Origin of the sequence: Haliscomenobacter sp., assembly GCF_041740695.1 — a bacterium.
Lineage (GTDB): Bacteria > Bacteroidota > Bacteroidia > Chitinophagales > Saprospiraceae > Haliscomenobacter.
Window position 1 is genome coordinate 115344 of sequence record NZ_JBGSLK010000108.1, and the last position, 57671, is coordinate 173014.

Here is a 57671-nt window from a genome sequence, read left to right on the forward strand (position 1 = left end):
GTGAACGAGAATCTCATAAGCGGAGCGCAGTTCCTGCGAAAGGCTAGTCTCACGCAGATAAATGATACCCGAGCTCAGTAGAAGCACCACAAACAAGAGTGATACATAACGAATCCCCACGTTGAAAGCACTTTGGTAATAAGCATTTTGTGGATGCAAATAGCTGTCTTGTAAATCATTTAACAAAATGAGGCCCATGGTAAGAAAAACCAGAAGTACAGCGATATTTAAGCCCAGACACAAACTGGTTAAACCTTTACTTTTGATTTTAAACCAATTGACAAAAGACAAAACGGCAATAAAAAATAACGAATAATTGATCAACCAAACTCCCTGAAACAGCCTCAAATCCTCAAGATTATAAATGCTCGATGGAATCAAACTTGAGTTTCTTGACTGTATGTAGGCATAACCCTGAGCCTGAGACCAATACGTGGATATCTCGCAGAAAAACGTAAAATACAAAGCAATAACCAATGTGGCACCGAGCATAGAAGCCAGAAATGCATTTTGTTCCTGATCCTTTATCCAGGGGCTTTGTGCCCCAAAACGATGGTGGAGGTAGTTGATTCCGGCAAAGACAACACAAAAGAGTAGCCCCGTAAAAAAATTGAAGTTGAGTAGCAATGGAATCCGGGTTTCTGGTAATTCTGGCACATAGCCAGCGTAGAAAAACAACCAGCCATTGGCCAAACAAAGGCTGCTGAGGCCCATCACGATAAATGCACTGATTTCCAAAAATGTGATTTTGTACATCCGCCCAAGTGCAAATAGGCTGATCGCTTCCAGACTCCACAAAATTGTTACCCAATTGCCACCAAACTGCAATGGAATGGCAATGGTGAAAAATGCCAGACTCAGGCACGACAAAAATTGGCTGATCTTGTGCAGATTGGGTCTTTGTTGGTACATGGCCAGGGCAACCATGGCATGAATGAGCGCATTGATAAAGGCGATCAACCCCGAAAAAGTATCCCCTTCAAATCGCCAAATCGTAGCATAAATGCCCAAACCAAAAAATAACAAGGAATTGGCGACCAACAAAATTTCGTCTCCGCCGCTCATTTCTGCCGCTTTGCTCAATTTGTAAGCCAAAAAAGTGGCGTAAAAAATGGAAAAGAATAAAGTCAAAAATCCCATAGCCAGGCTAAAGTGCTGATTAGGGTCAAAGTACTCCAAAAACCAGGCGACGAAAATGAGCCAGGTCCAAAAAAATGCAGCCACATTGAGCAGCTTCCAATTGCGGCTGATGGCAAGAACCAGGATGCCGATGTTGACCAGCGCGATATAGGCAAACAACATCCCAATCCGCTCAGGGTCATCGCCCAACAAGTAGGGTAGGGCATAAGCGCTCACCAAACCCAGCAGTGCAATGAATACATTGTTGTAGTACAAGGAAGCCAAAACGGTAAAGACCGTAAAAGCAAACATCAACACGAAGGTCAAAGCCACCGGATACAAATGGTAAAAACTATAAGCGGCATAAGTGATGAAGTAAAAAATGGTGGTGGCACCACTCAGCAACACCGCACTGTATTCAACGTATTGTGCTCGAAAACGAAAGGCAAAACCCAATAAACCGATCCCCACCAGATACCCAAGTGCAATGCGCAAGGCAGGGCTGATTAGATTGTGGTCAATCACGTATTTTACACCAATAGCCACACCCAGAACCAGGACGATGATCCCAATTTTACTGATCAAATTTTCACCAATAAATGATTCAAGTTTGTTGTCGTAAGGAGTTTTAACAGAGGCGGATGTAGCTAGAGGTTGTTCGGGAGTTGTCTGGACTGGGCTAACTATTTTAGGAGGAGGAACTGGTGCGGCGGAAGTTAGAACCTCGGAAATGTTGGCAGTGGTCGGCTTTTTAAGCGCTTCAATTTCCTGGCGCAATGCCTCGATTTCCCTTGCAAAACTGTTCTGTTTTTGCAAAAGTTGCTCCAATTTGGCGAGCAATTGATGGAGTTGTGGCTGGTTTTCGGTCACCGGGTATAAGTTTACTAGTTGAGTGTTTTAGACCAACTAATAAACTTAAAATCCGCGTAAAAAATTGTAACTCAACAATGCCTAGTGATAACTATTCGCGTTGATGAGCGGATTGGCATACATCGTCAACAAATAGGTGTACCCTGCATCGTCACTATCTTGCTGGAGTTGTTTGACCTGGTCTTCAAAAAAACGACAGTGCCATTCCAGTTCCTGCTCGGTATAGTGTGTCTTGTAAGTGTTGGAATTGTGGAGCAAGTCGTAGGCGATGTAATTTACCGGCCACAAGTGATAATTTTGGTGAATCGACTGGTCGATCATTTCCGCCAACAGTTCCAACTGCTTTTTGCTGTTGTCGGCCTCAGCCAGAGCTTCCAATTGATCGGTGAGCAGCTCCCCGAAATGGAAGTGTACCCGGCCTTTTTGTCCTTTTATGCCCAAGAGCATGTATTCCACGTCCTGCTTGAAGGATTTTTTGACTTCTGGATCGGCCCGTTTGTTGAGGTATTCCTGGGTTTTGAGCAAAGCACAAGGATCATATTCGTAAGAGATGGCAAGGGGGATGATGTTGAGGTTTTGGAAATGCTGTTTGATGTCTTTTTTTCCACTCAAACTCAACATGGTCAACAAGCCAACCTGGGTGCGGTCGTTGCCATCCTTGGCGCGGCCTTCCCGCTGGGCAATCCACACGGAATCTAGCTTGTTGGTAATGAGCTGATGGATGTAAGTAGACATTTGTAGGGAAGAGCTGTACAACTCCCGGGCGGTTCCGGTTCTGCGGACCACAAAACTTTTGTTGATGCGAAACAACAACTCCGAAATCCGGTGCATCATCAAATTGTCACCAATGGCAATCTGGCTGGTGTCAAAACCATTCTCGAACAAGACGATGTTCAAAAAAGCGGAATCCAGCACAATATCGCGGTGGTTGGAAACAAACAGGTAGCGCTCACTGGGGCCCAAGTGTTCAAAACCACTGGCACTCAGTTCTTTGATGCTGATTTTCTGAATCACCTTGAGAAAAGGTGCCACAATTTTGGTTTGAAAATCGGTGGCGGTATGCACCTGGTCTTTCATCAGCATGACCTGTTGCAGCAATGGCTCCGGCAAAAACATTTTCATGCCTTCGGTAAAGGCCGGATAACTAAACAGCTCAGCAATAGCGGCTTCTATTTCATCGTCGCGAAAGGGTTCAAGGCGGTACGGTATTGGTTCCATTGGCTATTTTTTAATGACGAATCTCTGGTCACTAAGCGGAGTCGAAGTGACCGGAGATTCGTCATTCGATTCATTCATCATTCCTCAATGATCGTTACACTGACCATCACATCGCCTTGCCGAATGGCATCTACTACTTCCTGGCCCGTTTTTACCTGGCCAAACACGGTGTGTTTCCCATTCAAGTGGGGTTGGGGTGAGTGGGTAATGAAAAACTGGCTGCCGTTGCTGGCTGGGCCGGCATTGGCCATCGACAATGTGCCGGTACCGTGAGTCAAAGGGTTGCCAGCAAACTCATCGCCAAATTTGTAACCGGGGCCGCCGCGGCCGGTGCTGGAAGGGTCGCCACCTTGGACCATAAAATTGCTGATCACCCGGTGGAAGATGATGCCATTGTAGTATCCTTCTTTCGCCAAAAAGACAAAGTTGTTGACTGTATTGGGCGCGAATTCAGGAAACAATTGGATCACAATGTCGCCTTTATCGGTGCTGATGGTTGCCGTATAGGTTTTTGCAGGATCAATCTGCATAGAGGGAGGAGTAGACCACTGTTGCATAAATCAGAGTTTTTTGTAACTATACAGCCCGCTCATTTTGAGCAAAAAAGGTCAATTTTTCGCCATGCTGCGCTTCTTTTCTCAGCCGATGCGCTGCATCGCCTTCAAAAAGAAAGCTTGCCTGACAAAAAATTGCCTCTTTTTTGCTTCAAAACCGCTGGGCTGTATAGTTACTTTTTTTTGCAAACATAGAAAGCATTTTTGAAAAGGCGAGAGCTTTTATTATTTTTAAACCATGTCAGATCCATATGTACTCCGCGCCGACGCCGTGCAAGCGCCTCCAGTGACCTTTTGGCACCGGTTGCAGCACCTGGGCCCCGGCTTCGTGCTTTCCGCCGCCATCGTTGGCTCCGGCGAATTGATTGCTACCACTGCCCTCGGGGCCAAAGCTGGTTTTGTGGCCTTTTGGGTCATCCTGGTCAGTTGTTTGGTCAAAGTTGCGGTGCAGGTGCAATTTGCCAAACACACCATCCTCACCGGCAAAACCGCCATGCAAACCCTCGACGATTTGCCCGGCCCCCGCATTGGCAAGGCGCGCTGGACAATCGCTTTGTATTTTCTGATCATGCTCATCAAGTTTATCCAAATGGGCGGAATCATCGGTGGAGTGGCCTTGGTCTTGAACATGCTGCTGCCTCAGTTGCCAGTAGCCATTTGGGCCTTAATCATGGCACCTTTAACCTCCGTTTTGGTGTATCGAGGCTATTACAGCGTGGTGGAAAAAACCTGTTTGCTACTCATCACCGGGTTTACCCTTTTTGCCATTACCGCCCTGATTTTTTTACAATACACGCCTTATGCCATCGATTGGGCGCAGTTGGGCACTGGGCTGAGTTTTTCATTGCCCAGTTCGGCAGTGATTTATGCTTTTGGGGCTTTTGGCATCACCGGGATTGGAGGTGAAGAAATTATTTATTACAACTACTGGTGTTTGGAAAAGGGTTATGCGCGGCATACGGGCCCCAATGATGGCAGCGCTGCCTGGGCTGAGCGGGCACGCGGCTGGATCAAGGTCATGCAAGCAGATGCCGTATGTAGCATGGTGGTGTATACGGCGGTAACGGCGGTTTTTTATTTGCTGGGGGCGGCGGTATTGCATGCTAGGCAGGAAGTTCCGGAGGGATACCAGCTGTTGGAAGTGCTTTCGGGTATTTTTACCGAAAGTTTGGGCCCCTGGGCGCGGATTTTCTTCATGGTAGGTGCTTTTTTTGTGTTGTACTCTACTTTGTTTGCGGGACTGGCAGTCTGGGGACGTTTGTTCAGCGATATTTTTAGTCATTTTGGCTGGATGGACTTTTTTGACCTTAGACAACGCCGACGCAGCATTGGTATCCTGTCCTGGGTAGTACCCATTATTTGGGCGCTTTTGTTTTTGGGCATCAAACTGCCCTTGTTTATGGTTTTGAGTGGGGGGATTGCGGGTTCCGTTTTACTGCTGTTGGTCATCTATGCGGCCTTGTATTTTCGCTATGGTACGGCCACGGGTAAGTTTGATACATCTTGGCGCTTCGATCTGGTGTTTTGGGTGAGTATCCTATCGATTTTGGCCGTAAGCGTCTATGGCATTTACAGTTTGAATGTAAAGCAGCCAAAAAAAGAGCAGAAGCTGGGCTTTTTGCACAATTTCGAGCATGGTAAAGTAGCAGAAATCGATTTTTTCCAAAAATGATGCCTTGGTCAAATTGGCCACCAAGGAATCAAAACACTCGTCCGTTTCTGGTACGCCGCATACTCCGCATTCCCTACATACCGCTTTTCCAACAGCGGCACCCCTGATACAAAGACCAGCAGCAGCGTGATCGTCAATGGCCCAATCATGCCCATCCAGGCATAGGGTAGGGGAAGGACGATCACAAAAATACCCCACCACATCGCAATTTCCCCAAAGTAGTTCGGATGGCGACTGTAACGCCACAAACCCGTTTGCAACACGTCCTCCTTGTGCTTCCGGGTTTTGACAAACTGGGTCAATTGGTAATCACTTACGGCTTGAAAGAAAAAACCAATGGCCCAAAGCAAAATGCCCAGATACGTTGCAATTGTCCATTCCTGTGCAGCCGAAATACCAGCCACCACGATTGGCAAAGCAATGATCCACAACAAAAAACCTTGCAACAAATACACTTGCAGGTAAGAGCGCCAATAAAAGGTTTTGCCCCATTCTTCCCGCCATTGCCGATAGCGAAAATCTTCGGTTTTGCCCCAATTGCGCAGAAAAATATGGGTAGACAAACGTAATGCCCAGACACCAACCAGTGTATAAACCAAAATCGGAATACTGGCTTTTACTTGCGTTTGAAACAAGTAAATACAAATGACGACGTAACCTAAACCCCAGGCAATATCGGCTACATCATTGCGCCGGGTGAGCAAGGAAACAATAAACCACAAGGTGGCGTAAACCCAGATCAAAAACCCAATTTGAAGCAATACCGCAGCCATAGTTATTTGAAATAATTGGCGATAAAATACCCAGAAACACTCACCGAGGCAGTAAGTACCATGCCCCAAATGATGTCGATGAACACTATATTCAGGGGCCAACCTTTGAGGGTGGCCAGATTGGTCAGGTCATAAGTAGCATAAGTAAAAAAACCAAACAAGGCACCGTACAACAGCGCATGCTGCCAGGATTGTTTTTCCAGCGCCGGAAAAATGACAAACAGAAAAATGCCCACTATGAAGAGCAGGTAAAACACAATCGCCGCCGTCCAGTTGATTTGATCGCTCAAAAAACCACCCAGGTATCGTGCGTAAAGGCCCTTGGCAATGAAACCCAGCCAGACCATATCGATGATGAAAAAAACGATCGTGGTGAGTAAATAACTCAAAATGAATTTGCTAAAGGCCATGGCTTTGGATTTTAATCAAATGTGAATAAATGTAACAATAAAAATTGTAAAAAAGATCAAAAGGAAAAACAAGCAAAAGACTACATTTGTAAACCCTCTCCACCACATTGTTTACAATTCGATTAACCCATCAAACCAATATTTTATGCACAAAGTAATGTCAAAAGCCCTCTGGGGCCTAGTCCTGATGATTTCAATTTTTGCCTGCAAACCCAAAGGTGCTGACGCTTGGGACGCCTTCACCGCTTGTGCCAGTACCACTTGTGTGAAAGAAGTGCTGGCCGTAAAAGATGCTTTTTTGGAAAATCCGGAGGCCATCTTTACCCGCTTCAACGAAAGTGACGAGCAAGGCACTGACCACGTAGTGGGCTGGCTGTATATTCTGCGCGACAGTGTGCTCCTCAATTCCAATTTTGCGAGCACCGAAGAACGTTTTGACCTACAGCAACAAATCGTAGAAGTGGCCAAACCCTATCAGGAGAATGCCAAATTTGCGGATATGGCCAAATTTGTAGTGGATGAACTCGGGCAATTGGCCATCGCCTCGGAACTGGAAGATGATGTGGTAGAGCCTGCTTCAGAACCATTTAGCGGAACTTATGGTTTTGAGTTGCCGAATGAGGCGGGAAGTGGTGAATTGCTGGTAAGCCAAATTTCTGCTGATCAGTTCAAATTCAAATTGAGCGTAGTGGGAAAAAAACCTGCCTACAATCAAGGGATCATGGAAGGCGTTGCCAACATCTTAGGCAGCACGGCTGACTTTTCCACCAATGAATTCGGCGGTACGTGCAAGCTGAGTTTCAATTTTGGTGACGGCGTAGAAATCACCACCCTGGAAGGTGATCCTGCTACCTGTGGCTTTGGCAATGGCGTAAAGGCCGATGGCGTTTATCGTCGGACCAGTTTTGCGGATCCGTTCCTATCCGCTGCGGATGCCAAAAAAGTGAAACAATTGCAAGGCACCTGGCAGTCGCTGGATGATCCCAAGTCGGTAGTCAAAATTATGGATGGAAAATACATCGATGTGTACGACGGGGAGGAAGTGAGTTCGGCGATCTATGTTTATTACGCAAAATGCCCCAAGGATTGTGATCCGATCGACGCAGGAGCTTGCCTAAAAACCATTGGGCAGGATGATATGTGTTATTCTTTAGTCTCTTTGACGGCTACCAATCTGGAGCTTTCGTTGATTAGCGGTAGGGGCAATACGAATCGGTACAAGAAAAAATAAGTTTCAGGGTTGGTTCGACCAATTTCAAGTACAATTAACTTGAAATAACAAATTGAGGCCATGTAATTATTCAAACTGAATCGACCAGCGGCACTAGCCGCGTAACGTCATTAGGCTAACAGCACGAATTCTGGATAAAGGTGCGTAGCACCGAAACCTTTTAATTTCGCGCTGATCATCCAGAAGTTGCGGTCGGTGGTTTCGGTGCTACGCACCTTAAACATCACACTCCGCTCCTTTGTCTAATGACGTTACGCGGCTACGCCGCTGGTCGTAAGTCTAAAGTATCACAATCCATCGAATAGTTTCAACTTTTCAGTTTCTCCTCTTTCAACAAAATCGCATCCACCCCTTTCTCCCGCACCTGGCGGTTGAATTCAGGCAATTGGGTATCGCGCAAGGTGCGGAATTTGCCCAATTGATCGTCGATTTTTTTGGTCATTTCCTCCTTCACTTCTTTGGCCTGTTTGGTTGGCGCGTAGTCGCCCTGGCTGGAGAGGGAACCCACGTGGGCCAGTTTATTTGTCAATTTGATTGGGTAGTTGAGGGGATCCTGACCACTGCGGTTTTTGGTCTGGTACAACTCGTTTTCAATTACACCAATCGCCTTGTCGATGTCGTTCGCCTTTTCCATCAAAGGTTTCATCGCAGGATTCTCCTTCCACAATTCTTTGAAGTGCGTCAATTGTTTGCGGATGTTGCGGATGTCCAGAATGGTTTGGTGCGCTTCGGTCACCTTGTCCCGGATGCCGATCAGGAAGCTGAATTGTTCGCGGATGTCGTCCATGGAAGCATCGGAGCGTGGGTCTTTCAGGATTTCAAACTCGGTTTCCATGGTTTTGCCACCTACACTCAATTTGGCTTTGTAGCGACCCGGAACCGCCTTTGGCCCCGTGGTGCCCCCTGCCCAGAAAATCATGCCCTCAAAACGTTTGGCATCGGCGTAACGCATGTTCCAGTTGAACGTATTGCCACCTTGCTTGAGTTCGGGAAGTTTTTCCGGGTTTTCCTTGGCTTTGGTCGAGTACTCTTTGATTACCGTGCCATTGAGTTCCATAATCGTCAACTTCACCTCGACCGAATCCGCCGGTTTTTGCTTCAAGTAGTAGTGCAGGGTAACGCCACCGGGGTGGTTGGTGCCTTCCGTGGTGAGGTTGCGCGCCTGTCCACCATCCATGCGGTAGCTGGGGATGGGTTGGTAGAGGTAAAAATCGCTGTTGGCCACTTGCTCGCTCAACTGGTATAGTGGAGTCAGGTCGTCGATCATCCAGAAGCTGCGACCCTGGGTAGCGGCAATCAGGTTGTTGTTTTTGATGGTCAAATCCGTAATCGGTACAATCGGCAAATTTAACTGAAAAGCCTGCCAGTTGGCCCCATTGTCGAACGAAATGTACATGCCCGTTTCCGTTCCAGCGTACAACAGCCCAGCCCGTTTGGGATCAGCCCGCACCACTCGGGTGAAGTGATTGTCGGGAATGCCATTGGTGATTTTGGCCCAGGTTTTGCCGTAGTCTTTGGAGTAAAATAGGTAAGGTTTGTAATCACCTGACTTGTACGAAGTCCCTGCCACATACACGCCCCCCTTGTTGAAAGGATCGGCATCAATGCTGTTGAACATGATATTGGCGGGCGCACTTGGGGGAGTTACATTGCTCCAGTTTTTGCCCGCGTCGCGGGATACGTGCAGGAGGCCGTCGTCGGAACCCGTCCAGAGCAGGTCTTTTTCGTAAGGTGACTCACAAGCTGCAAAAACGGTGCAATAGTATTCCACACTGGTATTGTCCTGGGTGATTGGGCCACCCGAGGTCTGTTGTTTGCTTTTGTCGTTGCGGGTCAGGTCGGGGCTGATGGTTTCCCAACTTTGTCCACCATTGGTCGTAACGTGCAAACGATCCGAAGCCACGTAGAGCTTTTTGGGATCGTGTGGGGAAAAGAAAATCGGATAGTTCCACTGAAAGCGGTATTTCATGGCTTCGGCACCAGCACCCATGGGGTTGTCGGGCCATACGTTGATGGCTTGCTCCTGTTTGGTGCGGTGGTTTTGACGGGTCAATAAACCTCCGTAGCTGCCGCCATAAACGATGTCATTGTCCAGCGGATCAACGGCCAAATGGGCACTTTCGCCACCTGCGGAAGGCTCCCAATCCCGCTCACCAATGGACGAACCATCGGTGCGATGGGCGATGCGAACTGTCGAGTTGTCCTGTTGGGCACCATAAATGCGGTAAGGGAAGGAATTATCCGTCACTACGCGGTAAAATTGCGAGGTAGGTTGGTTGAGGTAAGTGCTCCAGTTTTCACCTCCGTCAAAAGAGACCTGAGCGCCGCCATCGTCAGCGATGATCATGCGTTGAGGGTCTTCGGGGGCAACCCAGAGGTCGTGGTGGTCACCATGGGGTGCATTGGAAGTGCTAAATGTACGGCCACCATCGGTTGACTTGTGATAGCTTACATTCATCACGTACACCACGTTTTCGTCTTTGGTATCTGCCGTAATGCGGGTATAATACCAGGCACGTTGGCGCAGGTTGCGGTCTTCGTTGGTTTTGGCCCAAGTGTTGCCTCCATCGTCGGAACGGAATACGCCACCCTCAGCTGCTTCGATGATGGCCCAAACGCGCTCCGAATTCACTGGAGATACCGCTATGCCAATGATCCCATGCGGTCCTTTTGGCAAGCCTTTTTTGGACATCAGATTGGTCCAGGTGTCGCCACCATCGGTACTTTTCCAAAGTGTAGATCCTTCGCCACCGCTGTCAAGGCTGTAAGGCGTGCGGCGAATGCGCCAGGTCGAGGCGTAAATGACCCGAGGGTTATTGGGATCGAGGATCAAATCTACTGCCCCAGCGTCGGCGTTGGCAAAAAGGATACGTTCCCAGGTTTTACCGCCGTCTTTGCTGCGGTAAACCCCACGTTCTTCGCTGGATTTGTACAAATCGCCCAAGACCGCCGCGTAAACCAGATCGGGGTTTTTGGGGTGGATGCGAATCCTGGGGATGTGCATGGCTTTTTCCAGACCAATTTTTTGCCAGGTTTTGCCCGCATCCTGGGTTCTCCACATGCCATAACCGTAAGAGACGTTGCCCCGTACGGTTTTTTCTCCGCCACCGACATAAATGACGTTGTTGTCGGATTCGGCTACCGATACGGCGCCAATCGAACCACCGAAGTAGCCATCGGAGATGTTTTGCCAGGTTTGGCCGCCGTCTTTGGTGCGCCAAACGCCACCACCCACGCTACCGAAATAGAAGAGGTTGGGTTTGCCGGGTACGCCGGTCACTGCAGCTGAACGCCCGCCACGGAATGGGCCAATCGAGCGCCATTGGATGGAGTTGTAGAGTTTTTCGTCCATTCCCATTTTAGCGGGAGTGCTGGTGACTGCGGCCGTGGGGGCAGGGGTGGTTTTTTTCTTTTGGGCTTGCAATGGTTGAACCAGAAGTGTGCTACAGAGTAGAACGACTGCATAGAGGCCAATGGATAATCTTTTCATACCTGAATCCTTTGATTAAATTTTGGTTATGGCTGAACGATGTTCAAGAGTTTTGATAGATGATTGGTGGAAAATTTTGCGACTCACCCACCACATTTTTTACCGCAGAGTTTCGCAGAGCTGTGTTTACTCTGCGAAACTCTGCGGTAAAAAAATGAATTAATTCAGATTTCACATTATCTACCAATCGAAACTCAAAGAACAACGCACCGAAAAATACAAAAAAAGCCACACCGTAGATGATGTGGCTTGAAGGATAAAGAGAAAAACCTCGCCTTGTTTACTTAAAATGAGTCGAATGTTTCTTACAAGCGTTCTTTTGGAACGATGAAAATGGGTTTTTATCAGATAGATGCCATTGGGCGATTTTTAGCCCTTCGGCCATAAAAGTCTATTGTAAAATGATCTTCTTCGAAGCATACTTTTCACCCTGGCGGATTTGCAGAAAATAAGTCCCAGTGCCGTTTTGAGAAATGTCTACTTCGTCGGAAAATTCTCCGCTGAAATTGCCCAATTCGTATTCGTAGATGGTGCGGCCTGCGGCGTTGAATACCTTGACCTCAGTTTGCCCTTTTTCAGGCAGATCGAACTGCAATTTGAACATGCCCTTGCTGGGATTGGGGTACAAGTTGATTTTTTCCAAACGCAGGTTGTTGATCACCGGCATGTTGACCCCTTGGGTTTTGAGCTTATCGGAGTCCGCTTTGTCGATGTCTTCCATATGGGCTTTCACGTTGGCAGGGTTGACCCGAATGGTTTGGGGATTGGCGCTGTTTTCAGTCCGGTTAAAACCTTTGAACACCCAATTGTCCTTGTCTTTGTCGTCAGAATTGTAGTAGTAAGAAGTGCTCTTGCGCGCATCACACAGCGATTTGACGGCTTTACTGGCGCTTACTTTTTTGCCATCGCGCAGGTAATCTACACTGACCGTCGAGCCAGCTTTGATGAGGCCCAGGGCGATGCTGATGTCGCTCCAATCAATGATGGGGTTGCTGTTGATCGCCACCAATACATCTCCGGCTTTCATGCCCATTTCTTTGGCAGTGGAGCCTTCTACGATGTCCACCAAAACCCCTTTTTCATTGTAACTTTCGTGCGATTGGCGTACGCCCAGGAAGGGTTTTTCACACTCGTCGCGCCAATCGGTATCCTCGTCTTCATCGTCGTGGCTACCGAGGGTTACGCTGACATTGCGTTCCTGACTTTTGCGAATGAAGTAGACGTTGGCTTTTTGACCCGATGAAAATTTGCGCAGGATAAAACTCAGGGATTGCCCTTCACCCACGCGGTATTCATCGACGCCGTAGATGTAGTCAAAGGCTTGCATCCCGGCTTTGGCGGCAGCAGAATTGGGAATCACACTGGATACATAAGCGCCATAAACATTGCTGAAGCCCAGCTTTTTGGCTTTTTCCTTCGTCATTGAGCCGAGGTTGACGCCAAGGAACGCACCGTCCATTTGTTCGGCTTTGGACCAATTGCCATTGTTGTTGCCACTGCCCGACCAGGAAATGCCAAAATTGTTGCCATTGTTGCTGCCGTTGATTACGGTGTAGCTGTTGTTTTCTTTTTTCCCCATTTTCCCCGTTTTGTTCAGGGTTTCGCCGTTGCGGCGCAGGGTGAGTTTGACTTCGGCCCCGGGTTCCAGGCTGCGGATCATGGCACTGATGTCGGTCCAGTCGATCATGGTGTAGCCATTCATGGCGGTGACGACGTCGCCATCTTGCAGCCCCATTTCGGCAGCGGCAGATTCTTTGGTCACGTCTACGGCTACACCCACGGTAGCTTCGTCCTCGTCTTCCTCCTCATCGTCCGCGGGGCTGAGGCCGAGGAAGGGGCGGGTTTCGCTGTCTTCTTTCTCGTTGACTTTTTGGCCAAAAACGATCTTGAGATCCATGGCTTTACCCTGGCGGTAAATGCGCAGTGTGGCTTCAGTGCCCGCTTCGTAAATGTCCAGGATGTCGCTCAATTCAGTGTCGTCATCTACCTTGTGTTGATCAACACCTACCACGTAGTCGAGGGGCTTCAAGCCCGCCTTTGCAGCAGCCGAACCGGGCAATACCCGTGTGATGTAACTGCCATAAGGATTATCCGCGCCAAGCAGCGCAGCTTTTTGTTTGGAAATCTCTTCTAAATGTACGCCTAAATAGGCGCGATTGGGGGCAAGAGTGTTTTCAAAACCAAAAGCAGTAGCGCTCAAAGAAAGGCTTAGCAGAAAAAAACAAAAAAATCTCGTTGCAATCCGTTTCATATTTTAGACTGTTTTGTGGAAAAGACAAAAACAGTCGGGGATGGTTGCATGGGACAGGATAGAAAATGCGGTCAAAGACAGTAACTTATCCAATACTGATTAACGCGTCGTAAATGGTTTTGGCAATGATGGGGTCGTTGAGGTAGCCATCGATTCCGTGGCGGTTATCAGTTTGGTTGTTGATGTCTCGTTTGTTCATGATAGGGGGCTGAACATTAAAATATTCCTTATCCAGCGGGAACAGCGCTACGAAATCCCTTTCATCATAGGCATTGAACCATTCTTTACTTTGAATGCAGGAAGGCATGACCAATGGGTGCCCTAGAAATTTTTGAACCGATTTAACCCCTAATGGAGAACCAACGGTGATCAACTTTTTGACTGGATATTGGGGATTTTCCTTCAGAATCAAATAACTGACTATCGAGCCCAAAGAATGACCTACCACCACACAAGGTGTTTGGTCAAATTTTTCTTTCACGATCTGGTTGATCTCTGTTTTAATGGCGGGGATGGTGAGGTAGGCAAATACATCTCGTGTTACGTTTTTGATTACCCAGTTGCCGCCGATGCCTTTTTTATCGAGGGCTTCGAGGATTTTTTGAACTACTTGCCAGTTAAAAAATCCTCTCGTTTTTTTCAAATCTAACATTAATTCATGTTGCTCTGCTCTACTTAGATCGGCCTGTGCAACAATTTCGGTCAAATAATCCTGCACAAATGCCAACTCCTCTTGGTCTTCAATTGCCACTTCATTGCTACGGGTGGCCTGGGCTGATTTAGGTTTGGCTTTTTTGGCTGCTGCTACCAATTCATCTAATCGATCTCCATAAAAAGGGAATTCAACTTGAAGATCAGCAGGTAGCTCAAGTCTATGGTAGGCTAAACCCTGTTTTAGGGTTTCAATCCAAAGTTTTTTTAAGTCTTTGGGATTGTATCCGCCCTGAGCTCTCCCATGAATGAAAATTAGTTTCATGTGGTTTGAAATAAAGATTGAATAATTTATGCTTCTACTTTTGCCCCATTTTTATATAGGATAAAATGTTCTTCCTGGGCTCCAGCCATGCTGGCCTGAGTTACCCCGGAATCATAGGCTTTTTCAAAATCGAGCCCTTTTTGGGCTAAACGGAAATAAAAACCGGTGCTGAAGGCAATGGCAAATTCATCTCCAATGTTTTCCGTGGTGCCAATAACGTAGGGAACGTATTGGGAAATGATTTCGGCTTGTTCCTTGGAATAACAAGCATTGAGTACCACTACTTTGATGCCAATCTCTTCCGCAGTAAAGTACTTAAACAAGGTTTTGATGCCATTGGGTGGGATTAAGGCCGAGCCATTGCGGTCTTCGTTTTGCACCACGATGCCTCCGTATTCCCCGGTTTCGCCATGACCAGAGAAATGGAGAATCTGGGGTTTTTCAATTTCGGTGTATTGTTTAAAATCTTCCTTGTCGATGGCTTTTTTTACGATCAGCTCAAATTGGTCTTTTTTATCGCCCAATTTTTCCATGATTTTTAGCTGCTCTTTGCCAAGGTTGAGTTGTGTGGTTTTTGCCGGATTGGCGGTCATCATTAAAATCTTCAGTTTATGATTTGATGTTGATGAAACAACTGCCGGTTGGATAATTGGGGGCTCAGAGACTTCAGAAGGAGTCAAGTCCATATTTAAAAGATTCAGCAAGCTATGGTTGATCTTGGCTGACTCCCGAGACGCCTCCGAAAACGACAACATCCCCAACATTTCTTCCCTTTTGAGTTTTTCCAACCCTGACTTGATGATCGTAGCATCACTTTTTAACTGGCTTTGATTGTTGGCATGGGCCCAGCGGATGATGGCGTCAAGCGCCTTGGTGGAATGTCCACTGCTGATGAAATTGTTGACTTCGTCAATAAGGGTTTGAGGAATCATGGTTGGTTCAGGTTTTAGAGGCGTATTTGAAGAGGTGGGCGTATGCTGAATGCTGCGTTTGATTTGTTCGACCACAATCGTCCAAGCTTCGTCCTTGTTGTTGTAATTGCTAATGGGTTTATCGCGTTGGGGCACTGTGGCGTAGGCAGAAAAATGAGTATCGGCAAAACTGCTGGGTCCCAATAGAATGGGTATGAGTTGAACTTCCTTCCGCTTTACCTTTTCTAAAATTTTACTCATCTCGGTACCCCAAATGAAGTCTTCTGCGAGTAAATCCACACTGAACAATAAGAGAATGATTTCGGCGGCATGCAGCTCTTGCTCAATCCTGCTGTTGCGAATTTCGCCAGCCATCAGCATACCTTCTTCCCAAATTTGGATCAAGTTTTGACGCTCGTATAATTTGAGGTGCTTTTTGAGGGTGTCTACATGAAGGGCGTCTGCTTGGGCGGATCCGATGAATACTCGTTTGGGTGGCGGCATGTGAGCAGGGTTTTGATTTTTTTGTTGGTGTTCAAAGGTAGCTTTTTTTCGTATTTGGGAAATAGGGTGGGAGGGGAAATGTAAAATAATTGGAAGATGCAAAATCAGGAAGTGAATTGAACCGCTACCGCCGTTTTTAGCGGTTGTGGAATTTGTCGCGTTCATGTATCATTTTAAAATCTGATATTTCCCCCCAAGGAATTGTCATTTCTTGAATTTCTGATTCATCATACACCCCTTCCAGCAAAGTCTGAATGATTACATCTTTTTGTGCAAATCTTCCATTGATCCAGTTCAGTCCATTTTGCACATTCAGACTCAAATTCCTCGCCCCAATTTCCAGTACGTTACCAACCGAAAATTCCAATTATCAAGCAGCCCCCCTCACCATCTCCCCATACGTATAAAACGCTACCCCGGCAGTGTCTTTGTTCGCCACAGCCACCATCGCCTTGGCTACCGTTTTTACATCGATCGCTTTGTACTGCGCCGGAATCAAAAATGCCAAAGCGCTCATCACTACCTGGCCAATTCTTTCGCCAAGCCGGAATTCTGCTCGTTGCCCCACCAACATCGATGGCCGAAAAATGGATACGGATGGAAGTCCCAAACTACCCACTTTTTCTTCCACCTCGCCCTTGAGTTTTAGGTAAAAATTGCGGCTGTGGCTATCGGCTCCAATGGAAGAGACCAGCAAGAATTTTGGGCAAGCCGTGGCCGCGCAGAAGCGGGCAGCATTTACGGGAATGTCGTAATCGATTTTGCGGTAAGCCACCATGTCGCCATTCACTTGTTTGAGGGTGGTGCCTACCGAGCAAAATACCACATCACTACCCGTAATGGCAGCCTGGTAAGCGGCTTCATCCGCGAAATCGAGTAAAATGACTTTGACCTTCGAGTGAGCGAGGTCAATGGGACGGCGCACCAAAACCTTGATGCTTGAAAAATAAGGGTCTTCCAGCAGTTGTTGGAGGATCTGAGCGCCGATAAGACCCGTTGCGCCAATGAGGGTAGCAGTTTTTTGTGCCATTTTTGGTTGAGTGTGGGTTAGGAACGGTTTCAAAATAAAGTAACAATTTGACTGGACTCTTTTTCGATTTTGCTACGTTGCTCCTCAGTTGTATAGTTCACTATGCGCCTTCCTCGCGCCTTGCCAAATCAAGAAATAGTCGACTCAATTTTGTTACTGTATTCTGAACCCGTTCCTTTGCAACAAATCTATCATTATTGCTGGCATTTTTTTTACAAATGTAGATGCCCACATCCTTTTCAGAACTTCTTCAGCTTACTTTTTTTGTCTCTTAAGTAGCCACTAAGTTCTTCGTCTAAATTGTTTTAGAAGAAGAATTTAGCGGCTACCTTTACAGTTATCAATTGCTACTACTTCGGCAAAGCCTTATTGAACTCCCCGGTAATCCGCAACTGAATCTCATCGCTCACAAAAGCCGTCGTCAAGTTTTGCCCCACCGTGAACTCACTTCTTTTGATGGTTCCCACTGCCTTGATGCCTACCTGGATGTTTTTGGCATTTTTATTCGGATTTTCTACCGGGCCATTCATGGTTACCGTCAAAGTCAGAGGCTTGGTGATGCCCTTGATGGTGATGTTTCCGGTCATGGTGTACAAGTTCTTTTTCTTCTTTTTGAAGGAAGTACTTTTGAAGGTAATGGACGGGAATTTTTGCACATCAAAAATATCCGGACTACGTAGATGGTTGTCGCGCATTTCCAATTCAGTGTTGAGACTAGCTGCCTCAATGGTCACTTCAAAAGCGGCATCGGATAGATCCTCTTTGGTAGCAGTCAAAGTGGCTTCGTATTTTTTGAAAAAGCCGTCCACCTCTGAAATGCCGTGGTGCTGCACAATAAAGGCTACCCGGGAGTGGCCTTTGTCGTTGGTCCACTGGCCAAAAGCCAAAGTGCTAAACAGACAAAATACGGGGATTAAAGCAAAAATCTTTTTCATGTGTGTGGTGTTTGTACCTGGCGTTTTTCCATAACTGCGCAGGAGTGATGAAATAATCAATAAAAGGTTACCTGACATTATAGCAATCACCTGCAAGATAATTAGTAGCTTAATTTTATTTGGCTAAGCGCCAAATAATTCAGCACATTATCGCTTAAAGGCCTAAATTCACCGCCCTGATCTTATTCATATGGACCTAAATGTAGCAGGGGAATTGCTGATTCAGCAGATTCGCCAAACCAGCCTTCTGGAGTGGACTGCGGTGGTGTTTGGGGTAAGCCAGGTACTGCTGGCCCGCAAAAACAATATCTGGTTGTATCCGACCGGGATCATCAGTGTGCTTTGTTCTTCCATCCTGTTCTTCCAGTCCAAGCTCTACGCAGAGACCTTGCTGCAAGGCTATTACCTACTGATGAGCATTTACGGTTGGGCCAATTGGCGCAATCACTCCACTTCCGGTGCTTCCAAAATCACCCGCAGCAGCCGCCAGGAAAAATGGATCACCTGGGGTATTGCCGTTTTGGGCTGGGGTTTGCTTTATATCGTACTCCGCAGCTTCACAGATTCGGATGTGCCCTTCCTGGATGCTTTTGTTTCCTCCACGGCTTGGGCGGGCATGTGGCTGCTGGCCAAGCGCAAGCTGGAAAACTGGATCTGGCTCAATATCTCCAATCTGGTGGCGATTCCGCTGTTGTTGTACAAGCAGTTGTACCTATTTTCGGTTTTGACCTTGATTCTGTTTGTAGTGGCGATTTTTGGGTATTTGGATTGGAAAAAAACACTCGATGCCTCAGAAGAATAATTTCAGTGGGTTGAATGCTATAATGGCCACAAAAGCGGAACAACTCGGCTGCCTTCCACCCGAATGGCTGGAGCTGATCTATCAGGAAAAATGGTTCAAACTCTTTGTGCCAAAGGACTTGGGGGGATTGGGCTGTAGCTTACCCGAAGCCTTGCGGATCGAAGAAAAACTCGCATTTGCCGATGGTAGCCTGGGCTGGACGGTGACGCTCTGTTCTGGTGCAGGTTGGTTCGTAGGGTTTATAGAGGAATCCCTGCGCAACAGCATTTTTTCTAACCCTAAACTTTGCCTGGCCGGAAGTGGATTTGTCGGCGGGAAAGCCGATCGGGTAGGGGAGCGGTACCACATTGAGGGCCACTGGACTTATGCTTCTGGTGCGTTGCACGCTTCTCATTTTACTGCCAATTGTACGCTCTTCGAAAACGGAAACCCCGTCCACGATGTGAAGGGAAATCCAGTGGTTAAAGCTTTTATTTTGGAAAAAGCGGAAGTCACTATTTTAGATGGCTGGAACTACATGGGCATGATCGCTACGGGGAGTCATGCTTTTCAGGTGGAAAATTTGTGGGTTCCCTTGAACCGCTGTTTTGACATTAATCCTGCTAAAGCTCAATTACCCGATCTCGTGTATCAATATCCCTTTTTACAATTTGCCGAAGCCACCTTGGCGGTGAATATTTTAGGGATTTCCCTGCACTTGCAGGAATTGATTGCTGTGGCTTTTTGGAAGCGGGATGCCTATCGGGAATATTCCGAAAAGCAGCGAAGTTATTTTCAGCGGGTTTTTGAAAAACAAAATGATAAGGTAAAAGATCTCAAAAGGTCGTTTTATGATTCAATTGAAGCTTCCTGGTCTGAGCTGGAAATCAATCGTAAAATCACCCCATCAACTTTGAAAAAAATCAGCCAGCTCAGTCGCAAACTCACCCAGGTTTGCCGTGAAACCAATGCAAAACTTTATCCTTTTGCTGGTCTGGAAGCTGCCAAATCCCACAGCGAGATCAACCGGGTTTGGCGTGATTTTAATACGGTGAGCCAACATGCTTTGTTGATTTTTCCTTTTTGAACTACTTAGGTGTGTCTTAAGTGTCTTAGGTTTCTTAGGTGGTGAAAAAAACCAAGCCTCGCGAAGCGGGGCAAAATTTCACCACCTAAGAAACCTAAGACACTTAAGGTGCACCTAAGCAATTATTGGGGCTTTACTGTAGCTTCAAAAACTCCTCAAAAGGTTTGATGGCAATAGCCGCCAGCTGATTTTGAACCAACAATTCGTTCAATTTGGCAGCATGTTTACCTTTCAGCTTTTGTAGTTCAATTTTGGCCGCGTTGAACTCCGCCTCAAGGCGTTTGAGGTTGGCCAATTCATTGGCTGACGGTTTGTACAGACTGGATGCCAACATGCTGAAAAGGCTAGCCAGGTGTTCCCGCAATTGAGGCTCACCTGCGGATACATAGTTGTCACCCGTCGTGACGACCAAGGTTTCCTTCAATTTGTTGTACTCTGCCAACATCGGGGTAAGGGTGCTGGACAAGCCCGTATTTTTGCTCATCAGTTGTTTCGCTCCGCTGATGGTTTCATCCAGTTCGTAGACCAGGTAGGCCAAAGATTGGGTCATGTCGAACACCTTCTGTACCGTCGCTTCTTTCAGCTTGCGATCCTCTAACGTGATGGCCGATTTTGGATCGTAGGAGATAATCCAATCGTGGGTGTAGGTTTCCGTTCCTTTTTGAACCACAATTTTGTATTTCCCGGCGGGGATAGGCGCTGGAGTGGCCCCTTCCCGACTGATGGTTTGACCTTTGGCGATCTTGGGTACTTTGCCTGCGTAACCCCACTCAACGATGTTGATGCCCTTGGACTTGCCTGGCGTGATTTCGTGTACTTTTTGCCCGGCGGCATTCTGGATTTCCATGGTGAATTTGCCCAGGCTATGGCGTTTTTTGAGGTAATAAACAATTTGGCCCGCCCTGGAAGGGTTGGGTCCCACAAATTCAGTTTCCCCAGCGGTGCCGCCAAAGCTGCTTTCTTCGTACATGATCGCCGGGCGGTTCTTGAAGAAGTGCAAATCTTTTACCAGTACTTCATCGGTGATTTGCCGCAAGGGGCTGATGTCGTCCAAAATAATGACTCCTCGACCGTGGGTACCCATGACCAAATCATTGGTTTTGCGCTGAATTTCAAGGTAATAAACAGCTACTGCTGGCATGTTGTTGGTGAATTTGTACCAGGTTTTTCCTGCATTCATACTGATGTACAACCCAAATTCCGTGCCCAAAAAGAGCAAGTTGGGATTGACAAAATCCTCCTGGATGTTGCGGGCGATTCCCTCTACATCTGGGGTCAGCACAGAAGTCCAGGTGGCACCAAAATTGGTGGTTTTGTAGGCATAGGGCTGCATGTCTCCGTGGGAATGCCCCTCGAAAACGGCATAAGCGGTGCCCTTGTTAAAACTGCTGGCTTCGATGTGGTAGCACCAGGTGCCAGCGGGCAATCCGGGCAAGTTTGTATTGACGTTTTTCCAGGTTTTGCCGGCATCCTGGGTGACTTGTACGTTGCCATCGTCGGTACCTACCCAAATGACTTTTTCATCCAGTGGCGATTCCGCAATGGTGAAAATGGTACAATGGTTTTCAGCACCGGAGTTATCGGTCGACAGGCCTCCCGAGTTTCCTTGACTGGTTTTACTAGGGTTGTTGGTCGTGAGATCGGGGGATATTTTGACCCAGGTGTCGCCCATGTCGTCGGATTTGTGCAAAAACTGGCTGCCCATGTAAAGCCGATCCGGGCGAAGTGCGCTGGTCGCCATGGGAGGATTCCAGTTCCAACGCAATTTGGGGTCGCCGATCACGGGCAGAGGCTGAATGACGCGGATTTTGTTTTTTTCAAGGTCAGTCCGCCAAACATTTTCAGCTCCCTGCATTTCTGAATAGACGATGCGTTTGGTGGGGTGGGGGAGTGCCCGAAACCCGTCGCCGACCCCAATCAACTGCCAATCACGCGCTTCAATACCTCCGGGGGATGAGGAAGGCCCATACCAGGTGTTGTTGTCCTGCAAGCCACCATAGATGTTGTAAGGCTCTTGATTGTCGACACTGACGTGGTAATACTGAGAAACTGGCAGGTTTGCCACGATTTCCATGGTGGTTCCACCATTCCAGGAACGGTATACGCCACCGTCCGTGCCACAAAACATCCGCTCGGAGTCATTGATGGAAAAAACGATGTCGTGGATGTCGGAGTGCATGGCACCCAGGTTGCGGAAGGTTTTACCTCCATCGCGCGAAATCGAGCCGGAAAGCCCACCTTTCGCAATAACCTCCGGGTTGCGGGGATCAACGGTGATCCTGGAAAAATAAAATGGCCGCACTACGATGCCAAAGTCGTTGTTCAGCTGCTTCCAGGAAGCCCCGGCGTCGTCGCTGCGGTACAAGCCTTTTTCTTTGTCTTGTTCTGACTCGATGACGGTGTACAGGATTTTGGGGTTGGAAGCGGCGATGGCGATGCCCATCCGGCCCAATTTGCCACTGGGGAAACCATTGTGGATTTTATTCCAGGTTTTACCCCCGTCACTGGATTTGTACAAGGCGCTGTTGTTGCCACCCGAATTGAATGACCAGGCCGTACGGCGGAACTCCCAAAAAGAGGCATACAATATGGAGGGGTTACTCGGGTCCATCACCATATCGGCGCAGCCGGTTGTAGCGTCGACGTACAGAATTTTGCTCCAGGTTTTGCCCCCATCGCTCGTTTTGTATACGCCACGCTCCTCACTATCGCTCCACAAGGCACCCAATACGCCTACGTAGACTTCATTGGCGTTTTTAGGATTGACGATGATGCTGGCGATCCGTTCAGATTTTTCCAGTCCCATCTTGGTCCAGTTGAGGCCTCCATCCCCAGTGCGGTAGATGCCATCGCCAAAAGAAACACTATTGCGAGTCCAGGTTTCGCCGGTGCCCACCCACACCACATTATCGGGAGCGCTTGGGTCAACGGCAACTGCGCCGATGGATTGGCAATGGTTGTCAAAAACGGAGTTGAAGCGGGCACCTCCATCGTTGCTTTTCCAAACACCTCCGCCAGCAGTACCCACATAAATGACTTTGGGGTTGCTGGGGTGTAGCTCGATGTCGCTGATGCGCCCACTCATGATGGCTGGGCCGATTTGGCGTGCACGGAGGTCACCGAATAGTTCTTTGCCGCGGGTGATGGCGTCCTGTGCGGGTAGGAATGCTGGCAACAAAAGCGCCAGGCACAAAAAACGGTATAGCTGATGCATGATTTTTAATTTAGGAATTTGGTAAAATAAAAAAACTGCTTTTACCTGATCAGTAGGAGTTTAAGCCTGGTTGATGTCAAGTGTAAAAGCAGTTTCTTTGCCTGTTGTTCAGGCCGTATATTCTAGATCCGTAATAGTGGGGCAAAAACAAGTGTTCATTTTTTTTGAGCCAAAATATTAGATAAAGCACTTAAAATGAACCGTTTAATTATCTAATCTTTTGGCAAAATGAACTCTTGTTTTTTTGTCGCCCTTTATTTCTCTTCCGTAAAAACAAACTCCTTCGGGTCAACCTGAGGATTCAACTCGATTTTGGTCAAGGTGATGGGTTGGCTGCCACCTCCTTTTACACCCTGGCCCAAAGAAAAAGGAAAAAAGAGGCCATTCACTTCCTGGTAGTCACTCATGGTAATTTGAGAGATCTGTCCTTTGGCTGGTCCAATTTTGATTTCTGATTCCACTAGGATGGGAATAAACTCTTCGGCATCAAAAAAGTAAAATGACACATTTTCTTCGGTTTTGCCTTCAATGACTAAGGGCTTTTTGGTCAACTTGATTTTGAAGGTTTCGGTGCCCTCCACGGTTTCTTTGCCGATCAGCTCTACCTTGTAGCCTTTCGCACTGTAATTCAAGAAAGGGTCAGGGAAATCAGCCAGCCCAGTTTTGAATATCTCGGTGGATTCTGCGTCACTTTTTTCTGCCTTCATGGTCATGAAGTTGGTGTTCCAAAGGGTAGTCCCATCATACACACCTTGTTTGATGGTTTTACCCTGAAATGTAACCACCGTCATTTGGCGACCATCTTTGAGGTTAAAAATATCGAGGGGAATGTCCATTCCGCCCTGATTGACTTTGGCTGACATCTTGACTCCTTCCAGTTTTTGCCATTTTTCTACCCCTCCGGTGGCAGTGAGGTACTTGTTGATGATTTCTTCGGCAGTTTGCGCATGGCTGAAACTGACCGTAAAAGCTAGCGCTAATAACAATGATAAGGTTCTCATTGGACAGTCGGTTGTTATTTTTGGTAAAATAGAGGTTCAAACAGCAACAAAGTAAGGGAGAAGATTGCTGTGAAAGGGCAGAATTATAATAATGCATTTAAAGCATAGACGAGCAGCGGAAATCGGGGGATGAAAGATGCAGCAATGTATTGTTTTTGGCTTTTTTACGCGTTTTTAAAAAGTGTGTCAAAGTTGTGTTTTGCCTATTTCAATCTCTTTTTTAAATCCTTAATTACAATCATCCAATGATCCAACTCGTCCACCTCTTCCCAAAGCTGGCGCAATTCAGAATCCTCGGACTCGCTGATTTTTTCCACCGCGTGAATCGCCAAGTTGACCAAATCGGCATCAATCCACTCCTGGATGGCTTCCAGGTCGATTTCAAAGTCATCGAGCAGGGTTTCGTGGAATTCTTCGGGTTCATTGCCTTGTGAGATGGCCAACAATTCGGCTGCGGCCAACACGCAGGAACCCATGCGTTCATTGGGCTCTTCTTCCTCGATGGCATCGCTGAACAAACGTTCAATTTTATCGATCAACTGTTTTTCCGAAAACGCCTCAACCCACGCTACCGCGTCGTCATTTTCAAAGTTATTGATACCCCATGCTGCCATAACATAACACGATTTGCTTATTCCTGATAAAAAATTGGATAAAAACGAAGCCGAAGTGGCTCTTGCTGCAAAAATAAATGTTTCTCTAAAGCTTCCTAAATAGTGGGGCAAAATGAACACTTATTTTTTTATCGCCCCTAGGATTTTTTTAGAAACTGGAACGCTACCCCAATATGATCCACAATGTCACTGGCCAAAAGTGCCTCGTGTCCCAGCTTGGTGGCGGCAATATCTCCCGCCAAGCCATGCAGATAAACGCCCAGTTTACACGTTTGTGCTGCATCGTAACCCTGCGCCAACAAGCCAGTCAGGATACCCGTGAGCACGTCTCCACTCCCCCCTGTGGCCATCCCGGGGTTCCCGCTGGAGTTGAACCAGATTTGTCCATCCGGCAGCGCAATTGCGGTATGAGCCCCCTTACGGATGATGTACAGGCCATATTTTACCGCAGTCTCACGTAGCAAATCCAGTCGGGCGAAATCATCGGGTGCGTCTCCAAACAAGCGGGAGAACTCTTTGGGATGTGGCGACAAGATGGCCCCACGCGGAATCCGCTGCTGCCATTTTTGTTGGGCAATGATGTTGAGTGCATCCGCATCGATTACCAACGGTTTTTGACCAATGGCACCGAGGAATTCATCTAAACCACGGATAGAAAAATCTTTGTTTCCCAAGCCACAACCAATCCCTACTGCGGAATATTTTCCCAATTCGGGCATTTCTGAAAAATTGAACTGATGCCGATCCGAACTCACCATTGCCTCGGGCAAGCCCATTTGTAAGATCGGGTAACCACAGGCTGGCGCGTGAATGGTCAGCAGCCCGGTGCCGCTCCGCAAGATTGCCCGGCCGCTGAGCAAAGCAGCGCCCATCATACCCTGGCTACCCGCAATGAGCAAAGCGTGGCCATATAAACCCTTGTGGGCGTAACGGCTGCGTTTTTTTACCCAGGTTTGTACATCGGCTTGTTGAAGATAAAAATTATGGGTATCAAGCTCTTGAATTTTCTCTGGGTGTAAGCCAATCGAAGCATAAGCCCATTCACCGACTCGGCTATCGTTTTCAGGCAGCAAAAAAGCCAATTTTGGGAACTCGAAACTAAAGGTGTAATCCGCACAAAATGTTTTGTTGTTGGTGCTGCTGTCCGCATTTAAACCCGAAGGTAAGTCTACAGCTATTTTGGTGCCCGCAAATTGGCTCAAATGTTGCACAAAATCAGCCCAATAGCCCTCCAAAGGGCGAGAAATTCCAGTTCCCAATAGCGCATCAATCAGGATGCCAGAGGGTGGGAGAGGGGGCAGTGGATCGCCTTCGGAAAGCTCCGTAATGGGAATGCTTTCAAATTGAGGTAAGTTTTTTAAATTGGTTTGAAAATCAGCACTTTGTTTTGGGCTGATGGCACATAAATACAACTCAACTTCGTAAAAGGCATAGCTCAACATCCGGGCAATGGCCAGTCCATCGCCGCCATTGTTGCCTGGCCCACAAAAGATACAAATAGGGGAGTCCTCCTGGGGGAATTTTGCCATGAACCAGTCTACAAAACTGGTGGCTGCCCGCTCCATGAGGTCGATCGAGGAAATGGGTTCGTGGGCGATGGTGTAGGCGTCTAATTCACGAATCTGGGCTGAGCTAAGGATTTTCATGCCTTTTTGATTGTAATGTATGTTGTTTGTTTGAATAACTATTGTTACTTTTGAATATAAGTGCCCGGCCATAATTAATCAACACTTTTTGAAGGGTTAATTTTGAGTCATATTTCGTTGAAAAGTCTCGCCGTAGCCCTGCTATGGCTGCGTTTTTCGCCTCATCTGGCTCAAAATTTCCTCCTTCAAAAAAGTGCCATTAATTATGGCCGGGCACTTACACAAAATTAAAACCTATTTCTATGAAAAACATCCTATTATTTGTACTTGCCTGCATTTTCATCTCCGCTGGATGCAGTTCCATAGAATCAACGTCTTTGATCGTAGACAGAACTTTAATCCGGGAGCCAAGACCCAAAGAAGTAGTGCCTTACGGGCATAAGTTGAATGAATATGCGATGCAAATTGGAAGATATTCCCTGGCCGATCTTGACGATTACTACAGAAACGACCTGTCCCGAGAAAAAGCAGAAGCTTATTACAACAATGCTAGAAAAATGTTGATTTCCAGTATGGTTCAATCTTATGGCCTGGCCGAAAAAGGAGATGATACGTCCATTGCATTCTACCTGAATGAAGTGCAAGAACTAAAACTCATGCAACCTGATGTTACTTTAAAACTTCTTAGTCGGGCTGAAAAAAGCATGGCCCCGGAGGAAGTAAAAAATATTGCTGGCAAGATTTATGATTTTAACCAAAAAGCGATTGCTGGAATAAATAACCCGGAATATCTGGCAAGAATGGGGCAAAAATGGGAAGAGATTAGACTTTTTGCCGAAAGATAGAAACCTAATCGCGGAGCGATTGAATTTTGAATAGCCCCGGTCGTCCGGGGTCATTTTGGTAGCAAAAGTTTCGCAACCGCGGATGCGGTTGAACTTTTTACTCAATTGAGTTCAACCACTGCCGTGGTTGCCGCCAATTTGACCCAACTATTTACCCCGGACGACCGGGGCTATTCAAAGTTCAACCGCATCCGCGGTTGGTTATCCTAAAAATTCGGGATGACTCATGTTCTTCGTAAATACATAAAACTATAACTCCCTGACAACGCGGAAGCCCACATAGCTGGAGGGAGCAGGTTAAAAGGATTCTGGATGATGTTAAAAAATTTCATAGGATATTGTTTTGAGATTTCGACAATCATTTGTAAGTTTATTACTGAAACTAATACATTCTACTAAAAAAAACAAAATAAACATGAGCGAAACTCCAAAAGCTAAAAGTTGGTCCGTTCTCTTTTTTTTATTGCTGATTTCGTTGATTTTACTTCCAAAAGCGGGGGTCGATTTTATTCAATCCAATATTCGTATTCAGGTAGAAAAAACGAGGCAAGAAAATTTGCAAGCTTTGACTCCATTGATGAAAGGAAGTCCCAATAAAATAGCGAAATTGACAAAAGAGATAAACCAGAGCCAATCCTTACTCTCAACGCTAAAGGAGATTAAAAAACTTTCGACATTCCAATTAATTTTTTATTCGCTTGTTTTAATTGGGTTAATCTGGTCTAGGCAGGCTAAACGAGTGGAAAACAGTGTCGAGCTTCAGAATGTATAATTTTATTTGCAAAAATTCAAAATGTTTTAAAATGAATTTTATTAAAATTCCTGGAATTGCAATGGCAGCATTGTTGATCATTTTGGCGCTTTCATACCGTGTGGATGTATCTCAGTTGCGGGTGGACGAGCTGAGTGTTCACAATGCTGCAGAAAAAATGGAGCGGATTGTTCAGCAGCCTTATGATAGTCAGGTGTTCCAAGCAGGAATGCTCGCTGATGCCAAACTGGTTTTAGAAACAGCTAAACGTATACAACGCATTGATCAAATGGAAGCATGGTTTTATTTGATTGTTTTGGTTATTGGAACAGTGCTGTTGATCTATAAATGGGTAAAGCAGTAAAAAAAGCTCTTTTATTTAACATAATATAAATTATGGGACAAAAATTAAAACCTTTCCACATGGGCGTATCTAAAATTTTGGACATCGAATGACGAATAATCAGCCGCGCATGCTATTTTCGTCGCTCATCATTTGAATCAATCAGCGCAAATCAATCCAAACAAGCACATGGAAAACCCTTTTACTTCAAAAAGTGCCCTTCAACACCTTTTTAGCGTCCCCGTGATCGTGGCCGCACTCGGTTATTTTGTCGACATCTACGACTTGTTGCTATTTAGCATCGTACGAATTCCCAGTTTACAATCCCTGGGGCTTTCGGAAGCCGAAGTTTCAACCGTAGGTGCCAGTATTCTGAACTGGCAAATGATTGGTTTGCTACTTGGTGGCATTTTATGGGGCGTTTTGGGCGATAAAAAAGGCCGGCTTTCGGTACTTTTTGGTTCGATTTTGACCTACTCCCTGGCGAATATCGCTTGTGGATTTGTGCAAGATCCTTCGGTATACAAACTCCTGCGTTTCATCGCTGGGATTGGTTTGGCAGGCGAACTGGGCGCGGGCATCACCCTCGTGTCCGAAATTTTACCCAAACATTTGCGTGCCATCGGAACTTCGCTCGTTGCGGGAATTGGGTTGCTGGGGGCAGTTGTTGCCTATTTCAGCGTGGAGTGGTTTGACTGGCGCACGGCTTATTTCATTGGTGGCGGCATGGGTATTGCCCTGTTGTTGTTGCGCATCGGGGTATTTGAATCCGGCATTTTTCAACAAATCAAAGCCCAGGAGCACCTCAGGCGGGGAAATTTTTTCTCCCTTTTCACCAAACGAGAACGACTGATTCGCTACTTAAAATGCATCGGCATGGGTTTGCCAACCTGGTTTGTGATCGGGATTTTGGCCACTTTCAGCAACGAATTTGGGATAGCCATGAACATTGCTGAGCCCATCAAGCCTGGACTGTCAATCATGTGGTGCTACATCGGTTTGTCGGCAGGTGACCTCAGCAGTGGTTTTTTGAGCCACTGGCTTCATTCCCGCAAAAAAGCAGTGCTAGCCCTGATGCTCCTCACGCTGATTGGTACGATTGTCTATTTGTACGGAGGAATCAACAATACGAAGACTTTTTACGGTTTGGTCCTAGTCTTGGGCTTTGGCATTGGTTATTGGGCGATGTTTGTGACCATTGGTGCCGAGCAGTTTGGAACCAACTTGCGCGCAACCGCGGCCACTACGATTCCCAATATGGTACGGGGCACAGTGGTGTTGATGACCACCTTGTTCATCAATTTTAAACAATCCTTTAGTGTAATTGACTCCGGGGCTCTGGTAGGTCTATTGTGCTTTACCATTGGATTGTACTCAATTTTGACCATTTCGGAAACGCACAACCGCGATCTGGATTTTTTGGAGGAGTAAAGTTGAACGCGATTAGTCCTTAAACAACAATGAATGTAGGCATCGAAATTGGGGGCACCAAATTACAAGTGGCCACGGGTGATCCCAGCACGGGCAAAATTGAGCAAATTTTCCGCTATCGGGTCGATAAAGCCCGAGGTGCCAATGGTATTTTGGCCCAAATTGAACAAACTTTGCAAGCGCTCCCCTACCCTCCCGGGCGCATTGGGATTGGTTTTGGCGGGCCAGTCAATTGTACTACTGGAGTCATTGCTACCTCCCATCAAATTGGCGGCTGGTCGGGTTTTGAACTGGTACAATGGTTCAAAGACCGTTTTGAGGCCAGCGTTTTGATGGACAATGACGCCAATGTAGCCGCCCTTGCCGAAGCCCATTTTGGCGCAGGAAAAGGTTATAAACAAGTCTTTTACATTACTTTAGGCAGTGGTGTGGGTGGTGGTTTGGTTTGCAATGGAGCGTTGTATCATGGCAATGCGCCGGGTGAGGCGGAAGTTGGGCTTTTACAGTTGGATCGCGAGGGGAATTCCTTGGAATCTTTTTGTTCGGGTTGGGCTCTTGATGCCAAAATTCGGGCGCTGTTACCCAGTTTACCTACCGAATCGCCGCTCAAACAATTGGTCGGTACGCAACAATCAGGAGAAGCGCAATTTTTATTGCCTGCTTTAACCCAAGGCGACCCGAATGCAGCCGAATTGCTTCAGGAGTATGCAGATACGCTGGCTTGGGGGCTTTCACATGTAGTACATTTGTTCAACCCACAAATCATCGTGTTGGGCGGTGGTGTTTCGCTGATTGGTGAAGCGCTGCGGGTGCGCGTGCAGGAGGCACTGCCAAAATATTTGGTGAAGGCTTTTCAGCCGGGGCCTCTGGTTGCGTTGGCTGAACTCAAAGAAGAAACCGTTCTAGTAGGTGCCTTGTGCCTTCTAAGGTGTATCTAAAGTGTCTTAGGTTTCTTAGGTGGTAAAGAATAGCTTGCTATACATTTTTTTTCACCACCTAAGAAACCTAAGACACTTTAGATACACCTTAGAAATAAACTTTTACCATCAATCAATAATATATGGATACGCACTCATTTATATCCGAATATCTTACCAAGCATCAACAGCTGATCGCCAATCTCCCGCAGGCAAAGATCGCGGAGCTCATCGACATTTACGAAAAAGCCTGGGCAGAAAACCGCCAGATGTTTGTATGTGGCAATGGAGGAAGTGCCACCAATGCCTCCCATTTTATCACCGACCTGAGCAAAGCAGCCTCCGATAAAATGGATAAACCATTCAAAGGGATGTCGCTCAATGAGCACCTTTCCTGGATCACCGCACTGGGTAACGACTACGCTTACGAAGACATCTATGTGCGGCAATTGATGAACTTCGCCCAGGCTGGTGACCTGTTGATGCTGCTGAGCGTGAGTGGCAACTCTCCCAATCTGGTCAAAGCCGCCCAATGGGCCAAAGCACATGGGGTGTTTGTGATCGCACTGGTGAGTTCCCGGCCTTGCCAATTGACCGATTTGGCCGATTTTGTCATCGCCGTAGATGAAACCCACTATGGGCGGGTAGAAGATGCCCACATGGGGATTTGCCACCTAGTTTGTTATGCTTTTATTGAAAAAAACTAGGCATAAGCAATCTCAAAAAGGATACCCAATGGCCAGGTTAAACACCATGTTGTTGTTGGGAATTTTGTCGAGGTAAGGTACTTTTAGGGGGAAAGCGAAATCCAGGCGCAGCAACAAGATGGTAAAATCAAGGCGGAGGCCAAAGCCCGCATCGATGGCTAGTTCTTTCAAAAAATTGCTGCTGAATTTTGCACCCGGTTTGAGGGGATCTTCATTCAAGAGCCATACATTTCCGGCATCGACAAACAAAGCCCCTTCGGCAATGCTAAACAACTTGGGTCGGTATTCGGAATTGAATTCTAACTTGATGTCACCCGACTGATCGGGTAAAAACAATACTGCCGGATTGTCGCGATTGGGCGGAGTATAACGCCCGGGGCCAACCGTACGGCTACGGAAACCCCGCAGACTGTTGTTTCCTCCTGAGAAAAACTGTTTGACAAAGGGAAGTTGTTGGCTATTGCCATAAGGGTAGCCAAAGCCCACGATCAGGCGGTTGACCCATTGGCTGCGCTGGTCGATTCGTTTGTAGTAGCGCAAGTCCACTTCTGCTTTGGCAAATTGGGCGAATTTCACCCCGAATAAGGTACCCACCTCGTCGTTTTTCCAGTTGGAGCCATTCACCAAACCAGCAATGTTGCCCGCGATATCCAACAGCCCATTGAAATAAATACCCGTCCGGCGATTGGAACCAGCGAGTTCGTTGTAGTTGTAATTGTAAGTGGCACCGACTATAAATTGCTCTTCTACAATTTTGGCCAGCGAAGGGTATTTCGTGATGCTATCGAGGTACTGTTTAGCAATCGACAGTGGCCTTACATAATTGAAGGTAAAGGGATTGAGCTGGTGTTCTTTTTGCAGGTTTTCTTTCCAGGTATAGCCCAGGTTGCCGCGAAAACTGTTGAGGGTGTATAAATTTTGGCGATTTAACAATTCATAGCCCAGTTGAAGGTTGGTGCGCGGCACGAAATCACTACGCCCCCGAATGTCCAAAAAAGGAACCACAAAGCGAGGGATACTGAGGGTGATCTCCCCTCCTACCCTATACGGATTTGATTTTCCAAAATTGCCACTGACCTGTACCTCGGTACTGCCAAATAAATTCACTGCCAAATGTTCAGCACCTCGAAAAATATTGCGGTGCCGCCATCCTAGTGATACTTGTGAACCAACGAGGTTATTGGTTTTTGAGGTGCCCGTAAGTTCTGCATGCAAGGATTTTTTGGGTAAGGGAGTGAGGTAGTAAAATGCGTTTAATTTGGTACTGTCGAGTACCGGTTCAAAGCGGTTTTTTACGAACTTAAAACTCCCCAGATTGGTTAGCCAACTGAGGGTAGTATTGTGGTCCTTGCGGCTGTACAAATCACCCGGCAGAAATTGCATACTTTGTTCAAAAACACGCTGCCGGAAGAGTTTGGAAGAGTCGATGACATAATATCCTCCCCGATACAATTCGGCATTGGCCAGGTTGGTATCCGGGCTGACGGTGGAGAGGTTGTAATTGGGATAAATGTAAACGTTGTTGATATGGTAAGTATGTCTTGCTTCAGCAGGCGTTTCCGGTTTTACCTGAAGGTATAAGTTAACTTCGTAATTGCCTATGGTGCTATCGGTTTCGATCAGGAGGTATTCGCCGCTAAAGAAGTAAAAACCCAACTCCTTTAGCTCAATGTCAATGCGAGTTCTTTCACCTTTGATGAGGTCTAGGTTAAAAGGAGCTCCTGGTACCAAAAGCGTTTTGGACTGCGTGGCGCGGATGCTTTTTTCAAGGATACCGCTATCGGCGGGGAACGTGATGTTTTTGATTTTATATTCCGGTCCAGTAGCTACCGTGTATTCGGCGCTGGCTTTTTTGCCCTTCACCGTAGTGTCTCCCTGCACTTTTACTTGAAAAAAGCCCCGGTTTTCGAGGTAATTGTCCAATATCCCAGCGTTGCGACCCAGTTTTACCTCGCTGAGCAAAACCGGCGCTTCACCGTATTTGCGACGCAACCAGGCACCTAGGCCTTTTTTACTGCCCAGGTTGTACATCAATAATTTAAAGGGTACTCCCAAAACCCGGCTGTTGGGCACCGGTCTGGTTAGGTCTTGCAGGGTGTTCTGTAGTGCTTTTTTTTGCTTCGATGGGATCTCGGTGTGGGCCATTTTTACCTTTGCGCCAGTATACAATGCGTCATTTTCGGGAACAAATTTGGTCACGTTACAGCCAGTCAGCAACAAGACTAGTGATGTCATGGAAAAATAGAGCCAGAGGGTAATGAGCTTATTCTTCATCTTCAAGCTTTCTGGAGGTGTCAATAAAAGCGGGATCCAGGTCTTCTTTCTGGTTCGTAGGCGGATTGGCAGGTTTTTCTGGAGGGGTGTTGTACTGTTCTATTGCTTTTCTTTCTTTGGTAGCTTTGCGCTTTTGCTTTCTGCGCTCAAAAATCTCTTTAAATTGGTCGTAATCTACCGAAAGGACAAAACCAACCCCGGTTTCGATCACATAACCATAGATTACCCCTTCATATTGGTTGTGGCGATAGGCCCTCAACAGGTAAGTTCCATCCTGAGAAAGGAGGTATTCGATATTCAGATTGGGCGAAGCACTACTGCTGCCCGCATTGGTTTCATTGCTTTGACGGCCACCTTCGAGTGCAAGGTTGGTTCCGATGGAAACGCTTAAGCGGTCGTTCAACAAACGTTTGGAGAGGCCAACATTGAGGTCAGTTTTATTTTGCAAACTGCCCGAAGTATAATCCTCGGAAGAAACGATGTCAAAATTGAGGTCTACCCCTTCAATCAAACCATTGGCGAGGTTGTTCAGTTGTTCGGTCAACATCTTGCTGACACTCTGGCGTGCCAGGGTACCGGCATTGAGGATTCCGTTTGCACTTTCAAACGGGTTTTCCGAGATGAATCGGTTCAGCAAGAGCAAGGCAAATACCTGTTTGTTTAGTTCAGAAGGTTCGGCTTTTAGTTGATTCAGGCGCATTTCTACCTGTCCAGCAATTTGATTGTCAATGCGTACCGTACTTTCTTCTGGCAACACAATGTTGAAGGTAAAGATCGGTTGCATCAATGACCCATCCATGTTCAGGTGTACCGCAAAGGGCAATTTCTGGTGGTAACGCAGGTCGGTTTTGGCCGCAGTAATCTGATCCTGCACCAGTTCAAAGGCAGAGGTATTGACCACGTATACCGCTGTGATGTCTACCACGGCATTGGTGGGTTCTCCAATCCAGGTGATTTTGCTTCCTTTTTGAATGTTGAAACGCCGATGGAGTAAATTGAAGGACATCTCATAGGCACCTTCTTCCAATTCATAAGACCCGGTAAGGGTTATTTTTCCACTTTTGTCTACGCCACCATTCAGCACTGCCTCACCCTGAAGGCGAAGAAAATCTCCGTTGCCTTCATCGATGATTAAAGTCAGTTGCGCTTTTTTGTCTATTTCAATATTGACCGAGGCCTCCATTCCACGAAGGTTGGTTTGGTTAAGTTTATCTTTTTGGATCAAAAACAAAGCGTCATTCAGGGGGGCATCTTTGTCCACAAAAACCACAATCCCATCTCGTTCAACTACTCCAGGCTGTTCTTGTGGTACCACCGCGGTCAGGCGGGTAAGCTCATTGATGCGTAGGGTGCCGTCTACCGCTGGTGCAGTCTCGGTGCCCGTGATTTTTACATTGGTATCAAAATAGACCTGGCCGTAATACAGGTCATTGTTCTTCTTAGAGGTGTTCAGTGCCCTGAAATTTTTGGCCTGCAAGCTCAGGTCAAAGTTATAGTTCAAATAATTGGTCGTGTTGGCTACACCATTGATGGTGAGCCTGTTTTCGGAGGAGTCGCGGATGGTGAAGGAATTAAAGCGTAGCCCCTTGTTTTCTACCGCGATGATCTGTTCATTGTCAATCTTAAACTCACTGTTGAGCATAGTGATGACCATGCTCGTCTCGTTGAAACCAAGTTGACCAGCGATGTCGGGGGAACTTGGTTTATTGCCAATTTTTACATTGCCTTTCAGGTATCCTTTTCCATTCCTGATGGCGCCCATACTGATGCCTTCGAGGGTGTTCCATTGCAGGCTTTTGATGGCTAGATTAAAATCCATCGTACTCTTGTCGTCCGCTTTGAGGAAGTAGTTACCGGTGAGCGCCAGATCGTTGCCCTGTCCTTTGATGCTAATGTCGGTAGCAAAAATATTGGCCTTAGGATTGCTGATTTTAGCATTGATGTCGCCAATGGTATCTCCTTCTACCGCTAGGTCGCTGATGGTAAGGTCGGTGGTAAAATTTAGTTGCGTAATGATGTCGTTCAAAACAATGTTTCCGTTGAGCGTGCCTTCGGCAAACAAAGAATCCACCTGCACGAACCCGGTGAGTGTGGACAGGCGGAATTTTTCAAACAAGATTTCCAGCGGGCTGTTGGCGCTGTTGTCTCGGCTATTGATCGTCAGGTGTTGATTGTTTTTGCTTAAATTAAAATGTTGAGCATTGACCTGAGTGGTGCTGAAGCGAATCTGGTTGTCGGCCTCGATGGACCAAGGCTCGTAATTCAGCAATAAACTATCTTGATGAAGCGACACGGTATAAAATCCTCCAGATTCCTGAGCAAAAAGCCCGGATAAGCGGTATTTGTCGCGTTTGTCTTGATCGCCGATCTGCAGCGCAAAATCTACCTGATTGTTGGCAATATTGGCCCTCAACTGGGTGCTTTGTACAACGAAGGTTTCACCTGTGCCGATTTCCGCTACAATGGTGTTGAAACGGATGTGATCACCCTGAGTTTCTGCGTTTAGGTCTAGTCCGACCATTCGATTGGCCCCATACGCAATATAGGGTGAGCTCAAATGAGCATTCCAACCTGTACTACTGGAAAAATGGCCATCCAAAGAAAGGTCATCCATGCGCTCCAAATCGGGCCAAAAAGCCTGGAGGGCTACATGATCGATCAGGGCGGCCTGGAGGGTAAAATCATACACCAGGGCACTGTCAGCGCTGGTACTGTCCATGATGGCGTAATAAGGTTGGATGGCCTGGATAAAAATGTCTCCCAATTGGGTGAGTTTGTATTGGCCGCTGAGGCTGGCCCGGGCAAAATCGGTGCTCAGATTCAGCGACTGTTGGCCGTTCTCGTATGTGGCCACCAACTCGACGGAATCAATAGCCGTCCGTTGATCGTTGCTGACCAACAAGGAATTGAGCAAATACACGTGCCCATTCAGGCTATCCAGATTGAGGGCCGGAACATCCGCCTGGATAAGGCCCCGGTAAACGATTGGATCGGTGGTCAGGTGCAGTGGGCCGGTTTTTATGCTGTCAATGTTTAGCGTCGCCGCAAAACAAGGGTAAGCTCCGCCTAATTCCCCTTCGGCATTCACTGTAAAATGCAGGTTTGGGTCTTTCATGCCCCCGCGTAGGTCAAACTGTTGCCTGTCCAAAGTGGCATCCAACTGAATATTGCGGTAGGTATATTTGTTGTAAAGGAGACTGGTGATGGCCCCTTTAAGCTGCACATTGGCCGTTTTTTGATCATACCCTTTTCCTTCCACCGTAAAATTGGCGCTGAGCGGCCCCATCGTTTCCGGCTGTTGGATGATGGTGCCTACCTGCAAGGTTTGTACGGCAATGGTGCCAGCGTAGACCGCTTTTTGGGAACGGGCGGCATTGCTGACGGTTCCATTCACTTGGGCATTACCCAAAGGCGTGTTCAAGTCAAGGTCGGCGTCCAGGTTTGCAGCACTGCCTTTTACTGTTCCGGTTAGTGACATCATTTCCGGCAGCGTAATGCTGTCGGGAATACTATTCGGTGGCACAAAGAGCAGGGCGTCATTGCGGCTGGTGCTGAATTGGCGAATGTTGAGGTCCACTGAAAAATGATCGGGGTCGGTCGCATTGTGGATGCTTCCGGAAAGGTCGGCCTGGGTATTTTCAAAACCGCTGAACTGCAATTCCGGGATATTTAGTCGCACCAGGCTGCCCCACATGCGGGTATTGAGTTCAAAGATGGCAGCGGGGTTTTTGAAGGCGGGTTGATCGGCAAGAAAAGGCACAAAAGTCAGGAGGTCTTTTACCTGGATACGGCTATCCTGAATGTCCAAATTGAGACCCATTAGCTCTGGTTTTTCTTGCATCGCGGCGATGGACGGATAGCTGATGATGGCTCTCCGCCGGATGCTGGAACCGGGAGTTTTGATCCATAATTTTTCCAAACGCACTTCACGGCTTGTATACTGAAAGTCTGCTTGTAATTGCTGTAGTGCAAATCCACTGCCTTCCAACATTTGCCCTTTGGTGATTCTGAGGGCGATGGTATCTTGGTTGTACAAAAAATTGTTGCCGTGCAGAGTCAGGTTTTGGAACTTCAAATGGGCGTAATCCATGCCACGCGGCTGGCGCACTTGGGTGTTGTCGTTGTAAATCAGGTTGTTGTTCTGGAGGCGGACCAGGTCAGTGGTGAATTTCCAAGGCGAGTATGCTGTTTGTACTTCCTGCTTATTTTGAGTGGTCAGTTTGATTGCCTGTGTCTCGGTTTTGGCATTCAGATCGATGCGGCCTGTAAAATCGCTTAGTTTCAGTTTGTGGAGGGCGATCAGGTTTTTTTCCAGGTCGATGGTTTTGGGAAAAACTTGCAGGTCTTTGAAGTTAAACTTTGTCTGTAGAGCGGCTGCTTCATTGCTGTAAGCGAAATCTACGTCTTGTAAGCGCGTTTCCTGATTTATAAATTTGATGTATTCCGGTTTTTCATTGGCCATCTCCGCATCTGGATTCGTATTGATCGCAACAATTTCCAGAGGAGTAGTTTGGACCACTCTACCCCTTAACCCACGAATGGCAATGCGGGGCACCTCGTATTCCAGTTTGTTTGGATCGATATGGGCCATACTCAATTGCGCATGATCTAACTGCACATCTACGTCATTCCCCGTGAGTACATCCAAATAGATCAGGTGGGTATTGTCCACCGTCATTTTTTTCACCGCCATAATCAGGGCGGTGCTGTCTTCCACGGGCGTTTCTTCCTCACTCGCAAAAGCATCTACGATGAATTGGTAATTGAACGGTTGATCGGGCTTTGGTCGCTTAAGCTTCACCGTAATGCCCTTTAAAACGATTTCATTGATTTGGACCCGATTGTTGAGCAACTGATACAGGTCGATGTCTACTTTCAATTGGTGACCGGCCAGCAGGGTGTCTTTGCTTTGATCGGCTACATACACTCCCTCCAAGACCAACATCTTGGGAAAAGTAACATCCAGGCGTTTGATGGCTACGGTAGTACCCAGTTTTTGTTCTAGGTAAGTGACAATTTTTTTTCTGGCGAAATCCTGAACTGCTTTGGTTTGGAGGAGCAAAAGCGACACGACAAGCAACAACAACACGGAGCACAAAAGCACAATGATCCCTCTACCAATTTTGACTAAAAGTGGTCTGCTTTTTTTTGTTGCTTCATTTGGTAGCATGGAATAGGAATAAACAGACTGCAAATGGATGCAAAATCTGTTGTATAAAACAAAATCGCTACCCATTTAACCCCCCTGGGGGGCGTATAGTTGTGTTATCGCTGATTTGTTTTTATGTTGGTAGTTGGCCTAAACATAAGTTGTTCTGAATTTTGATTGGTTTTTTTGCAAAAAAATGATCAAAATTCAGAACAACTTATGTTTAGGCTCTAAAGACAGTATTTTTTGATTACTTACTCCCTTGCTCCACTACCTTAATCAACATCCCTGCTGTAACCTGATCTTTCTGTTTCATGCCATTCAAAATTGCATGCTCTTCCAGGCGTTTGTCGGTAACCCCGAAACTCTTCAGTGCATCTGCCAACGTAGCCGTACGGCTCACAGATTTGATGCTTACCCGCTCAGGATAGACATTGATCCTAGCTGGATCGGTCAGTTCTCGGAAGTTTTTGAAGGTGTTTTGGAAGGTCAGGGCATAGGTATTGTAATCCGCCGCTGTGGCCATGCCGTAGAAGCGGTAGATGTTGTTGTCGTACTGAATGCAATAAATGTTGATGCGCAAGGTTTGGGTGCCTTGTTGGGTTTGGGTTGTCTGTTCGGCAACCATCGCAATGGCTGGGAAACCGTTGACTGTCAAATTCTGCGAATCAATCAGTTTCAACGAATCCTGGCTGATGGTTTTGCTAGCCGCTTCACGCAAGGATTTTTCAGGTGCCAAATTGAAAATAATGGCTGCTTTGCCATCCTTGGGGGCCATCACGACCTGCTGGGGTGTGTTTTGCAATTGCCAATCTGCAGGGATTGGGAACTGAAACTTGAGCACCGGATGGTAAAAGACGTTATTGAGGACATACCCTTGTTTGGGGTCTGGGCCATACACAAGCCCGTCGATCATGCGCAAATACTTATCGCGATTCACGGCCAAATTGAAGTTGTTGGTTTTTTTCTGTTCGGCCTCGGCCAACTCCCCTACCCTTTTGAAACGATCCAAGGGATTGGGATGCGTAGACAAAAAGTTGGGCACCCGGCCCTCGGGACCACCGCTCAAACGGTCGATGGTGCTGAAAAAGCCAGCCATTTCTTTGGCATCGTAGCCGATTTTAGTGGAGTATTGTACCCCCAGTTCGTCGGATTGGCTTTCGTGATCCCGGCTATTTTTGAGCAACAACATTTGCATGCCTTGGGACAATGGCTCGGCAAACTGGGCAGCACCGGGTACCGCAATCAGTACCCCGATCAAACCAAGGCTGCTCAAAATCTGGCTTCTTTGCTGCAAAGCGCCATGCCGGCCAGTTACGTGGCCAATTTCGTGGCCCAAAACTCCGGCAAATTCAGCTTCATTGTTAAAATGGGCCATGATGCCCCGGGTAAAATAGACATACCCACCTGGTAATGCAAAGGCATTGACGACATCCGAATCAACCACCTTGAAATAGAATGGCAAAACGGGGCGGTGGGAAATTTTCGCCATTTCTTGGCCTTTTTGATTGATGAAAGCCTGTAGTTTGGGGTCATCATAAGAACCAAACTCGGCGAGCACTTGTGGGTTGGAGGCTTTGCCCAGGGCAATTTCTTCCTGTTCGGACATGACGAGCAGTTGTTTTTTGCCAGAAACTGGATTGATAACCGCGCAGGAATTTAGGGAGAGCATTGAAGCCACCGCAAACAGTGGCAACACGCGTAGGAACAATATCTTCCGCATTTTTTTTGATTTTTTGGGTAAAACAATACAAAACTTAGACGAAAAATCTTCAGCAAGTTTACAGAAAACGCACTAAATTTTTTCAATAGTACAAACAAATTGTTAATATTTGTATAACAAGGCAGCGCATCAAATGGTTGTTCCATTTAATGCGCTGCCTTGTCTGGAGCCAGAATGCTACCTATTACTTCTCTTCTTCCTCCTCTTCTTCACCCTGGATCGGAATGACAAAAGCACTTCTGCGTGGCGCAGGTACTTTGGAATTTCTACCCCGCACTGCTTTCCAAATCACCTCGTTAAAGGCCAGATCGGGCGCTCGATCTTCTTTTTCCAAATCGAACGAGTACGAGAGTTTTGACCAATAATCGTCGATGGTATTGCGCATCGTCAAGCTGATTTGGTTGCTTTTGGCCTCGTAAGTACTAAAGTCAGGTTTTTTGGTAAAACAAGCATACATCGGCTTGGCCGCGGCATCGTATTGGCTCATCGGGCTCAAACCCAGGATCAATTCCATGGTACGTAGTACGCTGGAGGTGGAATACATACTGCTTTCCACGTGTTTGCGCTTGGTGTATGGGCTAATGACCAAGCAGGGTGAGCGGTGCGCATCAACGTGATCGGGGCCATTCTGAGCGTCGTCTTCCAATACAAAAACGACCGATTCTTTCCAGATTTTACTTTTGGACAGGTGTTCTACAAAACGGCCAACGGCTAAATCATTGTCAGCCACCATGGCAGCTGGGGAAGGCACCCCTACCCTAGCGCCCGCCGTGTGGTCGTTGCCAAAACGCACGAAGTTCATGCGTGGCACCTGATTGATGGCCGATAAGGAGTCAAAATCGGCTTTCCAACGCTCAAAACGCAAAATATCCTGGATTGCAAGGTTGTAACCAGCGAATTTCGTGCACAAATGTCCCTTAAGGTTAGGCATATAGGTATGCCCATAATCGGCCCAAATGCCATAGCTGCGGTAACTCAGTCCGGCTGCTTTACATTTGTCCCACAAAAATCCCCCCTTTGACCAGGCAATTTCTTTGGAGCCTTCGTATTCGTAAGCCCCACCTCGTCCTCCATAATTGGTCGGCCAGGTTTTTTCTACATAGTCATTGGCATAGGCCGAGGTCGACCAGTTGTGGCCATCAGCACTTACTTCAGCGTCCACATAAAAATTGTCGAGTAAGACAAATTCGCGGGCGAGTTTATGCATGTTGGGTGAAACCGAATCGGGGAAAAGACAGAGGGAAGGATCTCCATTGCCCTCTTTCATGTCGCCAAAGACCTGATCGTAAGTACGGTTCTCCTTGATGATGTAAAACACGTATTTAATGGGCGAAGGATCACCAACTTTACGCGGAATGGGGTTGCCTGTTTCCCCTTCGGTCTGCATTTCTTTGTTTTTCCGATAGGGGGTATTGCCATACACCAATTTGGTGAACGCGGGCAATTCTTCCAATGTAGGGATGGGAATAAAAGACAAAGTCCCTTTGAACAATCCCGCGATGTATTCGGTGTCTTTGGTTCTGGCTTTGTAAGGGTTGGGGCCCTTGGGATTGGCTTTTGAGGTCAGACCTTTTCCATTGGTCACCAACAATTGATCACCCACAAAACGTACGGAAGTGGGATACCAACCCGTAGGCACAAAGCCCAGAGACTTGGTTTTACGCGCTTCACTCACGTCAAACAAGGCCAAACAATTGTTGTCGGCATTGGCTACAGCCAGCATTTTTCCGTCTTCGGACAAGGCAATTGAATTGGTTGTTGAGCCGATGGGGGCATCGGGGTACAGGGCAGCCACAATGGTTTCAACCACTTGCCCAGATTGCAGGTCGATGACGGAAACCGCATTGTCGTCGGCACAAGCAACGTATAAATGGCGGGAATCTTTGCTAAAAACCATTTCATTGGGGTGTGAACCCACGGGGATTTCGGCTTCAATTTTTGCAGTTTCAGGATTGTACACCGCAATGGTGGCTCCGCCCCAAATCGAGAGGTATAGTTTTTTACCATCGGGCGCCAAGATACAAGTATATGCCGCCGCTTTGAGCTTGATCTTTTTTTCTATCTGTTTGTTCTGTACCATAAAGGTGTACAAAGAACTGTCACCTTTGGTTACACAATACAAACGATCTTCATTACTAGACAGGGTCATACCCGCTGGAGAGGCTGTTCCCCTAGGCCAACGGTTGCCCAAAACCATACTGTCGCGCAGTTTCAGGTGATCGTTGTCAATGTTGTAGATGCGGATTTGGTTGTCGTAACCACCGGAAGCGTATAGTGTTTTGGCATCTTTACTCAAAGCCAGGCCATACCAGGCTTTGGGAATGTCCAATTCGTGGAGGACTTTGCGCGTTTTGGTATCAATCCACATCAAACTGTGTTTGGATTGCCCGTTGTTGCTGACGATGGCGCGACTTTTGTCACTTGAAAGCATCATATTCAGTGGCAAATCCCCTAATTCAAGTTGTTCTCCAATTGGGGTAAGTGACCAGCCATTGGGTAGAAGCAACTTTTGGACCTGCCCATAACGCCCCAGCAATAGGGAGCTTTGACCAGATTTGTTGCAAGAATGGAGGCCAAGTAGGCTAAGCAAAAAGAGGGAGAGCAGTAGTGCATTAATTTTCATGACGGAGCGAATTGATTAAAGTTCTATAAAAATCTTAACAATTCCGGATAGTTTCACTATTCTTGAGTTAAGAGTTTGTGAAACATCCTTTATTTTACGTCACTTTTTGCCAAAAACGAGTTATACCTTTAAAGTGTCATCAAATTGTAAAGGATGACGATTAAGCTCCAAAAATATTGGTTATGAAAACTGAAATTAAAGAATTGGTTGCTGAGGGGAAGGTCGATGAAGCATTGGACCAGCTGGTCGCTTTTTTGGAAAGCCAAATTGATCAATATTCTCCGCTCTACCGTGCTGCACAGGTTGCCCAAAGTGAATTCAACCAAATCAAGGAAAAGGAACTTCAGGGCTTGCTGACCGAAGATCAAATCCGCTTGGCCAACAATAAAGCCATCAATAAAGTACTCGAAATCCTAGAACAAATTGATCGGGGTATCTCTTCCATCCCTCGACCCAATCGCCAGGTTTGGTGGTGGTATGCGGCTGGTGGGGCAGTGTTGACGCTGGTTGCAGTGTTTGTTGTGCGAGGGTTAGCACCAAAAACAGATCCAATTCATCCTAATCCAATTCCAGGTGATACGACTCAGGTAGTGGACATTCCGGCCTTTACTTGCCCTGCATTTGATAAAAAAGCCGATTATCCGATTGCGGTTTTTCAATTCACCACCCTCAATCCAAAGGATTCTATCACTGATCAATTATTGGTGGAGCAAATTGACGGCATTTTTGCCCGCAATCAGTATAAGGGAGATGCGGCTTTGGTATTCAAAATTAAAGGCTCGGTAGACTTGTCGGTGGCCAAAGCCATGATTGAAAAATGCCGAGCCAGAATGGTCATTTGGGGTCGGGTGTTTGACAACAGTGAAATTGAACTCAATTTTTATGAGCCCCAATTCAACCAGAATCAACAAGAAGAACTGGACAGTATGTTGCAGTTTAGAGACCAGGGCAATTTCCAGGCCAGTATCAAACAGGCTGCCCTAATCATTGCCTCCCGAGTATTGGTGGGCAACGATGCTCCTGGGGCGGTAGCGGTAGCCGATGAAGCTTATCAAGAAACCATAAAAGCAAATAGCATTTCTGCCAAAACCACCAAAAAAGCCAATGCAGAATCGATGGCCACCATGACATTGGCCAATGCACACGCCAAGACAAAGGATTTCCGGAAGTCGATCAAACTTTACGATCGAATTTTGGACACAAAGCCGCACGATACCGTCGCCTTGAGAAATCGGTCCATTGCCCAGATCAAAGCAAACGACATCAACGGTGCGGTAAAAAGCATCGACTCCATGAGGCATTATCAAAAACTAGAGGATCCGCTGTTTTTGGACAAGGCTGGAGATGAGTTGAAGGAAAGAGGATTTACTAAAAAAGGCATTGAGTTTAAGAAGGATGCCAAAGATGCTCAACTCCTAATCGATCAGCGCCTCATAAAGAAAATACCCCAAGAACAGTAATGCATGGGGATGGTTTTGTAACTTGAGGTCGCTTTTGGGCGGAAATCACATTACAAAACCTCACTCGCCATGAAATGGTCGCTTAAAATAGCCAGAATTGCTGGCATTGACGTGTTTTTGCATTGGACTTTTATTGTGTTGCTCCTCGGTGTTTTTGTAGCCGGAATCCGCACCATCAACCGTTCCGAAGACAGCTTGAATGGGTTCATCTTCATCGTACTGCTTTTTTTATTCGTGCTCCTGCACGAATTTGGCCATGCCTTGATGGGCAAACGATTTGGCGTCAAAACCAATCACATTACCCTCCTTCCGATTGGTGGAGTTGCGGCCATGGAGCACATTCCTGAAAAGCCCTGGCAAGAAATGCTGATTGCCTTGGCGGGGCCTGCAGTCAATTTTGTATTGGCCATCGTTTTTTTGATCTTGTTGGCCGCCACAGGCCACGTGCCCGCAATCTCTGATTGGTGGAGCCCGGTCAGCAACGACAACATGATCTATTCTTTGTTTACCACCAACGTCATGTTGTTTTCCTTCAACCTGATTCCAGCGTTTCCAATGGATGGCGGACGGGTATTGCGGGCCTTACTGGCCATGAAATATGGGCGTTACAAAGCCACGAATATTGCTGTGCGGATTGGGCAATTGTTGGCAATTGGCCTGGTTTTATTTGGTTTGAGTGGCAATATCTGGTTGGTATTTATTGGCGTGTTCATTTACCTGGGGGCAGGAGCTGAAGGCAACTACGAATCGACCCGCTCCGCTTTGTCCAAATACAAGGTGCAAGACGCCATCATGCACCAATTCACCCCCTTGCAAAGTACCGATACCATTGGTACCGCGGTTCGCCTCTTATTGGATGGGCAGGAAAAGGAATTCATTGTACTGGAAAATGAACAGGTGGTGGGCACCCTGACCCGCAATGAAATGATCCAAGGGCTAGGGCATTTCGGCAAGGAAGCCAACCTAAGTGAAGTGATGAATCACACCATTTTACGCCTGGAACCCCAAATGCCGCTAGATGATGTATACGACCAAATGACCGATGAAAACGTGGAAATTGCCCCGATTTTTGAAGGTGGGAAGTTGATTGGTGTATTGAATCGGGATAATATTATGGAGATACTGGTGATTGATAATTCTCAGCCGCACCTGCGGTTTATTTAAAAAGTTAATGCTGAAGTGCTTCACCTCCACCCGGCACTTCGGCTTCGCTCAGTGACCGAATGGGGGTGAAGCACCTCAGCATTAACTTTTTAGCCTTTCACATACATCACTTCCTTCACCGCTTTCACTACCCGACTTGGGTTGGGCAGAAAAGCATCTACCAAGGTAGGCGCATAAGGCAAGGAAGTATCTGCTGAACTCACCCGTACTACTGGGGCGTCCAGGTAATCGAAAGCCAACCTTTGTACGGCATACGCTACTTCTGAAGACACGCTGGCAAATGGCCAGGCTTCGTCTACAATCACGCAGCGGTTGGTTTTTTTCACTGAATTGATCAAGGTTTCTATATCTAGCGGGCGGATCGTACGCAAGTCGATCACCTCCGCAGAAATGCCTTCTTTGGCCAGTTCCGTAGCTGCATCCAAGGCAACTAGGGTCATTTTGTTGTAGGAAATAAGGGTTACATCCGTTCCCTCCCGGCGAATGGCCGCTTTGCCAATCGGAACCAGGTACTCTCCTTCTGGCACAATCCCTTTGTGTCCATACAGGATTTCCGACTCCATCATACATACCGGATTGTTGTCACGGATAGCCGATTTGAGCAAACCTTTGGCATCAGCTGGATCAATGCAGGAAATGACCTTCAAACCAGGTACATTCGCCATCCAGCTTTCAAAAGTTTGGGAGTGTTGTTGGGCCAACTGACCAGCAGCGCCCGAGGGACCCCGGAAAACGATCGGGCAGTTGAATTGACCAGCCGACTGCGAAAGGGTTTTGGCGGCATTGTTGACGATTTGGTCAAACGCCAGGATGGCAAAGTTCCAGGTCATAAACTCGATCACTGGACGCAAACCATTCATGGCCGCACCTACACCAATACCGGTGAAGCCCAGCTCGGCGATCGGAGTATCAATGACCCGTCTTGCACCAAATTCATCCAACATACCTTTGCTCACTTTATATGCACCATCGTATTGGGCTACTTCTTCTCCCATCAGGAAAACGGTTTCGTCCCGGCGCATCTCTTCTATCAATGCTTCTCTGAGTGCATCACGAAGCGCAAGTTCTCTACTCATATGCAGTTTTTGTCAATTTTATAGCTTGTGCCCATTGCAATGTTGAATTAGGCGCAGCAAAAATAGAAAAAATCTCTACTTTTGTAGCGAAAAGCAAAGGGGCGATAAAAAAATAAGTGCTCATTTTGCCAAAGGAATAGATAAGTAAGCGATTCATTTAAAGTGCCTTATCTATTCCTTTGGCTCAATAAAAATGAGCACTTATTTTTGCCACACTACAAGTCGCTAAAATAAAACCAAATGCCTTTGCGTTTGTTTGGACAAATTGTACATTCATTTTTTTGCTAATAGACCGAACATATGAAAATCCAAATCAAAAAATCTCAGAACATCTTGTTGGCTTGTGCAGTGCTCGCGCTCACATTTTCATGCAATCGGGGCTATGGTTGCCCATCCAATTTTTCATTTAGTGACCTGGTTACTGAAGCCATCAAAACCGCTGTTGCGCTGTTTTTTTAATCTATCTCTGTAGCTACTACACCAATGAGCGATGACGCAGCTAATGATGAAATCTTCGTAACACAAGATGGTTCGCACTCCATTACTGCCTCTCGCTTTGGGGTAACTTACCATTCCAAGTACGGTGCCATCACCGAATCCCGACATGTTTTTATCCAGGCTGGCTTGTACCCGTTGCTGTTGAATACACCAGCAAAACTATCAATTCTGGAAATGGGATTTGGCACAGGCCTTAATGCCTTGCTTACTTTCCATGAAATGGCCAATCGCCCGGTGGAAGTGTATTACGAAGCCATTGAAGGTTCTCCTATTTCAATACCTGCTGCCCAAAGCCTGAATTATCCTCAACTGATCGACGAAAATGACGCTGAGTTAAAAGCAGTGTTTGAACAGATGCACAGCATGCCTTGGGGGGAAGAAGTGACTCTTACCACTTATTTCAAGTTATTGAAAAATTTGGGGAATTTGGAAGATCTGGATTTTTCTCCTCGTTTTGATCTGATTTATTACGACGCCTTTGCGCCCAGTGCACAACCCGAATTGTGGACGGCACCGATCATGCAAAAAATGTACGATGCTTTGAGGCCCGGTGGAGTTTTGGTGACCTATTGTGCCAAAGGAGAATTTAAACGAACGCTCAAAGCAGTAGGATTTACAGTTGAGCGAATGCCTGGGCCTCCCGGTAAACGCGAAATGACCAAGGCCATAAAAGAACGCGCCTGAAGTGATGTCTATTCATTCAGGCGCGTTTTTCAGTTAGGGAACGTAATTTTTTGGTTTGCGCCCCCTCTTGGACTTTACCCCGGTATTCGGTACTTCAATGACTTGAGAAAGGTCGATAGGGGTCTCCTCTTCTCCTTTTCTCGATGATTTAATGGCATTGAGTTTACCGTCATCACCGTATAGTTTTCGTGACATCTTATTGTAAGCCAGAGCTGCTTCTTCAGCCGAGGCAAACATACCAATGTGTACTGATTTTCGATTGACGGAAATGACTGCCCGGTAGCGATTATTCTCTTTATACACCCCGGTATAGCCAACTTTGCTGCTGGTTTTCCGTTTTCGGCTCGCTACGGAACGGGATCGATAAATGAGGTTCTCCATTCGGCAATCCAATTTGTTGCCGTTTTTGGCACCTACCAAGTTCTTATCACCACCTTTGGTATCTACCAGAAACTTTTCTGCAATAATTTTGTGCAGATAAATGGTTTCGGTTTTGTACCCTCCATCCGCTTTTTTCCAGGTTTTTTGGAAAACTGCGCAGCCGCTGGAGTGACGCCGTAGGTTGTTAATGAAATCTACCTTAACAAGATACGGATCGGTGGTAAGAAACTCGTAGATTTTGTCGTCCAGAAGGACCGACTCTTCTGCGTTTTTCAATTTAACTTTGTAAAGCACGCTCTCAAAATTTTAGTTATTCAAAATAAGGCATAGAATGGTAAGCCTGTTTGTTTCAAGGGGTTGCACACCTTGACACTGAAAGTTGTATGTTCTAGGTTTAAGGAAGTTAGCAAGTTTTTTCGACAAAAAAAAGGGCTGTTCGATCCAAGAGCTGGTTCTCTTTGTTCAATGGGCTGGTATTTACAGCTCTAAAGATAAACAAAATCAAAAAATGGATAACATTTATTCAACAATATTTACGTAAAGGCAAGATTTTTCTTTGTCGTAATGCAGCAAAAGCACAAAAAAATATGGGAAAAGAGCAAATTTTCTTTATTAAAAGGTGTTTCGATTTGGCGCGCCTAGGGGCAGGGTCGGTTTCTCCAAACCCAATGGTGGGGGCAGTTTTGGTGTTCCGTGGTAGAATTATAGGCGAAGGTTACCACCAGCGTTATGGGGGCGCGCATGCTGAGGTCAATGCAGTGGCATCGGTAGCAGAAAAAAATCGTGTGTTCATTGCCCAGGCCACGCTCTATGTTTCCCTTGAACCTTGTTGCATTTACGGCAAAACTCCGCCCTGTACCAATTTAATCATTCAGGAGAAAATTCCAAAAGTGGTTGTCTCTTGTTTGGACCTTACTCCGGATGTCCGTGGGCGAGGGGTCGAAATACTCCGGGCACACAGCGTTGAAGTGATTACGGGAATACTGGAAGAAGAAGGAAAAGTGTTGGCTGCTACCCGCAACGTTGCAGTGAGCCAGCAAAGGCCCTACATTATTCTAAAAATGGCCCTTACCCGCAATGGGTATTTTGCTCCGTTGGACCGCAGCCAGTTTTGGATTACCCAGGCACCGAGTAAACGTTTGGTGCACCGATGGCGGAGTGAAGCCGACGCTATATTAATAGGTACCACTACTGCACTAATGGATGACCCACAACTAGACAATCGACATTATTTCGGCAAATCCCCCCTGCGGATTGTTTTGGATCGAAGCTTGAGCTTGCCACCGCACCTGAACATTTTTTTAGACGGGAAAAAGACCTTGATCGTTTCGGAGCAAATACCCAAAGCACGGGCATTGGGACAGGTTCAGTACCTGCAATTGCTCTTTGATGCCAATTTTTGGGAAAAACTAATGCACATTTTATGGACGGAATACAAATTGGGGGTGGTTTTGATTGAAGGGGGTGCAAAAATTTTTGAAAGCATCCTTGCTGCTCAGTTATGGGATGAAGCCAGAGTTTTGGAAGGACAAAATACTTTGGAAGAAGGTATCTCAGCTCCTGTAATCCCTGGCATTCCCATAAAAAAAATGGCCTTGGGCTTGGACGAATTGAAAGTTTATCGGAATATTCACAGAAGTTAAACTTATTTTAAGGTTCACAATTTAGAGCATAAATCCGGTGACCAAAGTGTTTTACTTTTGTCTTTAGTTTACAGTAGATGGATGGCTCGCCAACATTTACTAATTTTACAGAGAAAACAAACATTGTTGAAATGAGCAGATTGGGAGTGTGTTTCGCTATGGTACTGATGATTGGCTTAACTATTACGGCAGCAAGGGCGCAGGAACAATTGCTACTAAAAAAAGGGACTACACCAAAAACAGGTGTTACCGCAAAAGGTATAACCCCGCGTACCCCCACCCGTAGCCAAGCAGTAACCCTCAATTGGGTAAGTTGGGAAGAAGCCGTTGAGCTGAATAAAAAGGAGAAGAAAAAGATCCTCCTGGATGTTTTTACCTATTGGTGTGGCTGGTGCAAAAAAATGGACGCTGAAACGTTCAGCAACTCCTACCTTGCCAAATACCTCAACGATAACTACTATCTGGTCAAATTGGATGCAGAATCCAAGGAACCACTGGAATACAAAGGAAAAGAGTTTCGCTATGTGCGCAGCTCTAAAGGTGGTCACCACGAATTGGCTGAAGAATTGTTACGTGGCCATTTGAGTTTTCCTTCGCTGGTATTTTTGGATGAGAACATGGAGATGATTCAACCCATTCCAGGTTACCGGGATGCCGAAGAACTCTTGATGATTTCCTCCTATTTTGGTACGGGGAAATACAAGGAAGTCCCCTGGTCGATCTTTCAAAAAGACTTCAAAGTGCCGGAAGGATTTAAAAGATAAATTTAATGTGCTGATGGGTTAATGTGCTAATGTGCTAGAAAGATACGCTTCTCTTTCATCAGCAATCAGCACATTAACCCATCAGCATATTAGCACATTACTTATCGTATTGATCGAGATTCAGATTGCGAATGAGTCGAATCAGTTTTTGTCCGTAAGTCTTATCTGTAGCATAACCAGCCCGTTTCAAACCGTAAGCCCAACTCTTATAATCCTTGCCGTACTTTTGTAAGTGCTCGTAACGGGGGCTAGTCAACAAAATAGAGTGCTCCTCATAACTTTCCCACGCAGAATCGAATACCCGGAACATATCGTATACATCGTCGTCAGTGTAGTTGCGGCAAGTACAACCTTTACATTTGCGCCGGCATTTGATGCCAAAATGGTTGTTGGATTCCAGGGCCAGTTTGCTTTCTCCGGCGTTCGACTCCAACAAACCTTGAGCTAAGGTAATGCTGGCTGGGATGCCGTAGTTGTTCATTGCCCGAATGGCTGCGGGAGCATACCGATCTATATAAACTTGCATAGCTTGGCCTTTTTCGGATAAGTCCCCTCTCCCACCCTTTTTGGCATTGAGTGCGGGTGTCAAGTTGGATACACTAAAAGTAGGTTCTTCTGTTGTTGTAGCCTTGCTGCTTGTCTTTGGCAGGTTTCTTTTGACCAACTGGCTGATGTTGATGGCTGGTACGAATACTGCTTGCTGGCTACTCAAGTTATTTCCCAAACTGGTGCGGGTAGCCAGAGGTGCCAGAGCCATTTTTTTTTCATCGGCGCCATCCATATTGATTTGCAAGCTGAGGTCCCTTTGAAACAAAAGATGGCCCGCAAGGTAAAGCAAGATGGCGTTGAACCAATTGCGGTTCACCCACGCAAACAGTTGATTTTCTTGTAGAAATGCTGAATTTCCTAAATGACTTGGACGGGTATTGTGCTGCTTCATGGCAATTAACATTTTTTGTGTCAACAAAATTAAAACAATTTTTTTCCCGTGCAAACTATTTATAAAACTTTTTGTGGCTTAAAAAATATTCTCTCAGTTTTACTTAGTGTAGCTTTTACACTACTTTTACAAAATATACATTCAACAAACAGCCTTTAAACCGCTCTGAAACCTATGATCATTGTAGCCGACAGTGGATCGACCAAGACCGATTGGATGCTTTTAACCGATGAGGGAGCACTTTTGCTGCACACCATGGGTTTCAATCCCCTTTACCACAGCGAGGATTTGATTTACGAAAAAAGCAAGGAAGAATTGGACAAGCACCAGGTGGACTTGTCGACCGTTTCTGCCATGTATTATTATGGTACCGCAGTGTGGGACCATGCCAAGGCAGAGAAAATTGCTCGTGCCCTTCGTCGTTTGTTCCCCAATGCCCTCGTAGAGGTGGAACACGACTTATTGGCGGCGGCTCGATCCACTTGTGGACGTGATCCTGGCATCGCTTGCATCATCGGGACGGGCTCAAATACCTGCTTGTTTGACGGCAAAGATGTGACGGACAATGTGACCAACCTCGGCTATTTTGTGGGGGACGAAGGCAGCGGTGCCCATTTGGGCAAAGCATTAATCAGGGCTTATTTTTACCGCGAATTACCGCCCGATCTTGAAAAAGCATTGGAAGCTCAAGTTCCGGGCGGGAAGGACGAAATTTTGGACAACATCTACAGTAAGCCGCAACCAAATGTATATCTCGCTTCTTTCACCAAATTTTTGGGCGAGTTCCGAAACCACTTTTTTATCCAAAAACTCATTTACCAATCCTTTGCGGAATTCATTGATCGCAATGTGCGCAAATACCCCGGGCACCTCAATCTACCGATTCATTTCATTGGTTCGGTAGCCTACTACTTTCAGGATATTGTAAAAATTATTCTGGAAGAACGCGGAATGAAGCCGGGAGTGTTTATCTTGAAGCCCATTGACACTCTAGTGCAATTCCATCGCGCTCACGAACTGAGCCGCTAACGCACAGGACAAACGGATAACCCAACAAGTAGTTACAAGTGATGAAAACAGACATTAAACGCATTGCCGTTTTCACTTCGGGAGGAGATGCTCCGGGGATGAACGCGGCTATTCGTGCAGTGGTTCGTACCGCCTCCTTCCACGACTTACATGTTTATGGTATTTCTCGTGGTTATGAAGGCATGATTGACGGCGATTTTAAACGCTTGGAACGCAAGGACGTGGCCAACATTATTCACCGGGGAGGAACCATTCTCAAAACGGCGCGGAGCAAACGTTTTATGACTCCAGAAGGCCGCAAAGCTGCTTACGAATCGCTGCGGGCATTTGATATTGATGCTTGCATTGCTATTGGTGGCAACGGTACTTTTACTGGGGCCAACATATTTGCGCAGGAGCACAACATTCCATTCATTGGTTTGCCAGGCACCATCGACAATGATTTGTACGGAACCGACTACACCATTGGTTTTGATACCGCAGTAAACACCGCCATTGAGGCTGTTGATAAAATTCGCGATACTGCCGACTCCCACGACCGGGTCTTTTTTGTAGAGGTAATGGGCCGTCATGCGGGTTACATTGCCCTCCACACTGGCATTGGTAGTGGTGCAGAAAGTGTGGTAACACCCGAAATCAGCGTGAGCATCGAAGACGTGGTCGGTGTTCTTCAACGCAGCGCCAAACGCAAAAAACTCTTTAGCTTGATCATTGTTGCGGAAGGCAGTACCCTGGGGAGCGCCAATGAGATCGCCGGAAAGGTCAACGAAAGGCTGCCTGGTGTATTTGACATCCGGGTAGCGGTGATCGGCCACTTGCAACGTGGGGGAGCACCCAGCCACCTCGACCGCATGTTGGCCAGCCGCATGGGCCATGCCGCCGTGGAAGGGCTGGTACAAGGCAAAGCGGATGTGATGGCAGGTATTGTCAACGATGAAATTGTTTATACACCCTTGCACGATGCCATTTTTACCGCAAGAACCATTAACAATCAATTGATTAAAATGGCAGGTATTTTGGCCATGTAGGGTTAGTTGAAAAGAAGTTTCACTTAACGCGACGGTCACTGAGCGAAGCCGAAGTGACCGTCGCATTAAGTGAAACTTCTTTTCAACGCTCCTTCTTCCATAAGAACCAAGGCACCAAAAAATGTGGAAAACGAATGAGCAACTCATACACCCACATTTGCAACCAGTTTTCGAAAAAATCGAAACTGAAATAGCTCCACACTCGTGCCAGCGAAGTCAACAATCCCCAAGCAACCAGATAGGAAAAAATCGCCGTTTTAAACCTTTTGGGCCAGAGCACTCCCAGCGCTGCCAATACATCCAATACACCAATCAAAAACAAAAATTGCCGCGCCGGGTCTTCACCGATGCTCAGCGAGCGCATGGTCATTTCCAAAAAATTGCCAGGTATCGGGTAATAACCCAAAGCGTACAGACCATGCCCAATAAAAGTAGCCGAAATGGCAGCTCTGGCCCCATATCGAATCCAGTATTCGGGAATGGAACCTTTGCTGCACACTGCCAACAACAATGGAGTAGTCCACTGCAGACTGTACTCAAGCAATTGCCCGATCTGCCAGCCGTATTCTTTCCAAACGACCAAGGCCAGCACTAACAATGCCCCACTAGCGGTAGTTAAGATGCTGCGGGCCAAACGAGGAAACCATTTAATACTTAAGGCCGCCCCAGCACTAAGCAAATAAAACCAGCCTATCCCTTGCGAAAAAAGCCGGATGCGTTCATCGTAAAGGGGGTTGCCCACGTATTCCGACCAGCTCAACCCAAAGACCACCGAGACCAGGTCTTTCATCCAATATTCATCCCACAAAAACTCGCGGTACGGAGCATCCCAAAACAGGTGCTGCCAGGCTCGTCCCAGCAGTAGGCCGAAGGCCGCCGTCTGTAACAAGCGGAAGGAGCTGAAATGTTTAGGGTTGAACAATTGAAAGGATGGGTAGCGCAAGATTTGTTTTTTTGAGCCACAAAGCTAAATAAAGTTGGGGAGTTGAGCAATCGGCGCTTCGACTACGCTCTGCGACCGGTCGCAGAGCGTAGCCGAAGCGAACTTTCCTTTCACCTACTTTCCCCCGCCATTGACCGACTATTCCAATTCCGGAATTTTTTTCCCTGTAACCTTGTACCAGAAATCAGCCGCCTGTGCGGATAAAAACCAACAACACCATGAAAAAGATTCTATTTGTAGCCCTATTTTTGGTCTTTATGCAATCGTGCATTACCTCTTTGCACCCACTGTACACCGATTCTACCCTGATTGCCAAAAAGGAATTGCTAGCGCTTTGGAAAGACAAAGAAGGCATGTATTGGCGCTTCATGAAAGAGGACGATTCCAAATTGTATCGCCTGCGTTGCCGCTCAAAAAACATGACTGCCGTATACGCAGCCGGATTGGTGAAATTTGGCGACAATTACTTTTTAGATGTGCAAATGGAGGATGGACCGATTAGTGACGAGGAAGTTGCGCGTCTCAAGAAGGCCGAAGGCAATCCCGATCCAAAAGTCACCAAGGGTGGTTCGGATCAAAACGATGTTGGCTTTTTGGCTTACAACATTCCCGGTCATAATTTTTACAAACTTGCTTTTAAGGGCGACAACATTTATGTTTACCCCTTTAATGATGATTATCTGGAAGACTTGTTCAAACAACGCAAGGTTCGCATCAAGCATGAGAAGGTAGAGTCTTCATTGACCGTTTTAACTGCCTCAACGCAGGAGTTGCAGGATTTTTTCAAAAAATACGGCGACGATCCCAAATTGTTCAAGGACGACGAACCTAAAGTACTCCGTAAACTGGTTAAAAAATGAAAAAATCAATCCTGGCCATTGTCCAAAATCAGTTCTTACAGCACCTGTTGTTTTGGGCAGTGGCCGGGTTTGTCATTTATCGCTTGACGGCATACAACAACATTCCAACCCGCACCGATTTTTATTATACCTTTTTGTTCTTATGCCCCGCTTCCTGGGTGGTCTATTGGAACATTTTTTTGATCGATCGCCTGCTCCCCAAAGCCCAATATTGGAAATTTCTCCTGTTTACACTCCTGGTTTTGTGCAGCGGAGTCGCGGGGTATTTTTTAATCATGGAATACCTGGTTGACTACATTTTCCCGGGTTATTACTTCATTTCTTATTATCAGCCACTGCAAATTTTGCTCTTCCTCAGTGTTTTTTGGTTGCTAAGCACACTTTTAAATCTTTCCAGTGGCTGGTTCCGCGAACAGGAGCAAAAACAAAAAATTCAGCAACTCGAAAAGCAAAAAACCCAGGCCGAACTCGATGCCCTCAAAGCCCAACTCGATCCTCATTTTTTGTTCAACAACCTGAATAGCCTCTACAGCCTCGCCTTGGAAGAGAACCCAAAAACCCCGGAGGCCATCCTTAAATTATCCGAAAATTTGCGCTATGTGTTGTACGAAGGAGTAGGCGCAGAAGTGAGTTTGCAAAAAGAGATCCAACACTTGAGCAACTACTTCCAGTTGCAACAATGGCGGTTTGGGGAGGAAATGGAGATTACTCTGCAACTTGACTTGCCCGATACAAGGCTGACCATTGCTCCATTGCTTTTATTGCCTTTGTTGGAAAACAGCTTTAAACACGTGGGCCGCAACCGCAGCGGCCGCTACGCGGTGCAGGGAAAAATCAAATTACAGGAAGGGAAATTAATGGTATCGCTACAAAATACCATTGCCGTAGCTTATGAAAAAACTGATCAACCAATTGCAAGTGGGATTGGCTTGGTCAACTTGCAAAAACGTTTGGAGTTGTTGTATCCGGATAAGTATTATTTCAATACGATCAGTACGGGAGATGAATTTGTAGCCAAATTGGAATTGCATTTGAAGACTTGATCGGCCATAAGCATAGCCGATCAAGTACTCCAAAATTTGCTAATTCGGGTTTAGAACCCTCCGTATATCCGCTTCGTTGCGGATTGCACGATCAATGGTTTGGACTTTGAGTTTTACCCCTTTTTTAGGGTTGGACTGGGCCCATTCGGCTTTGGTTTTCACCAACGCGATTTTGCCATCCGGAGTCATCATCCACAAGAGGTACCCTTTTTTCTGGTCAAAATAAACCGTACTACCCCGGCCCGTGTGCAATTGATAAATGGATTGACCATTTTCATCACTCAAATAGGCCGTTTGATTGGGATAACGGGTACCGTTTTGGTCTTCAATCATGCGAATGCGGAAACTGCTTTTGGCCAGCGGCGCCGGGCGATCACAGTTCCAAATGCCAAAAGTATTGATGTCGAAAATGTGGCGCACTTTGCGCGTTTGGGTTGAGGCCGATGTGCCTTTATCATTTGCTTCCTGGTTATAGCGACTTTCCAGGGCGGTAATTTTATCAGTGGTTCTTTTTTCCCATTCCGCCAATTTGGCTTCATAGACCTGTACCGCTTCGTCGTAGCTATTCTGAGCTCGTTCAAAATCTTTGCCCGTGATCACGGGTTGTACCAAAAGCCGGAGCTCATTGGCTTCTCCGATCAGGGTCAATTCGTATTCCACTTCGCTCATGCGTTTCAGTCGAGCCGACTTCCACTCCAGGTTCAAGGCATTTTCGTTGAAGGGTGAACTATTGGGGCGCACTTGCCAAATTGCTCCTTTTTGCAGGCTGGCAATAGCTTCTTCTGAGCCAGGTTCTAGCGGGAGGCTGCCATCTTTCAAATCCAATTCAAAAGAAACAGCTTTTCCATCAGGTTTTACAGGTTTCATGGGGGCTTCCGGTTTCGGATCGGCCACGAGGACTGCCGCCTTTTCAGCGTTTAGTCGATCCGCAGGGCTTAATCCTTCCAGATGTTCTGCATTGGCTTCGGCTTCAAAAACCATGGCGCTTTTGCCATAAAAGACCCAATTGCGGGCTACAGTATCCAAATGGTATACTTTAAAAGAGGGCCAGGAGCCATCGGCTTGCACTGCGACATTGGAGAACAATTCGATGCGAATGGTTTTACCGGGTGCCATCCCTACGGGTTGGCCATTGTGCAAGGCCATGATCTCGATCATGCCCGCTGAT

At 46.7% G+C, this 57671-nt stretch carries 44 protein-coding genes (2 of these 44 cut by a window edge); 20 read left to right on the forward strand and 24 right to left on the reverse strand.

The window, feature by feature from the left end:
• From ACEW9O_RS21595 to ACEW9O_RS21605, 3 genes are all read right to left on the reverse strand, one after another.
• On the reverse strand, nucleotides 1-1989 hold the 5' portion of the coding sequence (locus tag ACEW9O_RS21595; RefSeq protein ID WP_373552280.1) for a DUF2339 domain-containing protein. It extends 369 nt beyond the left edge of the window; the window shows 1989 of its 2358 coding nt (coding positions 1-1989); it begins with the start codon at nucleotides 1987-1989; its stop codon lies beyond the left edge, outside the window.
• An 81-nt stretch (nucleotides 1990-2070) separates the two neighbouring features.
• Nucleotides 2071-3207, reverse strand: coding sequence for a glycerol acyltransferase (locus tag ACEW9O_RS21600; protein ID WP_373552281.1), 1137 nt, complete (start codon nucleotides 3205-3207; stop codon nucleotides 2071-2073).
• 77 nt (nucleotides 3208-3284) lie between these two features.
• On the reverse strand, nucleotides 3285-3764 hold the full coding sequence (locus ACEW9O_RS21605; RefSeq protein ID WP_373552282.1) for a peptidylprolyl isomerase: 480 nt from the start codon (nucleotides 3762-3764) through the stop codon (nucleotides 3285-3287).
• A gap of 235 nt (nucleotides 3765-3999) precedes the next feature.
• On the opposite strand from ACEW9O_RS21605, the gene ACEW9O_RS21610 reads away from it, so the two are divergent.
• The gene (locus ACEW9O_RS21610) at nucleotides 4000-5433 is read left to right on the forward strand and encodes an Nramp family divalent metal transporter (RefSeq protein ID WP_373552283.1); all 1434 of its coding nucleotides are present in this window, start codon (nucleotides 4000-4002) and stop codon (nucleotides 5431-5433) included.
• An 8-nt stretch (nucleotides 5434-5441) separates the two neighbouring features.
• Here the strand turns inward: ACEW9O_RS21610 and ACEW9O_RS21615 are convergent, their stop codons facing one another.
• Both ACEW9O_RS21615 and ACEW9O_RS21620 read right to left on the reverse strand, forming a co-directional pair.
• A complete protein-coding gene (locus ACEW9O_RS21615; protein ID WP_373552284.1) occupies nucleotides 5442-6206 on the reverse strand; it encodes a DUF1295 domain-containing protein in 765 nt (254 codons plus the stop codon).
• A 2-nt stretch (nucleotides 6207-6208) separates the two neighbouring features.
• Nucleotides 6209-6616 (reverse strand): DUF2177 family protein, encoded by a 408-nt coding sequence (locus ACEW9O_RS21620; protein WP_373552285.1) that lies wholly within the window; start codon nucleotides 6614-6616, stop codon nucleotides 6209-6211.
• A 145-nt stretch (nucleotides 6617-6761) separates the two neighbouring features.
• Between ACEW9O_RS21620 and ACEW9O_RS21625 the strand changes: the two genes are divergently transcribed.
• A complete protein-coding gene (locus ACEW9O_RS21625; protein ID WP_373552286.1) occupies nucleotides 6762-7847 on the forward strand; it encodes a hypothetical protein in 1086 nt (361 codons plus the stop codon).
• 307 nt (nucleotides 7848-8154) lie between these two features.
• Here the strand turns inward: ACEW9O_RS21625 and ACEW9O_RS21630 are convergent, their stop codons facing one another.
• From ACEW9O_RS21630 to ACEW9O_RS21655, 6 genes are all read right to left on the reverse strand, one after another.
• On the reverse strand, nucleotides 8155-11337 hold the full coding sequence (locus ACEW9O_RS21630) for a WD40/YVTN/BNR-like repeat-containing protein (RefSeq protein WP_373552287.1): 3183 nt from the start codon (nucleotides 11335-11337) through the stop codon (nucleotides 8155-8157).
• Nucleotides 11338-11728: 391 nt separating this feature from the next.
• Entirely contained in the window at nucleotides 11729-13588 is a 1860-nt protein-coding gene (locus ACEW9O_RS21635) for a PDZ domain-containing protein (RefSeq protein ID WP_373552288.1), read from the reverse strand.
• 85 nt (nucleotides 13589-13673) lie between these two features.
• Nucleotides 13674-14564, reverse strand: coding sequence for a hypothetical protein (locus ACEW9O_RS21640; RefSeq protein WP_373552289.1), 891 nt, complete (start codon nucleotides 14562-14564; stop codon nucleotides 13674-13676).
• A gap of 26 nt (nucleotides 14565-14590) precedes the next feature.
• Complete coding sequence (locus ACEW9O_RS21645) at nucleotides 14591-15979, reverse strand: CHAT domain-containing protein (protein ID WP_373552290.1); 1389 nt, start codon at nucleotides 15977-15979, stop codon at nucleotides 14591-14593.
• A gap of 370 nt (nucleotides 15980-16349) precedes the next feature.
• A complete protein-coding gene (locus ACEW9O_RS21650) occupies nucleotides 16350-17009 on the reverse strand; it encodes an NAD(P)H-binding protein (protein ID WP_373552291.1) in 660 nt (219 codons plus the stop codon).
• 350 nt (nucleotides 17010-17359) lie between these two features.
• Nucleotides 17360-17944, reverse strand: a complete 585-nt coding sequence (locus ACEW9O_RS21655; protein WP_373552292.1) for a YceI family protein — start codon at nucleotides 17942-17944, stop codon at nucleotides 17360-17362.
• Nucleotides 17945-18134: 190 nt separating this feature from the next.
• Between ACEW9O_RS21655 and pnuC the strand changes: the two genes are divergently transcribed.
• A complete protein-coding gene (gene pnuC, locus ACEW9O_RS21660; protein WP_373552293.1) occupies nucleotides 18135-18746 on the forward strand; it encodes a nicotinamide riboside transporter PnuC in 612 nt (203 codons plus the stop codon).
• Nucleotides 18730-19812 carry an acyl-CoA dehydrogenase gene (locus ACEW9O_RS21665; protein ID WP_373552294.1) on the forward strand — a complete coding sequence of 361 codons (1083 nt, stop codon included), beginning with the start codon at nucleotides 18730-18732 and terminating at the stop codon, nucleotides 19810-19812. The genes pnuC and ACEW9O_RS21665 overlap by 17 nt, the downstream gene beginning before the upstream one ends.
• A 133-nt stretch (nucleotides 19813-19945) precedes the next feature.
• Here the strand turns inward: ACEW9O_RS21665 and ACEW9O_RS21670 are convergent, their stop codons facing one another.
• The 4 genes from ACEW9O_RS21670 to ACEW9O_RS21685 all read right to left on the reverse strand — a co-directional run bounded on the left by ACEW9O_RS21670 (nucleotide 19946) and on the right by ACEW9O_RS21685 (nucleotide 26287).
• Complete coding sequence (locus ACEW9O_RS21670; RefSeq protein ID WP_373552295.1) at nucleotides 19946-23026, reverse strand: WD40/YVTN/BNR-like repeat-containing protein; 3081 nt, start codon at nucleotides 23024-23026, stop codon at nucleotides 19946-19948.
• Between the two features lie 254 nt (nucleotides 23027-23280).
• Nucleotides 23281-24027 (reverse strand): outer membrane lipoprotein-sorting protein, encoded by a 747-nt coding sequence (locus tag ACEW9O_RS21675; RefSeq protein ID WP_373552296.1) that lies wholly within the window; start codon nucleotides 24025-24027, stop codon nucleotides 23281-23283.
• 203 nt (nucleotides 24028-24230) lie between these two features.
• Complete coding sequence (locus ACEW9O_RS21680) at nucleotides 24231-24641, reverse strand: DUF4259 domain-containing protein (protein ID WP_373552297.1); 411 nt, start codon at nucleotides 24639-24641, stop codon at nucleotides 24231-24233.
• 137 nt (nucleotides 24642-24778) lie between these two features.
• Nucleotides 24779-26287: an NAD(P)H-hydrate dehydratase gene (locus tag ACEW9O_RS21685; protein WP_373552298.1), complete on the reverse strand. Its 1509-nt coding sequence runs from the start codon at nucleotides 26285-26287 to the stop codon at nucleotides 24779-24781.
• 242 nt (nucleotides 26288-26529) lie between these two features.
• Here ACEW9O_RS21685 and ACEW9O_RS21690 point away from each other — a divergent pair, with 242 nt between their 5' ends.
• The 6 genes from ACEW9O_RS21690 (at nucleotide 26530) to ACEW9O_RS21715 (ending at nucleotide 31221) form a co-directional block, all read left to right on the forward strand.
• Nucleotides 26530-27072, forward strand: coding sequence for a hypothetical protein (locus tag ACEW9O_RS21690; protein WP_373552299.1), 543 nt, complete (start codon nucleotides 26530-26532; stop codon nucleotides 27070-27072).
• A gap of 415 nt (nucleotides 27073-27487) precedes the next feature.
• Nucleotides 27488-27844: a hypothetical protein gene (locus ACEW9O_RS21695; protein ID WP_373552300.1), complete on the forward strand. Its 357-nt coding sequence runs from the start codon at nucleotides 27488-27490 to the stop codon at nucleotides 27842-27844.
• Between the two features lie 31 nt (nucleotides 27845-27875).
• The gene (locus ACEW9O_RS21700; protein ID WP_373552301.1) at nucleotides 27876-28187 is read left to right on the forward strand and encodes a hypothetical protein; all 312 of its coding nucleotides are present in this window, start codon (nucleotides 27876-27878) and stop codon (nucleotides 28185-28187) included.
• Between the two features lie 168 nt (nucleotides 28188-28355).
• Complete coding sequence (locus ACEW9O_RS21705; RefSeq protein ID WP_373552302.1) at nucleotides 28356-29597, forward strand: MFS transporter; 1242 nt, start codon at nucleotides 28356-28358, stop codon at nucleotides 29595-29597.
• A 29-nt stretch (nucleotides 29598-29626) separates the two neighbouring features.
• Entirely contained in the window at nucleotides 29627-30535 is a 909-nt protein-coding gene (locus ACEW9O_RS21710; RefSeq protein WP_373552303.1) for an ROK family protein, read from the forward strand.
• Between the two features lie 122 nt (nucleotides 30536-30657).
• Nucleotides 30658-31221 (forward strand): SIS domain-containing protein, encoded by a 564-nt coding sequence (locus tag ACEW9O_RS21715; RefSeq protein WP_373552304.1) that lies wholly within the window; start codon nucleotides 30658-30660, stop codon nucleotides 31219-31221.
• A gap of 12 nt (nucleotides 31222-31233) precedes the next feature.
• Here ACEW9O_RS21715 and ACEW9O_RS21720 read toward each other — a convergent pair whose 3' ends face one another.
• From ACEW9O_RS21720 to ACEW9O_RS21735, 4 genes are all read right to left on the reverse strand, one after another.
• The gene (locus tag ACEW9O_RS21720; RefSeq protein WP_373552305.1) at nucleotides 31234-33495 is read right to left on the reverse strand and encodes a BamA/TamA family outer membrane protein; all 2262 of its coding nucleotides are present in this window, start codon (nucleotides 33493-33495) and stop codon (nucleotides 31234-31236) included.
• On the reverse strand, nucleotides 33485-38665 hold the full coding sequence (locus tag ACEW9O_RS21725; RefSeq protein ID WP_373552306.1) for a translocation/assembly module TamB domain-containing protein: 5181 nt from the start codon (nucleotides 38663-38665) through the stop codon (nucleotides 33485-33487). The genes ACEW9O_RS21720 and ACEW9O_RS21725 overlap by 11 nt, the downstream gene beginning before the upstream one ends.
• A gap of 229 nt (nucleotides 38666-38894) precedes the next feature.
• The gene (locus ACEW9O_RS21730) at nucleotides 38895-40367 is read right to left on the reverse strand and encodes a M48 family metalloprotease (RefSeq protein ID WP_373552307.1); all 1473 of its coding nucleotides are present in this window, start codon (nucleotides 40365-40367) and stop codon (nucleotides 38895-38897) included.
• 184 nt (nucleotides 40368-40551) lie between these two features.
• Nucleotides 40552-42990 (reverse strand): bifunctional YncE family protein/alkaline phosphatase family protein, encoded by a 2439-nt coding sequence (locus tag ACEW9O_RS21735; protein WP_373552308.1) that lies wholly within the window; start codon nucleotides 42988-42990, stop codon nucleotides 40552-40554.
• A gap of 182 nt (nucleotides 42991-43172) precedes the next feature.
• Here ACEW9O_RS21735 and ACEW9O_RS21740 point away from each other — a divergent pair, with 182 nt between their 5' ends.
• The gene (locus tag ACEW9O_RS21740) at nucleotides 43173-44450 is read left to right on the forward strand and encodes a hypothetical protein (RefSeq protein ID WP_373552309.1); all 1278 of its coding nucleotides are present in this window, start codon (nucleotides 43173-43175) and stop codon (nucleotides 44448-44450) included.
• Between the two features lie 69 nt (nucleotides 44451-44519).
• On the forward strand, nucleotides 44520-45614 hold the full coding sequence (locus ACEW9O_RS21745; RefSeq protein WP_373552310.1) for a M50 family metallopeptidase: 1095 nt from the start codon (nucleotides 44520-44522) through the stop codon (nucleotides 45612-45614).
• Between the two features lie 89 nt (nucleotides 45615-45703).
• Here ACEW9O_RS21745 and ACEW9O_RS21750 read toward each other — a convergent pair whose 3' ends face one another.
• Nucleotides 45704-46690 carry a pyruvate dehydrogenase complex E1 component subunit beta gene (locus ACEW9O_RS21750; RefSeq protein ID WP_373552311.1) on the reverse strand — a complete coding sequence of 329 codons (987 nt, stop codon included), beginning with the start codon at nucleotides 46688-46690 and terminating at the stop codon, nucleotides 45704-45706.
• Nucleotides 46691-46990: 300 nt separating this feature from the next.
• On the opposite strand from ACEW9O_RS21750, the gene ACEW9O_RS21755 reads away from it, so the two are divergent.
• Both ACEW9O_RS21755 and mnmD read left to right on the forward strand, forming a co-directional pair.
• Nucleotides 46991-47149: a hypothetical protein gene (locus tag ACEW9O_RS21755; RefSeq protein ID WP_373552312.1), complete on the forward strand. Its 159-nt coding sequence runs from the start codon at nucleotides 46991-46993 to the stop codon at nucleotides 47147-47149.
• A gap of 24 nt (nucleotides 47150-47173) precedes the next feature.
• The gene (gene mnmD, locus ACEW9O_RS21760; protein WP_373552313.1) at nucleotides 47174-47872 is read left to right on the forward strand and encodes a tRNA (5-methylaminomethyl-2-thiouridine)(34)-methyltransferase MnmD; all 699 of its coding nucleotides are present in this window, start codon (nucleotides 47174-47176) and stop codon (nucleotides 47870-47872) included.
• Between the two features lie 33 nt (nucleotides 47873-47905).
• Here mnmD and ACEW9O_RS21765 read toward each other — a convergent pair whose 3' ends face one another.
• Nucleotides 47906-48547, reverse strand: coding sequence for a hypothetical protein (locus ACEW9O_RS21765; protein WP_320028131.1), 642 nt, complete (start codon nucleotides 48545-48547; stop codon nucleotides 47906-47908).
• Nucleotides 48548-48840: 293 nt separating this feature from the next.
• On the opposite strand from ACEW9O_RS21765, the gene ribD reads away from it, so the two are divergent.
• A complete protein-coding gene (gene ribD / locus ACEW9O_RS21770; protein WP_373552314.1) occupies nucleotides 48841-49896 on the forward strand; it encodes a bifunctional diaminohydroxyphosphoribosylaminopyrimidine deaminase/5-amino-6-(5-phosphoribosylamino)uracil reductase RibD in 1056 nt (351 codons plus the stop codon).
• A 131-nt stretch (nucleotides 49897-50027) separates the two neighbouring features.
• The gene (locus ACEW9O_RS21775; RefSeq protein ID WP_373552315.1) at nucleotides 50028-50660 is read left to right on the forward strand and encodes a thioredoxin family protein; all 633 of its coding nucleotides are present in this window, start codon (nucleotides 50028-50030) and stop codon (nucleotides 50658-50660) included.
• A gap of 97 nt (nucleotides 50661-50757) precedes the next feature.
• Here the strand turns inward: ACEW9O_RS21775 and ACEW9O_RS21780 are convergent, their stop codons facing one another.
• The gene (locus ACEW9O_RS21780; protein ID WP_373552316.1) at nucleotides 50758-51600 is read right to left on the reverse strand and encodes a glycoside hydrolase family 73 protein; all 843 of its coding nucleotides are present in this window, start codon (nucleotides 51598-51600) and stop codon (nucleotides 50758-50760) included.
• 174 nt (nucleotides 51601-51774) lie between these two features.
• Here ACEW9O_RS21780 and ACEW9O_RS21785 point away from each other — a divergent pair, with 174 nt between their 5' ends.
• Nucleotides 51775-52629, forward strand: a complete 855-nt coding sequence (locus ACEW9O_RS21785; RefSeq protein ID WP_373552317.1) for a hypothetical protein — start codon at nucleotides 51775-51777, stop codon at nucleotides 52627-52629.
• A gap of 41 nt (nucleotides 52630-52670) precedes the next feature.
• The gene (pfkA, locus tag ACEW9O_RS21790) at nucleotides 52671-53657 is read left to right on the forward strand and encodes a 6-phosphofructokinase (RefSeq protein WP_373552318.1); all 987 of its coding nucleotides are present in this window, start codon (nucleotides 52671-52673) and stop codon (nucleotides 53655-53657) included.
• 82 nt (nucleotides 53658-53739) lie between these two features.
• Here pfkA and ACEW9O_RS21795 read toward each other — a convergent pair whose 3' ends face one another.
• The gene (locus tag ACEW9O_RS21795; RefSeq protein WP_373552319.1) at nucleotides 53740-54600 is read right to left on the reverse strand and encodes a hypothetical protein; all 861 of its coding nucleotides are present in this window, start codon (nucleotides 54598-54600) and stop codon (nucleotides 53740-53742) included.
• 218 nt (nucleotides 54601-54818) lie between these two features.
• On the opposite strand from ACEW9O_RS21795, the gene ACEW9O_RS21800 reads away from it, so the two are divergent.
• Nucleotides 54819-55460 (forward strand): hypothetical protein, encoded by a 642-nt coding sequence (locus ACEW9O_RS21800; RefSeq protein ID WP_373552320.1) that lies wholly within the window; start codon nucleotides 54819-54821, stop codon nucleotides 55458-55460.
• On the forward strand, nucleotides 55457-56503 hold the full coding sequence (locus tag ACEW9O_RS21805) for a sensor histidine kinase (protein WP_373552321.1): 1047 nt from the start codon (nucleotides 55457-55459) through the stop codon (nucleotides 56501-56503). Before ACEW9O_RS21800 ends, ACEW9O_RS21805 begins: the two co-directional genes overlap by 4 nt.
• Nucleotides 56504-56542: 39 nt before the next feature.
• On the opposite strand, the gene ACEW9O_RS21810 is transcribed toward ACEW9O_RS21805, so the two are convergent.
• A protein-coding gene (locus tag ACEW9O_RS21810) for a hypothetical protein (protein ID WP_373552322.1) crosses the window boundary here: on the reverse strand, nucleotides 56543-57671 show its 3' portion. Its footprint extends 572 nt past the window's final position; only the last 1129 of its 1701 coding nucleotides appear in the window; the start codon falls outside the window, past its right edge — the gene reads right to left on this strand; the stop codon is at nucleotides 56543-56545.

Coding starts and splice junctions, on each gene's coding strand:
- ACEW9O_RS21600 (WP_373552281.1), bottom strand. CDS start 3,207: ATGGAACCAATACCGTACCGCCTTGAACCCTTTCGCGACGATGAAATA.
- ACEW9O_RS21605 (WP_373552282.1), bottom strand. CDS start 3,764: ATGCAACAGTGGTCTACTCCTCCCTCTATGCAGATTGATCCTGCAAAA.
- ACEW9O_RS21610 (WP_373552283.1), top strand. CDS start 4,000: ATGTCAGATCCATATGTACTCCGCGCCGACGCCGTGCAAGCGCCTCCA.
- ACEW9O_RS21615 (WP_373552284.1), bottom strand. CDS start 6,206: ATGGCTGCGGTATTGCTTCAAATTGGGTTTTTGATCTGGGTTTACGCC.
- ACEW9O_RS21620 (WP_373552285.1), bottom strand. CDS start 6,616: ATGGCCTTTAGCAAATTCATTTTGAGTTATTTACTCACCACGATCGTT.
- ACEW9O_RS21625 (WP_373552286.1), top strand. CDS start 6,762: ATGCACAAAGTAATGTCAAAAGCCCTCTGGGGCCTAGTCCTGATGATT.
- ACEW9O_RS21630 (WP_373552287.1), bottom strand. CDS start 11,337: ATGAAAAGATTATCCATTGGCCTCTATGCAGTCGTTCTACTCTGTAGC.
- ACEW9O_RS21635 (WP_373552288.1), bottom strand. CDS start 13,588: ATGAAACGGATTGCAACGAGATTTTTTTGTTTTTTTCTGCTAAGCCTT.
- ACEW9O_RS21640 (WP_373552289.1), bottom strand. CDS start 14,564: ATGAAACTAATTTTCATTCATGGGAGAGCTCAGGGCGGATACAATCCC.
- ACEW9O_RS21645 (WP_373552290.1), bottom strand. CDS start 15,979: ATGCCGCCACCCAAACGAGTATTCATCGGATCCGCCCAAGCAGACGCC.
- ACEW9O_RS21650 (WP_373552291.1), bottom strand. CDS start 17,009: ATGGCACAAAAAACTGCTACCCTCATTGGCGCAACGGGTCTTATCGGC.
- ACEW9O_RS21655 (WP_373552292.1), bottom strand. CDS start 17,944: ATGAAAAAGATTTTTGCTTTAATCCCCGTATTTTGTCTGTTTAGCACT.
- pnuC (WP_373552293.1), top strand. CDS start 18,135: ATGGACCTAAATGTAGCAGGGGAATTGCTGATTCAGCAGATTCGCCAA.
- ACEW9O_RS21665 (WP_373552294.1), top strand. CDS start 18,730: ATGCCTCAGAAGAATAATTTCAGTGGGTTGAATGCTATAATGGCCACA.
- ACEW9O_RS21670 (WP_373552295.1), bottom strand. CDS start 23,026: ATGCATCAGCTATACCGTTTTTTGTGCCTGGCGCTTTTGTTGCCAGCA.
- ACEW9O_RS21675 (WP_373552296.1), bottom strand. CDS start 24,027: ATGAGAACCTTATCATTGTTATTAGCGCTAGCTTTTACGGTCAGTTTC.
- ACEW9O_RS21680 (WP_373552297.1), bottom strand. CDS start 24,641: ATGGCAGCATGGGGTATCAATAACTTTGAAAATGACGACGCGGTAGCG.
- ACEW9O_RS21685 (WP_373552298.1), bottom strand. CDS start 26,287: ATGAAAATCCTTAGCTCAGCCCAGATTCGTGAATTAGACGCCTACACC.
- ACEW9O_RS21690 (WP_373552299.1), top strand. CDS start 26,530: ATGAAAAACATCCTATTATTTGTACTTGCCTGCATTTTCATCTCCGCT.
- ACEW9O_RS21695 (WP_373552300.1), top strand. CDS start 27,488: ATGAGCGAAACTCCAAAAGCTAAAAGTTGGTCCGTTCTCTTTTTTTTA.
- ACEW9O_RS21700 (WP_373552301.1), top strand. CDS start 27,876: ATGAATTTTATTAAAATTCCTGGAATTGCAATGGCAGCATTGTTGATC.
- ACEW9O_RS21705 (WP_373552302.1), top strand. CDS start 28,356: ATGGAAAACCCTTTTACTTCAAAAAGTGCCCTTCAACACCTTTTTAGC.
- ACEW9O_RS21710 (WP_373552303.1), top strand. CDS start 29,627: ATGAATGTAGGCATCGAAATTGGGGGCACCAAATTACAAGTGGCCACG.
- ACEW9O_RS21715 (WP_373552304.1), top strand. CDS start 30,658: ATGGATACGCACTCATTTATATCCGAATATCTTACCAAGCATCAACAG.
- ACEW9O_RS21720 (WP_373552305.1), bottom strand. CDS start 33,495: ATGAAGAATAAGCTCATTACCCTCTGGCTCTATTTTTCCATGACATCA.
- ACEW9O_RS21725 (WP_373552306.1), bottom strand. CDS start 38,665: ATGCTACCAAATGAAGCAACAAAAAAAAGCAGACCACTTTTAGTCAAA.
- ACEW9O_RS21730 (WP_373552307.1), bottom strand. CDS start 40,367: ATGCGGAAGATATTGTTCCTACGCGTGTTGCCACTGTTTGCGGTGGCT.
- ACEW9O_RS21735 (WP_373552308.1), bottom strand. CDS start 42,990: ATGAAAATTAATGCACTACTGCTCTCCCTCTTTTTGCTTAGCCTACTT.
- ACEW9O_RS21740 (WP_373552309.1), top strand. CDS start 43,173: ATGAAAACTGAAATTAAAGAATTGGTTGCTGAGGGGAAGGTCGATGAA.
- ACEW9O_RS21745 (WP_373552310.1), top strand. CDS start 44,520: ATGAAATGGTCGCTTAAAATAGCCAGAATTGCTGGCATTGACGTGTTT.
- ACEW9O_RS21750 (WP_373552311.1), bottom strand. CDS start 46,690: ATGAGTAGAGAACTTGCGCTTCGTGATGCACTCAGAGAAGCATTGATA.
- ACEW9O_RS21755 (WP_373552312.1), top strand. CDS start 46,991: ATGAAAATCCAAATCAAAAAATCTCAGAACATCTTGTTGGCTTGTGCA.
- mnmD (WP_373552313.1), top strand. CDS start 47,174: ATGAGCGATGACGCAGCTAATGATGAAATCTTCGTAACACAAGATGGT.
- ribD (WP_373552314.1), top strand. CDS start 48,841: ATGGGAAAAGAGCAAATTTTCTTTATTAAAAGGTGTTTCGATTTGGCG.
- ACEW9O_RS21775 (WP_373552315.1), top strand. CDS start 50,028: ATGAGCAGATTGGGAGTGTGTTTCGCTATGGTACTGATGATTGGCTTA.
- ACEW9O_RS21780 (WP_373552316.1), bottom strand. CDS start 51,600: ATGAAGCAGCACAATACCCGTCCAAGTCATTTAGGAAATTCAGCATTT.
- ACEW9O_RS21785 (WP_373552317.1), top strand. CDS start 51,775: ATGATCATTGTAGCCGACAGTGGATCGACCAAGACCGATTGGATGCTT.
- pfkA (WP_373552318.1), top strand. CDS start 52,671: ATGAAAACAGACATTAAACGCATTGCCGTTTTCACTTCGGGAGGAGAT.
- ACEW9O_RS21800 (WP_373552320.1), top strand. CDS start 54,819: ATGAAAAAGATTCTATTTGTAGCCCTATTTTTGGTCTTTATGCAATCG.
- ACEW9O_RS21805 (WP_373552321.1), top strand. CDS start 55,457: ATGAAAAAATCAATCCTGGCCATTGTCCAAAATCAGTTCTTACAGCAC.